48 protein-coding genes (2 of these 48 running past the window's edge) are annotated in these 57671 nt (G+C 71.4%); 22 read left to right on the top strand and 26 right to left on the bottom strand.

Annotated elements, in window-relative coordinates; genetic code table 11:
• Positions 1-522, bottom strand: partial view of an MBL fold metallo-hydrolase gene (locus tag C6W10_RS21430; RefSeq protein ID WP_107259940.1) — the 5' portion only. The gene continues 282 nt to the left of window position 1, outside the view; 522 of the gene's 804 nt are visible here — the first part of the coding sequence; its start codon is at positions 520-522; its stop codon lies off the left edge, out of view.
• 147 nt (positions 523-669) lie between these two features.
• On the opposite strand from C6W10_RS21430, the gene C6W10_RS21425 reads away from it, so the two are divergent.
• The 3 genes from C6W10_RS21425 (at position 670) to C6W10_RS21415 (ending at position 2135) form a co-directional block, all read left to right on the top strand.
• Positions 670-966: a helix-turn-helix domain-containing protein gene (locus tag C6W10_RS21425; RefSeq protein WP_199853714.1), complete on the top strand. Its 297-nt coding sequence runs from the start codon at positions 670-672 to the stop codon at positions 964-966.
• A gap of 237 nt (positions 967-1203) precedes the next feature.
• The gene (locus C6W10_RS21420) at positions 1204-1599 is read left to right on the top strand and encodes a hypothetical protein (RefSeq protein ID WP_107259938.1); all 396 of its coding nucleotides are present in this window, start codon (positions 1204-1206) and stop codon (positions 1597-1599) included.
• A gap of 125 nt (positions 1600-1724) precedes the next feature.
• The gene (locus C6W10_RS21415) at positions 1725-2135 is read left to right on the top strand and encodes an NUDIX domain-containing protein (protein ID WP_107264158.1); all 411 of its coding nucleotides are present in this window, start codon (positions 1725-1727) and stop codon (positions 2133-2135) included.
• Between the two features lie 14 nt (positions 2136-2149).
• On the opposite strand, the gene C6W10_RS21410 is transcribed toward C6W10_RS21415, so the two are convergent.
• Both C6W10_RS21410 and C6W10_RS21405 read right to left on the bottom strand, forming a co-directional pair.
• A protein-coding gene (locus tag C6W10_RS21410) for an IS5 family transposase (protein ID WP_255419602.1) occupies positions 2150-3036 on the bottom strand; the annotation gives its coding sequence in 2 pieces (ribosomal slippage) (positions 2150-2647 and positions 2650-3036; 885 coding nt in all).
• A 29-nt stretch (positions 3037-3065) separates the two neighbouring features.
• A complete protein-coding gene (locus C6W10_RS21405; RefSeq protein ID WP_107259936.1) occupies positions 3066-4157 on the bottom strand; it encodes a winged helix DNA-binding domain-containing protein in 1092 nt (363 codons plus the stop codon).
• A gap of 452 nt (positions 4158-4609) precedes the next feature.
• On the opposite strand from C6W10_RS21405, the gene C6W10_RS21400 reads away from it, so the two are divergent.
• Positions 4610-5578, top strand: a complete 969-nt coding sequence (locus C6W10_RS21400) for a hypothetical protein (protein ID WP_199853713.1) — start codon at positions 4610-4612, stop codon at positions 5576-5578.
• A gap of 179 nt (positions 5579-5757) precedes the next feature.
• Here the strand turns inward: C6W10_RS21400 and C6W10_RS21395 are convergent, their stop codons facing one another.
• Positions 5758-6417: a class I SAM-dependent methyltransferase gene (locus C6W10_RS21395; RefSeq protein ID WP_107264155.1), complete on the bottom strand. Its 660-nt coding sequence runs from the start codon at positions 6415-6417 to the stop codon at positions 5758-5760.
• Between the two features lie 140 nt (positions 6418-6557).
• Here C6W10_RS21395 and C6W10_RS21390 point away from each other — a divergent pair, with 140 nt between their 5' ends.
• Entirely contained in the window at positions 6558-7439 is an 882-nt protein-coding gene (locus tag C6W10_RS21390; RefSeq protein ID WP_107264156.1) for an AraC family transcriptional regulator, read from the top strand.
• A gap of 52 nt (positions 7440-7491) precedes the next feature.
• Entirely contained in the window at positions 7492-9387 is a 1896-nt protein-coding gene (locus tag C6W10_RS21385) for an Hsp70 family protein (RefSeq protein ID WP_107259935.1), read from the top strand.
• Between the two features lie 58 nt (positions 9388-9445).
• Here C6W10_RS21385 and C6W10_RS21380 read toward each other — a convergent pair whose 3' ends face one another.
• The 7 genes from C6W10_RS21380 to C6W10_RS21350 all read right to left on the bottom strand — a co-directional run bounded on the left by C6W10_RS21380 (position 9446) and on the right by C6W10_RS21350 (position 18745).
• Positions 9446-11236 (bottom strand): glycosyltransferase family 4 protein, encoded by a 1791-nt coding sequence (locus tag C6W10_RS21380; protein ID WP_107259933.1) that lies wholly within the window; start codon positions 11234-11236, stop codon positions 9446-9448.
• 32 nt (positions 11237-11268) lie between these two features.
• Positions 11269-11880 carry an alpha/beta hydrolase gene (locus C6W10_RS21375; protein ID WP_199853712.1) on the bottom strand — a complete coding sequence of 204 codons (612 nt, stop codon included), beginning with the start codon at positions 11878-11880 and terminating at the stop codon, positions 11269-11271.
• Positions 11881-11930: 50 nt separating this feature from the next.
• On the bottom strand, positions 11931-12311 hold the full coding sequence (locus C6W10_RS21370; RefSeq protein ID WP_107259929.1) for a hypothetical protein: 381 nt from the start codon (positions 12309-12311) through the stop codon (positions 11931-11933).
• On the bottom strand, positions 12308-15115 hold the full coding sequence (locus C6W10_RS21365) for a hypothetical protein (RefSeq protein WP_159104696.1): 2808 nt from the start codon (positions 15113-15115) through the stop codon (positions 12308-12310). Before C6W10_RS21365 ends, C6W10_RS21370 begins: the two co-directional genes overlap by 4 nt.
• Positions 15116-15218: 103 nt before the next feature.
• Positions 15219-16727, bottom strand: coding sequence for a class I SAM-dependent methyltransferase (locus C6W10_RS21360; protein ID WP_107259925.1), 1509 nt, complete (start codon positions 16725-16727; stop codon positions 15219-15221).
• A gap of 8 nt (positions 16728-16735) precedes the next feature.
• Positions 16736-17689, bottom strand: coding sequence for an L-histidine N(alpha)-methyltransferase (locus C6W10_RS21355; protein ID WP_107259923.1), 954 nt, complete (start codon positions 17687-17689; stop codon positions 16736-16738).
• A 522-nt stretch (positions 17690-18211) separates the two neighbouring features.
• Positions 18212-18745 (bottom strand): hypothetical protein, encoded by a 534-nt coding sequence (locus C6W10_RS21350; RefSeq protein WP_107259921.1) that lies wholly within the window; start codon positions 18743-18745, stop codon positions 18212-18214.
• 319 nt (positions 18746-19064) lie between these two features.
• On the opposite strand from C6W10_RS21350, the gene C6W10_RS21345 reads away from it, so the two are divergent.
• The gene (locus C6W10_RS21345) at positions 19065-20426 is read left to right on the top strand and encodes a squalene monooxygenase (RefSeq protein WP_199853711.1); all 1362 of its coding nucleotides are present in this window, start codon (positions 19065-19067) and stop codon (positions 20424-20426) included.
• A gap of 122 nt (positions 20427-20548) precedes the next feature.
• Here C6W10_RS21345 and C6W10_RS21340 read toward each other — a convergent pair whose 3' ends face one another.
• The 5 genes from C6W10_RS21340 to C6W10_RS21320 form a co-directional block, all read right to left on the bottom strand.
• Positions 20549-21103, bottom strand: a complete 555-nt coding sequence (locus C6W10_RS21340; protein WP_107259919.1) for an ATP/GTP-binding protein — start codon at positions 21101-21103, stop codon at positions 20549-20551.
• Positions 21104-21121: 18 nt separating this feature from the next.
• Positions 21122-21484 carry a DUF742 domain-containing protein gene (locus C6W10_RS21335; RefSeq protein ID WP_107259917.1) on the bottom strand — a complete coding sequence of 121 codons (363 nt, stop codon included), beginning with the start codon at positions 21482-21484 and terminating at the stop codon, positions 21122-21124.
• Complete coding sequence (locus tag C6W10_RS21330; RefSeq protein ID WP_199853183.1) at positions 21477-21908, bottom strand: roadblock/LC7 domain-containing protein; 432 nt, start codon at positions 21906-21908, stop codon at positions 21477-21479. Before C6W10_RS21330 ends, C6W10_RS21335 begins: the two co-directional genes overlap by 8 nt.
• Positions 21905-24208, bottom strand: a complete 2304-nt coding sequence (locus C6W10_RS21325; RefSeq protein WP_234361368.1) for a nitrate- and nitrite sensing domain-containing protein — start codon at positions 24206-24208, stop codon at positions 21905-21907. The genes C6W10_RS21330 and C6W10_RS21325 overlap by 4 nt, the downstream gene beginning before the upstream one ends.
• 302 nt (positions 24209-24510) lie before the next feature.
• Entirely contained in the window at positions 24511-25815 is a 1305-nt protein-coding gene (locus tag C6W10_RS21320) for a glycosyltransferase (RefSeq protein WP_107259915.1), read from the bottom strand.
• Between the two features lie 79 nt (positions 25816-25894).
• On the opposite strand from C6W10_RS21320, the gene C6W10_RS21315 reads away from it, so the two are divergent.
• Both C6W10_RS21315 and C6W10_RS21310 read left to right on the top strand, forming a co-directional pair.
• Entirely contained in the window at positions 25895-26635 is a 741-nt protein-coding gene (locus tag C6W10_RS21315; protein ID WP_107259913.1) for a TetR/AcrR family transcriptional regulator, read from the top strand.
• Between the two features lie 339 nt (positions 26636-26974).
• Positions 26975-29629, top strand: coding sequence for a LuxR family transcriptional regulator (locus C6W10_RS21310; RefSeq protein WP_107259911.1), 2655 nt, complete (start codon positions 26975-26977; stop codon positions 29627-29629).
• Here the strand turns inward: C6W10_RS21310 and C6W10_RS21305 are convergent.
• The gene (locus C6W10_RS21305; RefSeq protein WP_107259909.1) at positions 29617-31464 is read right to left on the bottom strand and encodes an ABC transporter ATP-binding protein; all 1848 of its coding nucleotides are present in this window, start codon (positions 31462-31464) and stop codon (positions 29617-29619) included. The genes C6W10_RS21310 and C6W10_RS21305 overlap by 13 nt on opposite strands.
• Complete coding sequence (locus tag C6W10_RS21300) at positions 31457-33295, bottom strand: ABC transporter ATP-binding protein (protein ID WP_107259907.1); 1839 nt, start codon at positions 33293-33295, stop codon at positions 31457-31459. The genes C6W10_RS21305 and C6W10_RS21300 overlap by 8 nt, the downstream gene beginning before the upstream one ends.
• A gap of 396 nt (positions 33296-33691) precedes the next feature.
• On the opposite strand from C6W10_RS21300, the gene C6W10_RS21295 reads away from it, so the two are divergent.
• Positions 33692-34780: a radical SAM protein gene (locus tag C6W10_RS21295; RefSeq protein WP_107259905.1), complete on the top strand. Its 1089-nt coding sequence runs from the start codon at positions 33692-33694 to the stop codon at positions 34778-34780.
• Positions 34781-34917: 137 nt separating this feature from the next.
• Here C6W10_RS21295 and C6W10_RS21290 read toward each other — a convergent pair whose 3' ends face one another.
• Complete coding sequence (locus tag C6W10_RS21290) at positions 34918-37290, bottom strand: glycoside hydrolase family 3 N-terminal domain-containing protein (RefSeq protein WP_234361367.1); 2373 nt, start codon at positions 37288-37290, stop codon at positions 34918-34920.
• 1092 nt (positions 37291-38382) lie between these two features.
• Here C6W10_RS21290 and C6W10_RS21285 point away from each other — a divergent pair.
• The 6 genes from C6W10_RS21285 (at position 38383) to C6W10_RS21260 (ending at position 44921) form a co-directional block, all read left to right on the top strand.
• Entirely contained in the window at positions 38383-39561 is a 1179-nt protein-coding gene (locus tag C6W10_RS21285; protein ID WP_199853710.1) for an aminotransferase class I/II-fold pyridoxal phosphate-dependent enzyme, read from the top strand.
• A 94-nt stretch (positions 39562-39655) separates the two neighbouring features.
• Positions 39656-40639 carry a UbiA family prenyltransferase gene (locus tag C6W10_RS21280; protein WP_107259901.1) on the top strand — a complete coding sequence of 328 codons (984 nt, stop codon included), beginning with the start codon at positions 39656-39658 and terminating at the stop codon, positions 40637-40639.
• A 1-nt stretch (position 40640) separates the two neighbouring features.
• On the top strand, positions 40641-41690 hold the full coding sequence (locus C6W10_RS21275) for a thiamine-monophosphate kinase (RefSeq protein WP_107259899.1): 1050 nt from the start codon (positions 40641-40643) through the stop codon (positions 41688-41690).
• 11 nt (positions 41691-41701) lie between these two features.
• Complete coding sequence (locus C6W10_RS21270; protein WP_159104695.1) at positions 41702-42688, top strand: NAD-dependent epimerase/dehydratase family protein; 987 nt, start codon at positions 41702-41704, stop codon at positions 42686-42688.
• The gene (locus C6W10_RS21265) at positions 42675-43595 is read left to right on the top strand and encodes a diacylglycerol kinase family protein (RefSeq protein ID WP_107259895.1); all 921 of its coding nucleotides are present in this window, start codon (positions 42675-42677) and stop codon (positions 43593-43595) included. The genes C6W10_RS21270 and C6W10_RS21265 overlap by 14 nt, the downstream gene beginning before the upstream one ends.
• A 75-nt stretch (positions 43596-43670) precedes the next feature.
• On the top strand, positions 43671-44921 hold the full coding sequence (locus C6W10_RS21260; RefSeq protein ID WP_199853709.1) for a nucleotide disphospho-sugar-binding domain-containing protein: 1251 nt from the start codon (positions 43671-43673) through the stop codon (positions 44919-44921).
• Positions 44922-44947: 26 nt separating this feature from the next.
• Here C6W10_RS21260 and C6W10_RS21255 read toward each other — a convergent pair whose 3' ends face one another.
• Both C6W10_RS21255 and C6W10_RS21250 read right to left on the bottom strand, forming a co-directional pair.
• Entirely contained in the window at positions 44948-45784 is an 837-nt protein-coding gene (locus tag C6W10_RS21255) for an MBL fold metallo-hydrolase (RefSeq protein WP_107259891.1), read from the bottom strand.
• 70 nt (positions 45785-45854) lie between these two features.
• Positions 45855-46334, bottom strand: coding sequence for an STAS domain-containing protein (locus C6W10_RS21250; RefSeq protein WP_159104694.1), 480 nt, complete (start codon positions 46332-46334; stop codon positions 45855-45857).
• 181 nt (positions 46335-46515) lie between these two features.
• On the opposite strand from C6W10_RS21250, the gene C6W10_RS21245 reads away from it, so the two are divergent.
• The 5 genes from C6W10_RS21245 to C6W10_RS21225 all read left to right on the top strand — a co-directional run bounded on the left by C6W10_RS21245 (position 46516) and on the right by C6W10_RS21225 (position 52504).
• Positions 46516-47529: a radical SAM protein gene (locus C6W10_RS21245; protein ID WP_107259887.1), complete on the top strand. Its 1014-nt coding sequence runs from the start codon at positions 46516-46518 to the stop codon at positions 47527-47529.
• Between the two features lie 123 nt (positions 47530-47652).
• Complete coding sequence (locus tag C6W10_RS21240; protein ID WP_107259885.1) at positions 47653-50154, top strand: molybdopterin oxidoreductase family protein; 2502 nt, start codon at positions 47653-47655, stop codon at positions 50152-50154.
• Entirely contained in the window at positions 50151-50636 is a 486-nt protein-coding gene (locus C6W10_RS21235; RefSeq protein ID WP_107259883.1) for a hypothetical protein, read from the top strand. Before C6W10_RS21240 ends, C6W10_RS21235 begins: the two co-directional genes overlap by 4 nt.
• Positions 50636-51313: a hypothetical protein gene (locus C6W10_RS21230; RefSeq protein WP_107259881.1), complete on the top strand. Its 678-nt coding sequence runs from the start codon at positions 50636-50638 to the stop codon at positions 51311-51313. The genes C6W10_RS21235 and C6W10_RS21230 overlap by 1 nt, the downstream gene beginning before the upstream one ends.
• A gap of 150 nt (positions 51314-51463) precedes the next feature.
• Positions 51464-52504, top strand: a complete 1041-nt coding sequence (locus C6W10_RS21225) for a glycosyltransferase family 2 protein (protein ID WP_199853708.1) — start codon at positions 51464-51466, stop codon at positions 52502-52504.
• A 131-nt stretch (positions 52505-52635) separates the two neighbouring features.
• Here C6W10_RS21225 and C6W10_RS21220 read toward each other — a convergent pair whose 3' ends face one another.
• Positions 52636-53175, bottom strand: coding sequence for an STAS domain-containing protein (locus tag C6W10_RS21220; protein ID WP_159104693.1), 540 nt, complete (start codon positions 53173-53175; stop codon positions 52636-52638).
• 314 nt (positions 53176-53489) lie between these two features.
• Here C6W10_RS21220 and C6W10_RS21215 point away from each other — a divergent pair, with 314 nt between their 5' ends.
• The gene (locus C6W10_RS21215) at positions 53490-54203 is read left to right on the top strand and encodes a GAF and ANTAR domain-containing protein (protein WP_107259877.1); all 714 of its coding nucleotides are present in this window, start codon (positions 53490-53492) and stop codon (positions 54201-54203) included.
• 23 nt (positions 54204-54226) lie between these two features.
• On the opposite strand, the gene C6W10_RS21210 is transcribed toward C6W10_RS21215, so the two are convergent.
• The 4 genes from C6W10_RS21210 to C6W10_RS21195 all read right to left on the bottom strand — a co-directional run.
• The gene (locus tag C6W10_RS21210; protein ID WP_107264150.1) at positions 54227-54802 is read right to left on the bottom strand and encodes a hemerythrin domain-containing protein; all 576 of its coding nucleotides are present in this window, start codon (positions 54800-54802) and stop codon (positions 54227-54229) included.
• A 137-nt stretch (positions 54803-54939) separates the two neighbouring features.
• Positions 54940-56145 carry a putative manganese transporter gene (locus C6W10_RS21205; RefSeq protein WP_107259875.1) on the bottom strand — a complete coding sequence of 402 codons (1206 nt, stop codon included), beginning with the start codon at positions 56143-56145 and terminating at the stop codon, positions 54940-54942.
• A gap of 105 nt (positions 56146-56250) precedes the next feature.
• Positions 56251-57084: a manganese catalase family protein gene (locus C6W10_RS21200; protein WP_107259873.1), complete on the bottom strand. Its 834-nt coding sequence runs from the start codon at positions 57082-57084 to the stop codon at positions 56251-56253.
• 83 nt (positions 57085-57167) lie between these two features.
• A protein-coding gene (locus C6W10_RS21195; RefSeq protein WP_159104692.1) for a sensor histidine kinase KdpD crosses the window boundary here: on the bottom strand, positions 57168-57671 show its 3' portion. The gene runs 276 nt beyond the window's last position; the window shows 504 of its 780 coding nt (coding positions 277-780); its start codon lies beyond the right edge, outside the window; it ends in the stop codon at positions 57168-57170.

Below are 57671 nucleotides of genomic sequence, written 5' to 3'. Positions count from 1 at the left end.
CGGGATTAGCAGGATGTCGGAGGGCAGCCCAATCGGCTGGCGTACCCGGTCGAAACCAAACCACCGCTCACCCTCGGTGAAGCTGTACCTGGCCCAGTCCGGCTGGTGTGCCCAATGCGCCTGGTGCGGGTACCGCCCACTGGTCATCGCCGCTTCGTACTCGTTCTCATGGACATGCACGGTGGCCCGGGGGAAATCGGGTAGACCGCCGGTGTGGTCGCGATGCAGGTGGGTGAGGATGACATGGCGTACGTCCTCTGAGGCGAAGCCCAGCCTGGCGATCTGCCGGAGGGCCGGCTCGTCCGGGTCGAGCGCAGGCCGGGCCCAGCCAAGGAACTCCTCGCCCAGTGACCTCTCCGGCGCCTCGATGTCGCCGAGGCCGAAGCCGGTTTCCACCAGGACCAGCCCGTCGCTGTCGGTCTCCACGAGCAGGCAGTGGCACACGCCGGGCAGTGGCCGCTGCCCTTCGCCGGTCGGTGTGATCTCCCGCAACGAGCCGCAGTTGAGATGATGGATTCGCATGATGCTCCCGACTGACGATGTTGCTGTGCGGCGTACGCAGCGAGGCTAGGAGGCGGATTCGTGGCTCACCAAACGGTTGGCTATGAGGCAACGAGGCTGATAGACGCCTGCTCGGGTCGTACGGTCGAACCACACCCGTCGTGCCCGGTGGATGTCACCTTGGCGGTGTTGCGTGGCCGGTGGACCGCCCTGGTGATCCGCGAATTCCTACAGGGTGATCGCAGCTTCAGCGAGCTTGCCGAGGCCCTTCCGAAGCTCTCGGACAAAACCCTCGCGGATCGACTCGCGCAGTTGACCGAGGCGGCTGTACTCGATCGACGGCGGACGCCCGGTTGGCCCCCGCGGGTGCGCTACGCCCTCACCGACCGCGGACGTGCGCTCGCACCGGTGCTGCAGGCAATGTGGGAATGGGGCTCGGGTTTGAAGGACGAGGGCGAGCGTTGAGCACAGCGAAAGTTCGGCTACCTGATCCCTGTCGGCGCCGGAGGTGTCGGTCACGAAGCGAGCCTGCCGCGCAACAGTCGCGCTGCCCGGCATGACCGCGCGTCTCCGACCTCGTGTGGCCGCGACCTGTGACGGGAGCGATGGTTTCCTGGTACGGCCCGCCGTCGAGCGGAACCAGGTGACTGCAGGACACCACCAACACGTAGCCGAGCCGGTGTTTGCGCAGCAGGACGCGGAATGCCGCTGTTCGATCTGGGTCTCCGCTTCCCGGCTTACGATCGCCGCATGCAACCGATCATCGACATGTCACTCGGCGCTGCGGGTCCGCCGCACGAGGTGGTGCTGAAGCTCCAAGGTGGCGACGACTGGGAACTGAACGTCTGGTCGACCTTCGAGGACCTGGCCCAGCTCAGCGGCATCCGAGCCGCCGTGTGGAACGAACGTAGGGCGATCGCGGCGGGAACAAGCGCCGGCAGCAGGGTCTTCTGGTGCGCTCCTGCGGAGGACGCAGGTCCTGAGACCGCGACGGTACTCATCGGACACGACGACGAAACGTGGGACATCGCCTTCCTGGTACCCGTGGCCCTTGTCGAAAAGATCGCCACTCTGGCAAGCGCACGACAGGTGGACTAGCCAGCCGGAACCACAGCAACCTGTCGGTCGCGGTGTGCGGCAGCCGTACTAGAGCGTGTCCTGTCGATCATGTAGTGGTGCTGCGAGGTCCTTTGCGTCTGTATCGGGCGTGGCATGATCTTGTGGTGGCCACCTATGAGGTCGCGCTCGTGCTGCTTGTCGATTCCTCGGGCGCGGTGCTCTTACAGCACCGGGATGAGGACGTGGCCGTGTCGCCGAATCAGTGGAGTCTGCCAGGCGGTCATGTTGAACCCGGTGAGTCACCTGAGGAGGCGGCCCGCCGGGAGTTGCTGGAAGAATCGGGTTTGACGGCGGATGAGTTGCGCCTCCTGTGGAGCGGTCCCCGTCCGTATGAGGTCGGCTTTCCTCACAGTGTGACGGTCCATATGTTCAGTGGCACCACCAGGGCGCGGCAGGAGGACGTGGTATTGGGCGAGGGACGAGCCATGGTGTTCGTTCCTCGGGACGAGCTACTTAACCGTGAGCTGGCGGTCTCTTCTGCGCTGGTCCTGTCTCTGCACCTCAGGGACACCTGACATGTGCCGGCCGGTCACCCGAGCCAGATGACTGCGGCGATCAGGACCAGGCTGGCCCGGTAGAGGGATGCGCGTTTGGCGTAGCGGGTGGCCAGGTCCCGCCATTGCTTGAGTCGGTTGAAGCAGCGTTCCACGACGTTGCGCTTCTTGTAGACCGTCTTGTCGAAGGCTGGCGGTCGCCCACCGGCGCTGCCCTTGGCGGCCCGACGGGCGAACTGGTCCGAGCGTTCCGGGATCGCATGGCGGATCCTGCGATGCCGCAATGCTCGGCGGGTGGAGTCGTGGGCGTAGCCCTTGTCGGCAATCAGCAGGTCCGAACGTTTGCGGGGTCGGCCGGGTCCCGGTTCGTTGACGCGGATGGCGTCGAGTAGCGGGAGGAGTTGGGGGTTGTCGCCGGCCTGGCCGGGCGTGAGCAGGATCGACAGCGGTCGTCCGCGTCCGTCGACGGCCAGGTGAATCTTCGTGCTCAGTCCGCCTCGGGATCGGCCGATCGCCTCGCCATCCTGCGCACCAGGCGTCGCCGGACTTGTCGGGGAGCCCCTTTTTTGCGGGCGCCAGCGGCATGCTGGTGTGCCCGCACGATCGACGAGTCGACGCTGATTGTCCATTGCACCGGTGTGCCGTCGTCGCGGACCTGGGCCGTGGCCAGAATCCGATCCCATGTCCCATCCGCCGTCCACCGGCGCAGGCGCTCGTGGCAGGTCTTCCACGGCCCGTACCGTTCCGGCAGGTCCCGCCACGGGGCACCCGTTCGCAGCTTCCACAAGACCCCGTCAATGACCTGCCGGTGATTCCGCCACCGTCCCCGAGGCCCACCAGACTCGGGCAGCAACGGCGCGATCACCACCCACGCCTCATCGGTCAACTCACCACGACGTACCACCAGCACATCGTTAACCATCGACCATTACAGGATCGACAGGACACGCTCTAGGTGGCGAATTCGACCCCGGCGAGGGAGACGGCGCGGTACGCGGCGAGGCGTTCCGCTTGTTCGACGACGTTATTGCGCGTGGTAGCGGTCAGCTTCTGCCACGGCTGGATGGCAACCTTCAACGTTTTCCCGGACTTGCGGGGACGCCAGGTGCCGACGAGTTCACCGTCGACCAGGACGGCGCCGGGGCGACCCAGCACCGGCCACAACTCCTTGGCGTGGGCCGTGCCCGGCACCAGCGTTGCTCGGTCTTTGGCCTGGAGGAAAAGGTCGAACGGGCCGAGTAGCCGGGTTGCCTTGGTCTCGGCCGATGCCAGGGCCTGTTCGTCGGCGACCAGGAGCCAGCGTGTCTCGCCGCCGACCCTCACCTCGATCACATCTTCGGGCCAGCGTGCCTTCACGTCCTTGACCGGCGCATCGAGATAGTCGGCCACGTGTTTGGGCGTGGCCGGGCCGAGCAGCCGAAGGTACGCGCGGATGAGGTCGAATCTGTCGCCCAAGGCGGCGGCCTTCCTGAAGCCCGCGATGCGCTGCAGAACCGGCGGCGATGTGTCGAGTCGCAGTTCCAACGCGGCCCGTACGGCGGCCAACCGGAACGGCATCTCGTAGAGGTGGGTAGCGTCGCACGGTCGGCAGAACCGCAGATACGGCTCGGGCATCACCTCGGCCAAGCGCCCGGAGACGTCACCCTTGACCGTCGGCTTCGTGACGATGGCTCGCATCTGAGCGGCCACCTCGTCCAGAGCGGCCAGAATGCCGATGCCAGCCGCCTTCAACGGCCTGGCGGCATCGTAGATGCGCTTGCCGGCGTCAGCGTCGGAGAACGGCTCGACCGCGGCCGCCACCTTCCCCACGTCAGCACGGCGGTAGAGGTGTGGCGCACCTCGCACGGTCCACAGCAGGATCACATCCTCCTCGGACAACGCCGCCACATCGACCCCGCGCAGAGCCAGCGCCCACTTGCCGCCGTCCGGACCGGTTTCCTGCACCCCGATATCGAGCACAGCGGTGTCTTCGAGCATGCCCTCGGCCCGGTCAAGCTGCTGCGCCTGAACGCGGAAGTTCAGCACCTGGCGCTGATCAATCATTCCTACACCCTAGGCAGCGACCCCGACAGACGCGCCGTGGCGGCTGGGCGGAACGGCCCGGGGCTGACCTGGCCCTTCGACCGGCGGCATCCACTCATGAGCACGGGCCAGGAACCCGGCAGATCCAGAAGCTGGGCCCGTTTCCGGTGGACCGACCGGGGGCCGGAGAGCATCCTAAGCAAGCCCTGGCCCACCGTCAGGTCCACGGCCACCCGGGCCTCGGCCGCTCGCGTCTCCTGCCTCCCCGGGACAACGCCGATGGTGCCCGGGCGGGTCGTGCAGACGCGAACTCGACGAACGACGCCGGGGCGAGATCCGCCGGACCGGCCCGTCGCGAATCCGCCCGACCCGCCTCGGCGCGATTGACCGATTCGACCGCGCGTCGGACCGGTTTCCGGGCAGGATGTAACCGGATCGACCGAGGGGGACCGCCCCATCACGGGAGGTGTCAGGTGGTCGCCGTCCGGATTCCACCGAGCTTCTTCGGCATCCCCTTCGGGCTGGCCGGCTTGGGCAACACCTGGATGGTGGCCGGACACGACGGCGACGTACCGACCTGGATCGGCAACGCCCTGTTGGCGCTCGCCACGCTGGCCTGGCTCGCCGTGCTGGCGGCGTACGCCGGCTACGCGCTGCGCCGGCCGAGAGCCCTCGTCGGCGACCTGGTGGACCCGGTCACCAGCCCGTTCGTCTCGCTCGCCGTCATCACGCCGGTGCTGCTCGCCGCGCAGGGTGTCGCCCCGCACAACCTGCACGTCGGCCGGATCCTCGTCGACGTGTTCCTGGTCCTCACGCTCCTCTTCGGCGGCTGGATAACCGGGCAGTGGATCTACGGACGAGTCGACATCGACCAGATCCACCCCGGCTACTTCCTGCCCACCGTGGCCGGCGGGTTGATCGCCTCGGCCGCCGCCTCCGCCGTCGGGCAGCGCACCCTGGCCGAGATCATGCTCGGGCTCGGGCTCATCTGCTGGCTGGTCCTCGGCTCGCTGACCCTGAACCGCCTCTTCGTCCGGCCGCCGTTGCCCACGCCGCTCATCCCGACCCTCGCGATCGAGGTGGCCCCCTCCGCGCTGGCCGGGATCGCGCTCTTCGCCCTCAACGGCGGCCGGATCGACATCTGGGTGACGCTGGTCTCCGGGTACGGGCTGCTGCTGGTCCTCGCCCAGATCCGCCTGCTCCCGCTCTACCTGCGGCTGCACTTCGCCCCCAGCTTCTGGGCGTTCACGTTCTCCTGGTCGGCGGTGGCGACGGCCGCCCTGCACTGGATCACCGACGGCGAACCGCCGGGTCACCGCGTCTACACGTACCTGGTCCTGGCGGCCATCTCGGCCCTGATCGGCGGAATCGTCGTACGGTCGATCGTGGCTGCGGCGCGCGGCCGCTTCCTGCCGCCGCCGGCCCCACCGGCGGCGCCCTGACCCGGGCCCGGTCGTTGGTCACGATGTGCCACGAGCCGTCGGCCGCCAGGTGGGCCGGCCCCGCCTCGGGAACGCCACGATCTCGATCTGGAACGGCCAGCCGGCGGGGGAGCGGTAGCCCGAGCGGTCTGTCCGTCGGTCCTCGCGCACCGCCTCCGGTGCCGCAGGAGCCGCCCGGGCTACCCGGTCCGGCCCGCCACCGCCCGGTAGAAGACGACGCCGCCGAACCAGGTCCCGCCGCGACCGTTCTCCGCGACGTCGGTCAGGCCGGCATCGGCCAACGCGGTCAGCACCCACTCAGGGAGGCTCTCCGCCAGGCGCGGATGGCGGTGCGCCCGGCGGGTCACCCGCCCGGACGGCGTGCCGTCGATGTCAACCAGGTGCAGTTCACCGCCGGGACGCAACACCCGCCGGACCTCCTGTAACGCGCGCGTCCGCTCGCCTGAGGCCAGGTGGTGCAGCATGAACGCGGACAGTACCCGGTCGAAGCTGTCGTCGGGCAACGGTAGTTCGTCGGCGAAGGCGCGCTCGTACCGGATCGGGAACCCGGCCCGGGCCGCCTTGCGGCGGGCGCGGCGCAGCGCGGCCGGGTCCGGGTCGATGCCCAGCGCGTCGACGTCCGGATGGCGCCGCCCAAGCGCCCGCAGGAGGTTACCGGTGCCGCAGCCGATCTCCAGGACCCGCTGGCCGGGTCGGAGGTCGGCGCGGTCCAGAAGCTGGTCGTGGGTGCGTCCGACACCGGCGAGCCGGGTGAACGGGTCGTAGAGGGGCAGCAGCCAATGTTTGCCCATGGCGGGCAGGTAGTGCCGCTCGCGACTGGTGTTGGCCTGTCCGGTCATCTCGCGCTCCATATCCGATGAAGTTCGGTCGTACTCTCAGCTTCATGCGGGCCAAAGACGCGGACAATGGCGGAACCGTGGGCGGGATGCGACAAAGTTCGGTTCCAACGCCCCGGGCTGTCGGGGTGACCGGGCAGGGCGTGCCGGTCATCGGCTTCGGTCACGTACCCGGCCGCGCTCCGATCGCCGTGGCCCGGGTCGCCGACGGCGCGCCGGCCGTCGGCCCGGCCACCGGCGAAGCGCACACCCACGACTTCCTGGCGCTCTTCTACGCACACCGAGCCGACGGGACGGTGCGGATCGACGGCCGGACGTGGACGGTGACCGACGGGGACCTCTTCGTCATCGCGCCGGGGCAGGTCGTCTCGTTCGACCCACACGAAGAGGTCGCCACCGACGGCTGGGTGGTCTGGTTTCCCGCCGACGTGGTGCGACCCGGGATGTCCGGGGCGTACTCGTCGTGGCGGACGCACCCGCTGCTCTTCCCGTTCGCGCAGGGAATCGACCGGACGCAGCGGCTCCGCATCCCGGCGGCCGACCGGGCGGCCTGGGTCGAGCGCTTCGCCGCGCTCGACGTCGAGCTACGGGCCCGGCGCGACGGCCACCAGGAAGCCGCCCTCGCCCACCTGACCCTGGTACTCGTGGCCGCCGCCCGGTTGTCGACCGACGTTGCCGACCAGTTGCGGTCCTCGAACGAGCCACTGCTCGGGGCGGTCTTCGACGCGATCGAGCAGCGCTACCACGAGCCCATCTCGCTGGCCGACATCGCTGGCGAACTCGCGCTCACCACCGGTCACCTCACCACCGTCGTACGCCGGAAGACCGGCCGGACCGTTGCGCAGTGGATCGCGCAGCGCCGGATGCAGCAGGCCCGCCTGCTGCTCACCGAGACGGATCTGACCGTTGCGGCGATCAGCCGTCGGGTCGGCTATCCGGACGTCAGCTATTTCATCAAACGCTTCCGCGCCAGCCACGGGATGACCCCGGGACAGTGGCGTGACGCCGCCAATCCCGCTCCGTGAACCGACTGCGGCCGGGACGTGCAGCTCGACGACCGTTGATACGGTCCGTTGCGTGCTCACCACGCCAGCCGCCCTCGGCGTCGACTTCGGCACCTCGCACACCGTTGCCGCGGTACGGATGCCGAGCGGCCGGACCGAGTCGCTGCTGTTCGACGCGTCGCCGCTGCTGCCCTCCGCGGTGTTCGCACAGTCAACCGGTCAACTGCTGGTGGGACACGACGCACTCCGCGGTTCCCGGCTCGATCCCGGCCGGTCCGAGCCCAATCCGAAGCGCCACATCGCCGACGGGACGCTGCTGCTGGGCGATGTCGAGACAACGGTGGAAGAGGCGGTACGAGCCGTGCTGTCCCGGGTGGCCCAGACCGCGCGGCGTGCGCTCGGCACCACGCCCACGTCGGCGGTGTTGACCCATCCGGCCAGTTGGGGTGCCCAGCGGCGCGGAGTACTGGCGCGGGCGGCGGCTGGCACAGGGCTGGGGGGCGCGGTCCGGCTGCTGGCCGAGCCGGTCGCCGCCGCGTTCTACTTCACCCAGGTGCTCGGCCACCGGGTGGAGCCGGGCGGCACCCTGGTGGTGTACGACCTCGGGGGCGGCACCTTCGACATCAGCGCGGTACGGCGGCTGCCCGACGGCGGCTGGGAGGTACGCGCCACCGCCGGGTTGGACGACGTGGGTGGAGTCGACATCGACGCCGCGATCGTCCAGTGGATGGCGACCCACGCCGGTGCCGACGAGACCGGGGCGCGGCTCGGACTCAGCGAAGCGCGTCGCTGGCAGCAGGCGCAGCAGGAGGCGCGGGCCGCCAAGGAACAGCTCAGTCGATTCGTCACGGCGCCGATCGTCCTGCCCGGGCTGGACCGCGAGGTCCACCTCACCCGTACGGAGTTCGACGAGCTGGTCCGGCCGGTACTGGAGCGGACGGTGGTCCTGACCACGTCGACGCTGTTCGGCAGCGGGGTCTCCGCCGACCGGCTGGCCGGGGTCTTCCTGGTCGGCGGGTCGAGCCGGATCCCGCTGGTCGCCACGATGCTGCACCGGGCGCTCGGCGTGGCGCCGACGGTCATCGACCAGCCGGAGCTGGTGGTGGCCCATGGCAGTCTGCACGCACCGCCGTCCGGCGGACCGACCCCGGTCGACCCGGCGCCACCGGTCCGGACCCACCCGGCGCAGGCCCTCACACCACCGCCACCACCCACACCACCCACACCACCCACACCACCCACACCGCCGACAGCCACAACGCCGACGACACCCCCACCGACACACACAACACCGTCAACACCGACAGCGGCGCCGACGATGGCCGCCGGCCCGGTCGCGCAACGGTCGATCCCGGGCGAGCCGGCCCCGGCACCGCGCCCGGCAGCCGTCGCCTTCGCCGTCGCGGTGCTGCTCGGCGCGGTGGTCGGTGCGGCGATGACCGCCTACCCGATGCTGGCCGGATACGACGGTCCGCTGCCGTACTGGACGGACCGGTACGCCTGGCAGCTCATACCGCTTGCGGGTCTGCTGGCCGGGATCTGGGCTCGCCGTCGAGGCGTCGCGTTCGTGGCGCAGGTGGTCTCCGGTGTCGTCGCCGGGCTGGTCGGGCTCGTGGTGGTACAGGCCGGGCGGGACATCTTCCGTCTGCCGTGGGGGATCCCGGTCGAGTTCTACTTCTGGGAGCACCATCCCGACATCTGGTTCCTGACCCTGGTCGGCGGTTGCCTCGGTACCGGCCTCGTCCTCGAAGCGGCGCTCGCCGCGACCGCGCGGCTCGGCAACCGTGGCCTGGCCGTCGCCGCCGTTGCCGCCGCCGGGATGCTGCCGAGCCTGTTACTGCTCTGGATCTTCGACTGGGAGTACCAACCGCAGTCTTCCCGGCTGGTGGTCGACACGCTGTTCGCGTACCCCTTCGTGTTGTTGCTGGCCTGGCCCGCCGCGGCGCTCGCCGGGCGTCCGTCCCGCTAGGACCGCCGGTGGCACGGGATCGGGCCCGGGGCCACAGCGGCACGCCACCGGCCGGGGGTCAGCTCGGGTCGGCGGGGTAGCCGAGGCGGGCAAGGAGATCCAGCGCGGTCCGCCGCCAGCTCACCCTCTCCAGCAGTTGCCCGCGCAGCTCGGCGGCCCGGCCGAAGGCGGTGACCGGGTCGACCAGGGTCTCGTACAGTGCCTGCGCCCAGGCCTCCACGACCTGGCTGTCGCCGCCCCGGACCCGGAGCACCTCGCGGGGCGTCCGGCGCTCGCCGTCCCGGGTCTGGCTGGTCAGCAACTGCGCCAGCCCGCTCTCCGCGGTGATCAGCACGGGTACGCCGGCAGCGATCGCCTCGTACGCCGCGAGCCCGAACCCCTCGTGCCGGGACGGCATGATGACCGCCCGGGAGGCCCACAGGTCGTTGCGCAGCATCGCCTCGTCGGGCGAGTAGGTGCGGAGGAAGACCTCCAGCTCCGGGCTGGCCAGCGGGTCGAGCCGGGCCTTGACCTCGTCGGCGTCCTCCGGGCGTACCCCGCGGATGACCAGGGCGGGCCGCTCGTCGAGACTGTCGCCGAGTTCCTCGATCGCCCGCTTGACCATGTTGACCGCGATGTCCAGGCCCTTGGAGCGGACGTCCTCGGCCCGGGCCATCAGCAGCACCTGGCGCCGGTCCGGCAGGTCGTCCAGGTCGACGACGCCGCCCCAGTCCCGCAGCCCGGGGATCAGGGTGAAGACGGGTGGTCGGGTCGACAGTCGGCCCCGCATCAGGTTGTCGATCGTCCTGCTCAGGTGCGGTCCGACCCCCGCGACCAGGTCGGCGGTGATGGCGAGCTGCACCTCCAACTCCCGCCGTTCGTCGCTGGTCACCATCAGGGACGGGCCGCCCGGCTCCTCCTTCGCCTGGCCGAGGCGGTCCGGATCCATGTGTACGACGTGCACCCGCTTGGCGGTCGGGAAGTAGTGGTGGTGTGCCGCGTAGGCGTACGGTCCGAGGATGCGGCCGTGCCCGACGATCACGTCCGGCCGGTACGGCTCGTCGTCGAAGCCGGGCCGGGTGAGCAGCAGTTCCTTGCCGGTGATGCCCGGTACCGGATCGGGGGTGACGAGCTGGACGCCGTCCTTCAGCGCGGCGTCCCGATCCTGCTGGGTGGCGGTCGGCACCATCACCCGTACGTCGACGCCCACCTCGGCCAGCGCGACCGCGAGTTCGCGGTTGAGGGTCGAGATGCCACCCGCCTCGGAGTGCCATTCGTCGGCGACGAGCAGGAACCGGGTCGCGCTCGACCCGTCCGACCCGTCCGACCCGGCCGGGTGGATGTCCGGGGCGCTCGGCGGTGGCGGCTCCTCGGCGGTGCGGAGGTGGGCCACCGCCGCGTCGAGGTCGGCGACCGGGGTCGGTACGCCGTTACGGTCGAGTGTGGACCAGCCGCCCTCGGGAGTGGCCACCCCGACCGCGATCCGGTCGAACCCGGTGCCGGCGAGTTGCGGGCCCAGGCCGGACAGGTCGGTCGCCGGCTCGGCCGGCAGGACGACGAGCAGCAGCCCGAGCCGGCCGTCGTCGCCGAGGTTCCGGCGGAGGGCCAGCCCGGCCGCGGACAGCTCGGTGACCCGGGCGGCCAGGCTCCGGCCGTCCCAGAGCACGACCTTGATGGAGAGGGCGGGCGGACCGGCCGTGCCGTCGGTCCAGACGTCGGGGGTTCCGGCTCCCGGGCCCGGAGCGTACGAAGCCCGCCCGCGCACGATCCCGGCGACCCGCGACCGAAACCGGACCATTGACTGCTCCCGGGCGCTGGCGGAGCCGTTCTCCCGCAGCGACCGGGCCAGTTCGGCAAGCGTCGGGTCCATTCCCGAATGCTAGGCAAACGGGTCCACCCCGGCTATTCGGCGTTCAGCCGGTACGTGGCATCTTCACACCACCGCAGCGCCGACAACCAGCGTCCGTAACCGGCCGCCATGTCGAGGTGCCCTGCGCCGTTCACCCGGTCGACATCGCACAGTCGGCCATAAACGGCATCGGCTGGCGGCTGGCAGTATCGATCATTGTCGGCACAGACCAATCGGGGTACGGCGAGCGACCCCGAATGGATCACGTCCAGCGCATCGGGTGGGAGTTGGAATCCGCGTAGTTCCGCCGTTTCCGCGAGGAACCGAGGTCCCGGCGGCGCGACCAGGAGCACCCGGCCGACCGGCAGGTGCACGCTGCCCTGGCGGGCGAGGTGGAGCCAGGTCACGCAGGAGAGACTGTGTGCCACCACCGCCTGCTCGACGCCGGGTGCCCGGGCCAGGGCCTGCTCCGTCGCGGCGAGCCAATCCTTGAGTATCGGAAATTCGGGGTCGGGGAGTTGCGGATAACAGACGTCGTGGCCGGCGGCGGTGAGTCGTTCGGCCAGCCACCGCTGCCAGTGGCCGACCGGCCGGTGGTTCTGCCAGCCATGCAGGATGAGAAAGCGTCGGCGGGGCTCCGTCCGATCATCGGAACGGGACGCCACCGGTCGCCGGTCGCCGGTGTCGTCCCGCCACCGATCCGACCCTGCCCGCATCAGAGAAGCTCGCCCCACTGGATGAACCGGGGCAGCAGCAGAATCGCACCGACCAACGCGATTCCGGTCAGCACCAGGGGAATGCGCGCCTTCCGGAACGCGCCGCGCAGGTACTGTTCGCGGATGTCCTGCTTCTCCCGATCGCTGAAGTCGCGGTCGATGTAGAGGTCGGCGTCGCGTTCCCCGTGTTCCAACACCTGGGCGGCCCAGGTGAGGAAGGCGGCGGCGAGTACCCAGAGCAGCGCGTCCAGCGCGATCTTGGCAGTGGACACCTCGCCCTCGGGACCGGTGGAAACCGAGGTGATCAGGTTGATCCCGGCGCCCGCGAAGATCCCGGCGAGGAAGTTCAGCGACGACGGCGCGGGCGGGATCACGGTCACGCCGGACGCTCCTCGTCCGGCCCCGGTCCGCCGTTGCGCGACTCGTCACAGTAGACGAGCGGGAAGGGCAGCTTCGGCCATGCCACGTCGAGGACCTGCCGGCCGAGCCGGTCCAGCCCCTCCAGCACCCGCCGTGGCGCGGATTCGGCCAGCTCGCCGGAGAGTTCCTGCCAGGTGTCCCGCTGGGCGAGCAACTGGGCGAGGCTGCGCTGGACCGAGACCGTCTGGACCGGTACCTTGGCCCGCTTGTTGATCTGGTCGTTGATGGCGCTGATCAGCTGGTTCGAGGCGTTGTGCCAGATGCCCAGCTGGCCCGGCCGGAGGCCGCAGGGCCGCGCCTCCACCAGCCTCGGCGTCTCGAAGACGTCCACCCCAGCACCGTTGAGGGGAACCTCGACCGGCGACACCGTGCTGCCGCGCTGGGTGCTCAACACGTCACTGAGCAGCGCACGGCACTCCGTCCGGACCGTTTGCCAGACGACGTTGGCGAGCTGGTAGGTGATGAAGGGCATCCGTAGCCGCTCCTCGGGCCGGGACTCCGACGGCGGTGGCGGTGGCTTGCGCAGCTCCAGGTCCATCCGCTCCAGCAGGGGCTTCAGGTACGGCTGGAGCGACAGGTCGGAACAGAGCGTCAGCGTCTCCAGCATGTTGGCGAGGTCCAGCTCCCGATTCTTGTGGGCGCACCGCTCACAGCGGCGCTCCAGCCAGCCGGCCGCCTCGGTCAGCTGTTGCCGGCTCGGATATCCGGTCATGGTCAGCGCGGTGAGGCACATCGCGGTCGTCGCCTCGTCGCTGTTCCAGGTGCCGGTACCGCTGCGCCACCACTGCACCTTCCGACCGTCGTTGCCGAGCAGCCCGATCAGCCAGCGGCACGACTTCGACACCAGCGGGTTGTCGGCGCGCTGGCCGGCCTGGCTCATCCCGATCAGCACCCGGGCGGTCACCCACGGCACCCGACCGGGGTAGTAGCTGCCAGCCGGCTCCTGGGCGCGCTCGGCCATCGCGACGAGCTGCTTGATCCGGGTGGTGTCGCGGAAGTCCGCGGGTGCGCTGCTCTCCAGGCCGAGCAGCAGGCCCAGCACCCAGTTCTGGTAGGCCACCATCTGGTCGATCTGGTCGGCCGGCTGCTCCGGCGGGTTGCCGGCCTGGGCGAGGATCTCGTCCTCCCGGCGCATCGCCTCGGCGATGTGCACGGTGAAGTCGGTGAAGTCGTCCGTCGTCCCGCCGACCGGTATCGGGTACCGCTGCTCGGGGTTCTCGTACTGCCACCGGTTCCGGATGGGTTCGGCGATCTTCCGCCAGCGTTCCGTGTCGTCCGGGCGCAGCCGGGTGAGCGCGGTCGCGGCGAAGACCGCGGCGCCGAGGCTGTCTCCCCAGGTGGGATCCTCGTCGATCTTGCGTTCGAGGTACGAGGCGAGCTGTTCGAGCAGGTCCCAGGTGCTGAGCAGGTAGAGGCTCTCGTCGCGGAGCGAGTCGGGGGAGACGATCTGGTCGAGCCGGCTCAGGGTGGCCCGGATCGCGCGGGCCCCGCCGGCCTGGAGGTGCCGCCAGATGATGTCCTCCGGCTCCGCGTAGCACTCGCTGGTCCAGTGCTTCAGGGCATGCTCGACGACCAGCTGGGCGCGCCGACGCGGCCCGATGGTGTACGCGTCGTCGGTGCGGTGCACCAGGTTGCGCCCGTGCAGCCGTTCGGGCCGGCCGTCGAAGCGCTGGTCCGCCTCCCGGCTCGCCATCGCCAGCCCGAGCACGCCGAGACAGGCCAGGTGGTAGAGGGCGCGCTGCTCCATCGGGTCCTCGGTGCCGCCGGTGTACTCCTGCTGGAGGTCGAGTTCGGTCGGGCACCGCCGGTACGCCTCGTAGAAGTCCAGCGCCGACTTGGCGATGTGTACGTCCTGGCCGGCCAGCTTGGTTATCTTGAGCCGCGCGTCGTTGTCCAGGAACGTGGCGTCGGCGAGCATCTGCCGGATCGTCGCGGTGGCGTCGAGCCGGACCTGGTGCAGGTCGAGAATCTGCTCACCGCGCTCGACCACCCGGCCGACCGACGTCCAGCCGGTGGCCAGCACCTGCACGACCACGCCGAAGGTCTGCCGGATCCGCTTGACGTAGTCGAAGACGCTCCAGGCCGCCGGGATGTTGGCGTGCAGGCCGTCGATGACGAGCAGGTAGTCGCGGAGGCGTTCGAGCTGGAGCAGCGCCGCCGCGACGGACTCGGGGCCGTCGGCCGGGTCGCTGAGGTTCAGCCAGATGACGCCCCGGTTGTCGTTCAGGTATTTCGTCGCGAAGTGCGCGGCGAGTGCGGACCGCCCGGAACCGTGGTCCCCGGTCACCAGGACGTGGTGGCCGGTGTTCAGGTTGCTGTCCACCTCCTCGGCGGCCGGCGTGAGCCGGTACATCTCCCGCCGGGCCAGCAGCTGGTCGCCGGAGGGTGGCAGCGCCTGTCCGATCCGCTTCGGACGCCAGGTGTCGGCGAGTGGTTTCGGGGCGACCAGCGCACTTGCCAGCAGTTCGAGCGGGCCGAGGTCCTTGTTGCGGGCGGCGAGGATGACCCGGAGGCCGAGCCGGACCGTCTGCCCGCCGTTCGGGCCCTCGACCTGGACCTCCAGGCAGGCCGGGTCGTCGACGAAGCTGACCTGGACGGGCTGGAACCGCAGGGCCGTCTCGGCGGACTCCTGGAGTTGCTCGCCCAGCGCCGCGAGATCTTCGCCTGCGGCGCTGAGGACCTGGTCGGGATCAGCGTCGGAGGGAAGCCGCTGGAGGGCCTCCCAGCCGGTACGCATGGTCGGGGCGAGGGGCGGGACCGACACCGAATACACTCCTCCCGGCGGTGGATCGGGCCCCTTGCGAACCGGCACCCGCAGGGGTGAATGCTGGCAACCGCCCCCGTAGCCCTGACTTGCGGCCGGGGGCCTACTGCCTGCTTGCCGTCACGCGTAGGTACTCGGTGCCGACGAGTTCACCTTGGACGCGTTCGGCAGTTCGGTTGAGAACGTCGAAATCGCGATCTTGGAACAATTTGATCACTTCGTCGACGTCCCCGAGATCATGACTCTTCATTCGCTCGGCATACCGTCGCCCGGCACGTGACAGATCCTCAATGTCGATCGACAGCATACCCTGCCAGCCACTGGCACGCTCACGCAGCCGCAGCTCGAAGTCGTCGGTCGGATCGGTGACCCGATATCGATCATTGGCCTCCAGATCGCTGGGCTCCTGTATGCGGTAGTCGTTACGGGGATGCAGGCGAACAGTGGTCAGCACGGTGCCCCGGCTACGCAGAAGACCGGACCAGTTGTCCACCGCCTGTCTAGCCTGTTTCCGGCTCAGCCGGGTCAGAAAGGCGTCAGCCACGATCAGGTCGAAGGGCGCCTCCGCCAACAGTCCGGCCTCCGACAGTTCCGCCGAACTGGTGACGTCGGCCTTGTGCAGCGTGATCCGCAGCCCCAGCCGGCCGGCGTACCACTGGCAGGCCAGCAGCGGCGTCTGGCAGAGGTCGAGTACGTGCACGTCCAGGTCCGGCGGTATCACACCGGAGGAGTCCCGGGCGGCGTGCAGGACGAACGCCAACGTCGTGTAGTCGGCGGTTCCGCTGATCAGAATGCGCCGAGCGCCGTTCTGGATCTCCTCTCGAAGCCGGTCGGCATAGAAGCTGGCGTGCCAACTGGGACTGCTCACCATGTCGAACAACCGGAGGTACTGCCAGACGCCGTGATACCACCGGCATTCCTCCGGATCCACGTACCTGCTGCTGGTGCAGGACATCGACGCGAGCGCGTACAACATCTGCGCCGATTCGAGCATCCAACGGGTCAGATCCGGACCAGTCGGCCGGCCGCCATCGGCCAGGTGCCGTTCCATCCGGTGGGCTTCGGCCAGGCTCCGCAACATTCTCCGGGCATTTTCGATTTCGCTCGTGTGCCCGCTGACCAGCCAGGACGCCGAACCCGATCCGCCGAACTCCTCCCGCACCACGACGCAGCCGTCGATGAGCCACAGGTCGGCCATCGGCACCTGGGGCTGTTCGCTCCAGCCCTGCACCGAAACGCAGAGCGAGGTGAGCTGTGATTCCTCGTCGCGCTGCACCACCTCTAGTGCCCGACGCTCGTCGCCCGACGGGACCAGGTAATATCGCTCGACCTCACACCGCTGCGCGAGCTGCCGCCAGATCATCCCGGAAAACTGTCGCCGCGTATCCGGCATGAACGGAATGATCTGCTGCACCCGCCGCCGGGTTTCGCCGATCGTGAGGCTCTGCACGAGCTCCTCGACCGCGTCGGCCGGCACCCGGACGCTGTGCGGATCCGTTCCTTCGAACGAGAGCCGGTGCATCAGACAGGCCCGCCGGGCGTGCTCGATCAGCGGACCGGCGGACGGCTCCTGGTGCTGCCTGTCGAGTCCCGGCTGAGCCTGGTTCGTCATTTCTGCTCCTACCCCCGTGTAGCAGCGACAGTCATATGGTGACGGGTCTCGTCGACCCGGGCGGCCCTGATGGACCACCCCGCGTTCTCAATCAACCGAACCACCTCGTCGCAAGTGAAGCGACGAGACAGAAAGCATCGGAAATGGTGTCCGCCGGCCAGGTCCAACCCCTCCACCCGGGCGTCGCGCAGCAGGGTGACCTCGCCGACGACGGTGCTGTCGACGTACCGGAGCACGAGTTCGAGGTCGCTGGGGCGCAGCCCGCAGGCGATCAGCGGTTCGAGTGCGGCGCAGCGGAACGCATACGTCCGGTACGCCGTCATGGTGGACTCGACCAGCGCGGCCGGCTGCCGGAGGAGGACGCTGGCCAGGAGTACGTCGCCGTTTCGCAGGCCGGCGGCCAGATTGCCGAGCGCCCGGGTCGGGTCCTCGACGTTGCCGAGGGTGTGCCCGAGCAGGCAGACGAGCACCGGCTCCTCGCCCGCCCGCCACCGCTCCACGCACGACAACGGCAGGTCCTCGAAGTCCCACACGCTGGTCTCAACGAGGAAGTCGTCGTCGAAGCTGCTGCGCAGCCGGTCGCAGGCGATCTCCAGCAGCGTGGCGCTGAAGTCGATCGCCAGGTAACGGCGGAAGCGCAGACCGCGTGCGGCGAGATGCCTCAGGAAGGTCACGGTGTGCAGCCCGTTGCCGGGCCCGAGTTCGGCGATTCCGCCGACCGTCGCCGCCTCCAGGCCCAGCGACAGTAAGATGTCCGACTCGTTCGCCGCGGACGCCATCATCGCCGTGTAGTCGACGCCGCTGGCATAGTGATCATGCGTGTAGGCGGCGCTACCCGCATAGGCGAACTTGAGTGGGAGAGCGCCTGCGGAGATGGACTCGATAATGGCCTGGCGGTGGAATGAACTCTCCAGGAAGGACGCCCCGTGCGAGGGCCTCGCTCGTCCGTGCAGTTCTTCCACGGTGCCGTCTCCCCCAGGCCTGAGCACTAAACAGCACATCAGCGGCCCCCGGATCGCGGCACCACCGCTCCCGCGGGTCCTAGTACAACGCAGGGCCAGTCGAGCCGTCAATAGAACTATTGGTTGAGTCATGTCGATGAAGGACGGTTTTTCCGACGCCACTGATCGAGGACAGATAAGCCGGAAGGTGAGGTACTCGGCGGATGCGGGTGAGTGGATCATTAGGCTGAACAGTCGGTGACGGTAAATCACCGGCCAGCCTCGACGCTCCTTCCGGTGCCGTACCACCGGCCGAGGCCGACCCGGTCGACGTCGGTGGTCGACGGAAACCGTGATCGGCGATGGCATCGGCCCGCCACAAACGGATCAGGCGCCGTTCGCGTGTTCCGGGGCAACCGCACAGCAGGATCCTCGACCATCAGGTCCGAAACGGACGGACTCCCGGTCCGACGTCACCGGCGTCCCGGGCTCGCCGGCCGCGCCGCCGGCAGCCCGGTCCGGGCAGCACCCGTCGGCATCGGGTCACCCACCGGAACAGAACGCACAGGACTCGCGCTCGGACCAGCTCGGCCGATCCACACTCTCCGGGCTGAACGACGGCTGTCCGAAGTCAGCCCGTACCGACATCCGAAACTGCCACAGCGCCTCCGCGAACGGGTGGTACGCGTCGTGGTACTCCCGGGAGTTGGTCTTCGCACCAGCTCGGATCACGGTTCGGATCGCGACGAGGCGGCGGAAGACCGTCTCCCCGGCCTTCACCAACGGGGCGGTCGCGGCGACGAGCAACCGCTCCCGGGCGCCGTACAGACCGGCCTCGTGGATGACTCTGCTGACCGCCGCCCGCCGCTCGTCCGCCGGCACCGACGCCTCGCCGACCTCCCGCAGTCCGGCATGAGCGAGGTTCAGCGCGAGCACGAAGTCGACGCAGACCTCCCGCCTGACCTGCTCGTCGTCCCGAACACGCTGCCGGCGGTCCCGGCGTACGTCCGTGAGCAGCGTGCCCGACAGTGCGATCACCGCGCCGACCGCGGTCGCGAGGAGTGGCAGCAGATCCATGACAGGGAAGATATCGAGCCGGCGACGAGCGAGCCGCACCGTCGCCCCGGGTGAGGACGAACGGATTGGCGCGAAAATGACGGCGCGGCGGCTTTGTCGTGGCAACCGGTCGCCGCTGTCGCATGACGCGGATCGCATCGCGTCGAAGTGAGCAACCTGCCAAGGCCGCACCCTTTACCGCAGGGCCGGGGGATGGTAGTGACCGGCTCAAGGCTCGCCACGGCTCGTCGGAATCAGCGGTAGCGGCTATCGAGTTGCCGCCCGCTGTCTCTCCAGTCGATCTTCCGAGTCGATCTATTGTCTGGAATGATTTTGGACCATGGAGTCCACGGGTAACGGGCATGCTGTCGTCATCGGTGCGAGCATTGCGGGTCTGTTGGCCGCACGGGCGCTGAGCGAAGCGTACGACCGGGTCACCGTCCTCGATCGCGACGACCTGCCGGCGCAGCCGCTGCCCCGCCGGGGCGTACCGCAGAGCCGTCAGCTGCACGTCCTGCTCACCCGGGGGGCGCAGATCCTTGAGGAGTTCTTCCCCGGAGTCACGGACGACCTGCTCGCGGCCGGAGCACTTCGCCTCGATCCCCAGGTGGACACCACGTACTATCTCGACGGTCGTGCCATCGCACCGGCACCGTCCGGCTTCACCGTGCTCGGCGTGACCCGACCGCTGGTGGAGTACCACATGCGGCAACGCGTGGAGCGGCTCCCGAACGTGGTGGTTCGACCCGGCGTCGAGGCGGTCGGACTGCTTACCGGGCCGGACGGCGCGGCGGTGACCGGGGTACGGACCACCGGTGGCGACGCCCCGGAGCTGGCCGATCTCGTCGTGGACGCCGCCGGCCGTGGGTCACGGGCGCTGGCCTGGTTGCGTGCGGCCGGAGTCGCGGAGCCGGAGAGTTCCCGGGTCGAGGTCGACGTCGTGTACGTGACCCGCAGTTACCGCTGGGAGCCTGGTCATCTCGACGGGCGGCACGGTCTGCTCATCGTCCCGATGCCCGGGACCCCCCGGGGTGGCGCTGCGGTGCACGTGGAGGGCGACCGCTGGGTGGTGGCCCTCTTCGGACTGGTCGGCGACACCCCGCCGGTGGACGACGAGGGCATGCTGGCGTTCGCGGAGTCGCTGCCGGTCCCCGACCTGATCAACCTGCTACGCGAGGCGAAGCCGCTCGACGACCCGGTCAGGATGCGGTACCCGGCGAGCGAACGCTGGCACTTCGAGAAGGCGGGTCACCGCCCCGACGGCTTCGTCGTGGTGGGTGACGGGCTGTGCAGCTTCAACCCGACCTACGGACAGGGGATGTCCGTCGCGGCGATGGAGGCGCTGATCCTCCGCGACCTGACCCGGGCCGGCACCGCCGGGCTGCCGGCGCGGTTCTACCGGGAGGCGGCGAAGGCCATCGACGCGGCGTGGACGCTCTCGGTCGGCGGTGACCTGAGGTTCCCCGAGATCGCCGGGCACCGCAGCGCACTCGACCGGGTGCTGGCCCGCTATCTGGACCGGTACCGGCTGGCGGCCACCGTGGACCCCACGCTGGCCAGGACGTTCCTCGGGGTCGCGCAGATGGTGGCGCCCGCCACCGCGATGGTGGCACCGGGACACCTCGTCAGGGTGTTCCGGGGGACCCGTCGCGCCCGAGCGCGGCAGAGGGTCCAGGCTCCTGCCCGGCGCCGCGACGGATAGGAGCCTGCCGACCGCCCGCAGTGCCGGTCGACCTCTCCGTCCGGTACCGGTCGACCCTCCGGCCGCTCGGCGCGGCCTGCGGCCGGCGGTGGTGGGTAGCCGGGGCGCGGCCGGAGTGCGGCTCAGCCGCCGACCGGCAGGAGGGCCATGGCGTGCCGGACGAGCTGGATCAGGGCCTGCTTGCTGGACTCGCGATCCCTCGCGTCGCACCAGAGCAGCGGGACGGTCGGCGGGAGTTTCAACGCCGCCCGGATCTCCCGCTCCGTGTAGAGACACTCGCCGAAGAAGCGGTTGACGGCGGCGACGAAGGGGATCTGCCGCCGCTCGAAGTAGTCGATGGCGGGGAAGCTGTTGTTGAGCCTCCTGGTGTCGACCAGCACGATGGCGCCGATCGCACCCTGCGCCAGCTCGTCCCACATGAACCAGAACCGGTCCTGCCCCGGCGTGCCGAACAGATAGAGCACGACCTCGGAGGCGATGGTGATCCGCCCGAAGTCCAGCGCGACCGTGGTGCGCGTCTTGTTGTGCACGCCGGTGACGTCGTCGACACCGGCACCGGCCTGGGTCAGGACCTCCTCCGTGGTCAACGGCGCGATCTCGCTGACCGACCCGACGAAGGTGGTCTTGCCGACGCCGAACCCGCCGGCCACGACGAGCTTGACCGATCTACGATCCACGTTCCACAGTCCCTTTGCTCATAGTCGTTCGAGGCCGGCGAGTACGGCTTCCAGCAGGCGCATGTCGGTGACCTTCTGCTGGGCCGGAGAACCGATCCTGAGGAGCCGCTGCTCGACCAGCACGTCGACCATCACCTTGACGATGGTGAGCGGCCGGTGCAGGTGGGCGCCGATCTCGGCCACCGACATCCAGTCCGTGCACTGGTTGATGATGTCCTGCAACTCCGGATCCAACCGGGTGTTGACCGGCACCGCGATGACCTGGGTCGCCAGGTCCAGGTCGCTGTTGCGGGGACGGGTCCGTCCGCGCACGAGGACGTAGAGCGGAACGAGTCCGCTCTCCTCGGTCTCGTCGTCGCCGCCGGCCCGTGACTCAGCCATGGCCTGTGCCTGGGCCGCCGGTTGGTCGCAGCGGCGCGGGTCGCGTCTCGGTGCTGAGATGCTCGCCGATGCGCGTCACCAGACGGCCCATCTCGTAGGCGACCGTGCCCATGTCGACGGCCTGGTCGCAGAGGACGGCGAGCCGGGCGTTCTGGCCGGCAGCGGCGACGAACAGCGTCTGGTTGTCGTATTCGACGATGACCTGCTGGACGTACCCGCTCTCGAAGCGCCGGCCCATGCCTGCGGCGACGCTGTACAACGACGAGGCGCCGGCGGCCAGCAGCTCCGCGCCGTCCTGGGGCAGCGACGCGGAGCGTTGGATCGTCAGCCCATCGGTCGACAGCACCAGCGCGTCGATGACGTTGGGAACCTTCAGCAGGTCGTCCAACATCCAGGTCAGGTCCTGAGAGGTCGAGTTGGTCACGCTTTCCTGCCTTGATCGTCATTTGGCTTCTGGATCCCCGCGGCCCGCCCGGCGGCCCAGCCTCGCTGGTAGCCGGCGAGCCGGTCCCGAGCCTGCTCGGCCGGCCGGGCGGGTCCGGCCGGCCTCGGTGCGGCGGCGGAGGTGGGTTCGGCGCGCAGTCCGGGCGCGAGGTGCTGTTGCGGGTCCCGCTGCGGCAGCGGCGGCCGGGCGCTGGCTTGCGGGGTCGGCGAGCCGCCGCCGACCCCGCTGGGCACCGGGGCTGCTCCCGGTCCGGCAGCGGAACCCGACCGGGCGGTGCCGTTCGGCGACGCCGCGACCGGGGCGGGCGCGGAGGAGGCGGCGGGACGCGGCTCGCGCCGGGCGGCCTTCTCCGGCTTCGGGGCCGCCGGGCCGGCCGGGACCGGTGACTGGCCGGTCGGCTCGGGACGGTCCGCGGCGTCGCCGACGGCGATGACCCGCTTCGGCAGGAGTACGACCGCCAGCAGTCCCCCGTACGCCGAGGGGCGCAGGGTCACCTGGATGCCGTGCCGCTTCGCCAGCTCCGTCACCACGTGCAGACCGATCTGCGCACCGTCCTTGAGGGCCGTCACGTCCGGTGTCGGTGCGGTCCTGAGCAGCTCGTTGGCCCGGTCCAGGGCGTCGGGGCGCATCCCGACCCCGGAGTCCTCGACCTCCACGGCGACGCCGTTCGCGACCTCGTTGGCGGTCACCCAGACGGTGGTGCCGGGCGGGCTGAACGCGAGCGCGTTGTCCAGGAGTTCGGACAGCAGGTGGATGGTGCCGGCGACCGCCTGACCGACGATCGCCACGTCGGGCGCCCCGCGCAGGGTGATCCGCTTGTAGTGCTGTGCCTCCGCGAACGCCGCCAGCAGCACCCGACGTACCGGCACCGGGCTCTGGAAGCGCCGGCCGATCTGGCCACCGGCCAGGATGAGGAGGTTTTCCAGGAACCGCCGGGCCTGGGTCAACTGGTGGTTGATGTCGAACAGCTCACTGAGCAGCTTCTCGTCGCCGACCCGGTGCTGAACTCCCTCGATGACCTTCAGGCCCCGTTGCAGCGGCCGCTGCGGACGGCGGGCGACCCCCATCAGCATCGCGGTACTGGCGGCCCGGGTCGTCGCCTCGTCGATCGCCGCCGCCGCCGCGGCCCGCAACGACCTGTTGATGACCTCGGCCATCTGGCCGATCTCGTCGCTGCCGTAGTCCCGGAACGACAGCTCGGCCTCCGGATCGACCTTCTCGTGCCGGCGCAGCCGCTCCATCATCGCCGGCAGCCGCTGGTCCACCATGGTCGCGGCGTCCTCGCCCAGGTTGGAGAGGCGTACCGGCAGCTCGCTCGACTTGCGCCACGCCCACAGGATGGCGGCGCCCGCGATGGAGGCCGCGACCAGGCTTGCCAGCGACGCCATCAGCAACTGGTTGTTGCCGGTGCGCAGGGCCTCTGCGGAAACCTCGTCGGCCTGCTGGACGGTCATCTCGATCAGCCGCTCCGAGACCTGTCCGGTGAGCGCCTCCCAGCGGGACCTGATGCTGGAGAGGCTGCGGGGGACACCGTCCTGCCACGCACCACCGGTGATGATGGCCTGTTCGGCGGCGACCAACTCCCGCCACGCGTCGCTGTCCGTCAGCTTCTTCAGCTGCTCGCCCGGGCCCGGCAGCAGGTGCGGGGTGACGGTGGCCAGGCCGGCGTGGTACGAGCCGACCAGGCTGACGAACTCGAGGTAGTCCTGCTGGCCGAACGCCCGCGCGCCGAACGCACCGTCCATCCTAGACGCCGCCCGGGACATCAGGTCGCTGACCCGGAACGAATCGGTGGCGGTGATGCCGCCCTGCGTCGCGGTCACGTCCGGGACGACCCGGGCCTGGGTGTCGAAGAGGGTGGTCGCGGCGTCGAGCAGGTTGTTGTAGAAACCGAAGGCCCGTGGCCCGTCGATCGACCGGGAGTCCACTGTGCTGCGTACACTCGGCAGTTGGTCGAGGAACTCGGTCAACGTCCGCCACCGCGTCACGATAGAGTCCGGGGCGTTGCCGAGTGCCTCGGTCGCCACGGCACGCAGCTCGGAGAGCCGGTCGTCGGTCAGTTTCCGCTGGTCGACGAGGGGTTGCAGGTCACCTGAGCGCTGTGCCAGGTGAGTGATGCTCAGCCGCCGCTCCTGCATGATCGAGGTCAGCGCGGAAACCGCCGGGATCGACACGCTCCGGACCGAGTCGGCGACCGCTCTGGTATAGAAGCCCTGGAAGACGAGGTACCCGGAGGCCACGAGCCAGAGCACCACGACGACGATGCTGGGGGCGAGCACCAGCCGAATGACGTGCCGCCTGATGGACTTCTGCCCGCCACGGCGTCGAGCCGACGTCGTTGACTGACCACGGGTCTCCGGCCCACCCGCACGGTCGGCCTGTGAATGCGTCAACTTTCATCCAATCATGGCTCAATGGGACCAGCAGGGCGAACGTTACGACCAACGCCGATGCGGGCGCAACCCTACCTAAGGCCTACGAAGGACGGTCGGCCACAGGTGCCCGGCGACCGCACGGGAGACCGCACGGCGCTCCAAAGTGGAGGGCCCTCCGACCGGGGACCCGCCGCCGTGTCGGCCGGTCAGCCGAGGCGGCTCCGCCGGCTCTCCTCGACCAGCCCGTCGACGATGTCGGCGAGCCGGTGCACCCCCCGGGTGGTGGCCATCCGGTCGGCGATGTGCCGCGCGGCGTCCCGGTACCGGTGGTCGTCGAGCACGGCGCGGACGGCACGGCGGACGGCGGCCGGTGTCGGGGTCTCGGTCCTGAGGCGGCGCCCGACACCGGCCCAGGCGACCCGGGCGATGACCTCGGGCTTGTCCTCGTGGCTGCCGGCGGCGACGATCGGCACCCCGTAGCGCAGGGCGTACTGCACGCCGCCGTATCCGCCGTTCGTGACGTAGACGTCGGTCCTGGGCAGCAGGTCGTCGTAGGGCAGGAACTCGGCCGCCCGGGCGTTCGCGGGCAGCGGCGGCAGCGAATCGACCGGGCGTCCACCGGTCGCGACGGCGATCAGCACGTTCTCGTCGGCGAGACCCTCCAGTGCCGGTCGGATGAGCTGTCCGTAGTCGCTGTTCGCGATCGTGCCCTGGGTGAGGTGCACGACCGGTCGCGAGCCGTCCAGCTCCGGCCACCACGGGGGGAGCGGCGCCCGCGACCCGGAGGCGGAGATCGGTCCGGCGAAGTGCAGGGTGGCCGGGGCGTCGGACCGGGGGTACTCGAACTCGGGCACGGTGAACTGCACGATCGCCTCGGCGTGACGTGGCCAGTCGAGCACCGCGAACGGGATCGAACGCCCGTGCAACCGCTGGAAGATCTGCTCGGCGATCCGCTCGAACGGCGGGAACACGATCCTGCGGGTGACGGTGGCCAGGGTGGCGTCGCGGAGCCGGCCCAGCGGGCCGCGCAGCGGGGTGAGTCCGGTGCCGAAGGGCGCGGTGTCGCGGCTGGAGATCATCAGTGGACAGATGCCGCACATCACGACCGGCGGCCGTACGCCGAGGGGGTGGCCGAGCAGGAACGCGCCGCCCACGAAGGCCGGGTCGGTCAGGACCGCGTCGGCCGGCTCGGCGGCGTGCGCCGCCATCACGGCGTCGTGCTGGGGCAGCCCGGGGCGTACGAAGATGTGCTCGATGTCGTGGGCGAGCGCCCTGGTGCCCCGCAGTGCGGCGCGCTCGGGGAAGGTCTCGTTCCAGTCCCGCCGGTCGTCGAAGTCGGCCTCGGCCGGCAGCGGCAGGTGGGTGGCGCCGGTGGCCCGGACGACCTCGGCGAATCTGGCTCCGGTGACGAACCGGACCCGGTCGCCTCGCCCGGCGAGGTGCCGTGCGACCGCGAGCAGGGGTGTGACGTGCCCGTGGATGGGCATCGCGGCGATGATGATCGACGCCATGGCGGCACCCCGCTCTGGACCCGAGGGATACTATTGGGGACCATGGAGCAGTATTCATCTTTATGGCGTGGTAGTCAATATGACGAGTGGTGACGGTCGCACCCGCGCCTACCGGTCGGAGCTTCGAGATCGGCAGGCGGCGGAGACCCGGCGACGCGTCGTCGACGCCGCCATCGAGGTGTTCGGCCGGCACGGCTATCAGGCCGCCACGTTCGCGCAGATCGCGAAGCGGGCCGGCGTCTCCGTCGAGACCGTGCGCAGGTACGGCCCGAAGACAGCGATCCTGTGGGCCGCGGTCGAGGTCGCGTCCTTCGGTGTCGAAGGCCGCGACCTCGACTTCTTCGCCACCGAGCGGGGCGCGACCCTGCTCCGGGTCCCGGACCGGGACGCATTCGCGGTCTTCGTCGCCGAGACGATGCTCGGCATCAACGAGTCGTCCGCCGGGGTCTGGGCCGCGGTCACCGGCGCGGCGGCCGGGGACCGCGAACTGCGCGGCCACCTGACCGAGCGGCTCGCCGAGATCAGGAGACAGGTCGAGCGGGTACTCCGGCTGGTCGCCGAGCGCGGCTGGTTACGCAGCGACGTGCCGTTCGACGACCTTGTCGAAACGTTCTGCGTCATCACCAGCGTCGAGAGCTACCAGCGTTTCGTGCGCCTGGACGGCAAGTCGCACGAGGAGTACAGCGCATTCGTCGCCCGAACCGTGCGCGAGACGATCCTGGACGGTGCCGGCGGCGCTGGCCCGATGGTCACCGGTCCCGGAGCACCGGCGAGCCCACACGCTGGGTATCCGACAGACGGGATCGGAGCCTCGCAGTGACCGCTACCATTTCCTCGACGCCGGGCAGGCCGGACGCCATGTCCGGGGCGGCCGCGCACCGGCCCATCCAGACCGCGTCCAGTCGCGGTCCAGTCGCGGCTGGCACTGTCGACCAATACGACGACGTCGAGTGAGTACTCGTGATGCTGGCACAGCTCCGAATCCGTTCGCCGCATCTCCGCAGGGCAGGATCCGACGGACCGAACTGATCGACACGTGCCGGGAAGACCGTCGCAATGATTGGAGCATTCGTAGACGACGTTGACCGAGCCGCAATCCCGAACGGCTCAGCCGACATCTGGGGGGATGTCGGAGTCCGCGGCAGGGAGGGGGCAATCCGTGGACCGCATCGGGGCACCGCTGATCGCACGATCCGGCCTGGTCCAGCAGATCCTCAGCGCGGTGACCGCAGACCGTGGCGCCGTGCTGGTGGGGCAACGGGGGACCGGCCGGACCACCCTGGTCGAACTCGTCACCCGGCAACTCTCGGCCGACCGGTACGCCGTGACCCGTACCACCGCGACCGAGGCGGGGCGGCCGATCCCGTTCGGACCGTTCTGCCAACTGTTTCCGGTCACCGGTGACCCGGCCCTGGTACCGGGCCGGATCCGCGCCGAACTCGTCCGACGTGGACAGTCGCGTACCCCGCTGCTCGTGGTGGAGGACGCGCACTGGATGGACGACCGGTCCGCGAGTACCCTGCTCGGCCTCGCGCAGGACGGTCACATCCGCCTGATGGTCACCACCCGGGCGGAGGTGGCGACGCCCGACGCCGTCGTGGCGCTCTGGAAGGACCGGCACCTGCGCCGGGTCGACCTGCCCCCGTTGGACCCGACGGAGACGGCGACGCTGATGCGGGCGATGCTCGGTGACGCGGTCGCCTCGACCACCGCGCAGCTCGTCTACCAGTGGACCGGCGGCAACCCGCGACTGGCGACCGAACTGGTCCGGCACGGCACCGCCACGGGTCGACTGGTGCACGATCGGGGCCTGTGGTGGTGGCGCGGCGCGCTCAGCGTGCCGCCGCACCTGGTCGAGCTGTTCCTGCCCGGGCCGAACCGGCTCACCCCGACCCACCGGGACGCGCTGGCGGCGGTCGCGGTCAGCGACGACCTGCCGATCGAGCTGATCGACCGGGTCGCCCCGGCCGCCGTCGAGGAGCTGGAGGACCTGGACCTGCTGCGTACCACGGACACCGAGGACGGGGTATCGGTGGGATTCGGCCACCCGCTGCTCCAGGCGATCGTCTGGGCACAGGTCTCACCGGCCCGGCGGCGTCGGGTCGCGTCGGCACTCGTCGAGGCGGCCGTCGGCGATGCGACACCCGATCCGGTCACGGTCGCCCGCTGGCAGGTGGCGGCGGGCGCGCCGGTCAGTCCCGGGGTGCTGACCGATGCCGCCCGCAGGGTACGGCCGCACAGCCCGGAGCAGGCGCTCCGGCTGGCGCGGATCGCGTTCGGTCAGGACCGGTCGGCCCGCGCCACCGTCGTACTCGCCGACGCGCTCGCCGAGCAGGGCAACGGCCGCGAGGCGCAGTCGGTACTGCACCAGGCGACGGCCGCCGAGCAGTCGGCCACCGGGCGGATCGTGCTCTCGACCGCGCTCGCCGTGCACCGCTGCGCGACCGAACGCGACCCGGCCTCGGCCCACGCCGACCTGCGGGCGCTGCACGCCGCCGCGTCGCTCGCCGCGCCCGGGGCGGTGGACGTCGTCGACGCCGCCGACGCGCTGATCCTGCTGCTCGGCCAGCGTCCGGCCGAAGCGGTCCGGGTCGCCGACCGGCTGCTGCACCGGCTCTCCGCCGGCGGATCCGTCGGCAACTCGGCGGTACTGCGCTGCCGGATCGCCCGTACGGCGGCGCTGGCCCTCCTCGGTCGCACCGACGAGGCGGCGGACGACGGGGCGGCGATGCGGGCCGCCGCCAGCGGCGACGACCGGGCACCGGAGACGGCGGGCCTGGCCGCGGCGGTCCGCTGCCTGCTCGCGCTCTGGCGGGACGGCAGCGCCACCCTGCCGGTCACCGATCCGATCCTCGGCCGCTGGCCGCGACCGCCGGGTGAGATACCCGGCACCCGGCTGCGCACCGTCGACTGGCCGCTGCTGGTCGGGTACGCCCGGCTGCTCCGCGGCGAGTACTCCGGCGCGGTCGAGCCGCTGCGTGAGGCGCTGGCGCAGCAGGCCGTCGGCTTCCGGCTGTTCCGGTCGGAGGCGTCGGCGTGGCTCGCCGTGTCGCTGGCCTCGGCGGGGCGGCCGGACGAGGCACAGCGGGTACTCGACGTGGACCCCCCGGACCGGCTGGCGGTACTACCGGGTCTGCGGCCGTGGGCCGACGGGGCGCTCGCCGCCGCCCGGGGCGACACCCGGTCCGCCGGGCGGCGTCTCGACGAGGCGGCGACGGCGGCCCGCGCGGCGGGGTGCCGGAGCGTGGAGTTGCAGTACCTGACCTGGGCGGCGCGGCTGCCGCCCGCCGACCGGCCGGTCGGGCTGGCCGACCGGCTCGGCACCTGCCTGCGGTACGTCGAGGCGAGACGGCTGGCGACCGAGGCGCGCGGCGAGCTGGCGCTGCTGAACCGGGACCGTGCGGGCCTGCTCGGCGAGGCAAACCGGCTCGCCGAGATGGGGCTGCACCGGCGGGCCTTCCGGCTGGCCGAGGCCGCCACCAGGGTGTTGCCCGGACACGACCAGGACTACGCCGCCGCCGTCGCGCTGGCCGGCCGGCTCCGGACCGCCCTCGGCCTGCCCGCACCGAACCTGGCCGCACCGACCCTGACGGCCCGGGAGAACGAGGTCGCGGCCCTCGCCGCCAGCGGTCTGCCCAACCGGGAGATCGCGACCCGGCTGGTCGTGTCGGCCAGGACCGTCGAGAGCCACCTGGCCCGGGTGTACCGCAAACTCGGCATCGGTTCCCGTCGCGAGCTGCGGGCGGACTGGTTCAGTCGTTCGGTGGAGGGCGGTCCGGGGGAGCCGGGAACCCCGGACGGCTACCCGGGCTGAACCGAGCCGGCCGGCACCTCGACCCCGGTCGCCCGGGCGGTCGAGGAGGGGATCGTCGGGGCGGCGGCGTACGCGGCGGCGTGCAACGCGTACATCTCCGCGTAGCGGCCGCCCCGGCCGAGCAGCTCGGCGTGCGGGCCGTACTCCACCATCCGGCCCTCGTGCAGGACCACGATCAGGTCGGCGTCGCGTACCGTGTTCAGCCGGTGCGACACCACCACGGTGGTCGGCGCGGCGGCGGCCGGGGTGGCCGGGGTGAGATACCTGTGCAGCAGTTCGGCCTCGCTGTCCGGGTCGAGGCTCGCCGCCGGCTCGTCGAGCAGCACCAGCGTGGGTCGGGTGCGCATCCGGCCCCGGGCCAGCGCGAGCTTCTGCCACTGCCCGGACGACAGGTCGGTGCCGTCCGGGAAGGTCCGGCCGAGCCGACTCTCCAGGCCGGCCGGGAGTTCGGCCGCCAGGCCGGCCGCGCCGGCCGTCTCCAGCGCGCCCGTCACCGCCGCCGGGTCGTCGATCGCGTCGAGCCGGCCGACGCCGACCGACTCCCGCGCCAGCAGCTCGAAGCGGCAGAAGTCCTGGAATACCCCGGTGACCCGGCCGCGCCAGGCGTCCGGATCCACCTCTGCCAGGTCCTGGCCGCCGAAGGTGATCCGCCCGGTCGACGGCGGGTAGAGGCCGGCCAGGAGCGCGACCAGGGTGGACTTGCCGGCACCGTTGTCGCCGACGACCGCGACGGTGGCCCCGGCGGGCAGCCGCAGGTCGATCGGGCCCAACGCCGGGGTCGGCTCCCCGGGGTACCGGAAACTGACGCCGTGCAGGACGAGGTCGCCCTGCTCGGGCAGGTCCCGGCCGGGCCCGGCGACGGCGGTGCGGTGCGGATGCCGGGCCAGCCGCTGGTAGAGCGCGACGGTGTGCAGCGAGCGGCGCAGCCAACCGATCAGGAAGCTCAGTCCGGTGGTGGCGCCGACCAGCCGGGTACCGAGCAGCAGGACCAGCACGGCCTCCCCGGCGGAGGCGGTACCGGCGAGCACGGACCGGGTGACGACGTACAGCCCGGCCACCAGCGCGACGCAGAAGAGCAGCCAACCGGCCGCCGCCGCGACGGCGCCACGGGTCCGGGCCGCCTCCCGGCGCCGCGCCGAGACGGTGAAGGCCTCCCGGTGCCGGTCGGCGATCTCGCCGCCGAGCCGGTAGAGCCGGACCTCACCGGCGGCGGCCGGATCGGTGGCCAGGGTCAGCAGGGCGGCGCGGTGCCGGTCGGCCTCGGCGCCGGCCACCTCGGCCGCGGCGACGATGTTCGCCTGCCAGCGGATGGCGAGGGCCAGCGGCACGATGAAGAGCGGCAGCAGGGCCAGCATCGGGCTGACGACGGCCATCAGGACCACCGCGGCCACGAACCGGGCCAACAGGCCGGCGTTCTCGACCAGCGCCGCGAACGCCCCGCCGAACTCGGTCCGGCGCTGCCGTACCAGCTCGGCGGTGTCGAGGAACTCGGGATCGTGGTAGTGGCTGAGGTGGGCGGGGCCGGAGCAGAGCGTCATCAGCCGGCGGTCGAACTCCAGCCCGACCCGCTGCTGGAGCACCTGCCGCAGGTCGGTGGCGACCGCGCTGGCCTGGTGCACGAAGACGGTGACGAGCACGAGGAGCAGGCCGCCGGTCAGCGCCTCGGTGAGCTGCCCGGCGACCGCGCCGTCGACCATGCCACGCAGTCCCAGCGCCTGCGCCGCCGCGACGATGTTGAAGAGCGGGACGAGCACCATCACCAGCACCGCGCGTCGCGGGTCGGCCCGGACCGCGACGCCGACGACCAGGCGGGCGGCGCCCAACCAGCTACCCACGGCGGCCTCCTGCGGAATCGGTGAAGGGCGCGGACTGCACCCGGAACATCTGGGCGTACCGGCCGTCGGCGGCCAGCAGCTCGTCGTGGCTGCCGTACTCGCTCACCCGGCCGCCGCGCAGCACGGCGATCCGTTCGGCGAGCCGGACGGTGGCGAACCGGTGTGACACCAGGATGGTGGTGATCCCGGCGGTGATCTCCAGGAACCGGGCGTAGAGCTCGTACTCCGCCTCGATGTCCAGGTGCGCGGTGGGTTCGTCCAGGACGAGAACCCTGGCACCATGCCGCACCGCGTAGAGCGCCCGGCTCAGCGCCAGCCGCTGCCATTGCCCGCCGGACAGCTCGGTCCCGCCCGTGTAGGCGCTGGTGAGCGGGGTGTCCCAGCCGTCCGCCAGTCCCTGTTCGACCCCGAGGAAGCCGCCGAGGCGGGCCGCCTCGACGACCGCGCCGTCGGTGGCGGCGGCCTCGATCGCGCCGAAGGCGATGTTGTCGCGCACCGAGAACGGGTACCGGCCGAAGTCCTGGAAGACGACGGCGAGCTGCCGGCGCCAGCTCGCGAGGTCGTGGTCGTGCAGGTCCCGCCCGTCCACGCGGATCCGGCCGGCGTCCGGCCGGTAGAGCCCGGCCAGCAGCTTGGTGACGGTGCTCTTGCCGGCGCCGTTGTCCCCGACGATCGCCAGCGAGGAGCCGGCCGGGATGACGAGGTCCAGGTTGTCGACGACCGGGCGGCGGGCGCCGGGATATCCGAAGCGGACCCCCTCGAAGCGGATCTCGCGCTGCGGCAGCCCGGTCGCGGCCAGCCCGGTGGCGCCGGTCGCCGGGGCACCCAGCGCGCTCACCGCCAGCGCCGGCGGTACGGCGGCACTGGCCAGGTGCAGCCGCCGTTGCAGGTCGCCGGTGAAGCCGAGGGCGAAGAGTCCCAGCAGCGCCTGGAGGGCGACGGTCAGCTCTCCGACCGACGGGTCGCCGTTGCTGGCCCCGTACGCCAGCGGCACCACCACGACGACGTGTGCCGCCAGCAGCAGTACGCTCGCCGCCGCATGCCGCCGGCCGTCGGTGGTCTTGCGGCGCATCTCGACCACGCCGTCCCACCACTCCCGGGTGAAGCGTTCGACGAGCCACTGGTGCAGGCCGAACAGGCGCAGCTCCTTTGCCGACGGCGCGGTCACCGCGATGTCGCGCAGGTACGCCGCGTGCCGAAGCTGGACCGTCCGCGCCGTGTTCGCGGCGACGGCCCGGGCCATCTCCTTCTCCTGCCAGCGGCCGGTGACGATCCAGGCGGCACCGAGTACGACCGGCATCCACCACTGCCCGGCCCAGCCGAGCAGGATCGCGGCGGCCAACCCGGTGAGGCGGAGCGGGACCAGCGCGGCCAGCGCGTTGACGGCCTGGCCGGGGGCGTACGCGCCGATCCCGACCCCCCGGGCCCGTTCGAGCTGGTCGGCGACGTCCGAGTCGTCCAGGTGCGCGACCCCGTCGGGGCGCAGCGCCCCCTCGACCGTACGTTGGGCCAGGCTGCCGTCGACCGCGGTACTCAGCTTCGCCGTGACCATCGCGCGGATCGGCTCCAGGGCGATGTCCAGGACGAGCGCCAGCGCCAGGAGGGTGAGCCCGGTCCACGCCTGCCGGGAGGCCGTCGGGCCGGCGTCGGCGGTCAGCGCCGTGACCAGTCGGCCGATCGCCAGTGGCAGCAGGACGACACCGGCGACCTGTCCGGCGGTCAGCACGCCGAGCAGCACGGTCAGCGGGGTGTTGACGCGGGGCAGTTCGCGGACGAGCGCCGCGACCGCGCCGGGCTGGCGGGTCGGGCCGGCGGTCGGTGTGGTCGACACGGGCACTCTCCTTGCGACGTCGACGGTTTCGGCGGTTCGGTGCCGCGGTGGCCACCCGTCAGGGGTGGCCACCGCCATCAGGCACCTGCCCCTTACGAGGCGTCGACCGGCGGGTATGCGCGCATGATCCACCTCCTCTGCTGGCGACGGGCAGCGGACCGTGGCGGCCGCCACGCCGCAACGCTAGGTGGCGGGGCGCACCGGGGAATCGGTGCTCGGGTACGCAACCGCCGGGGCGGCACCACCGACGGTCGACGGGTCCGGGTGGGTCGTCGGGGGCCGCGGCCTGCGTATCCGGTCGTGCCTCTTGCGTACCCCTCGCCCGATGTCCCGGGCGGTCCGGCGCCCGTACGGTTCCGGCGACCGCACCGCCGATTCCTCCGGGAGAGCCGTCTCATGAATGTCGACGCGGGTCCGAACGTCCTCATCTGGGACGTCACCTTCGCCTGTCCACTGCGCTGCTCCCACTGCTACACGGAGTCGGGCCGGCGCCGCCCCCAGAACCTGAGCCACGAGGAGATGCTGAGGGTGACGGACGCCCTGATCACCTTCCGGCCGATCATGATCACGCTCTGCGGGGGTGAGCCGCTGACCGTGCCGCGCATCGTGGAGGTGGTGGAGCGGTTCGCCTCGGCCGGCGTACGGGTCTTCCTGTACACCAGTGGCTGGTCACTGCCGGAGCAGACCGTCCGGGACCTGGCCGGCCTCGTCGCCAAGCTGGTGGTCAGTGTCGACGGCGCGACGGCGGAGGTGCACGACCGGATCCGTGGCCGGGCCGGTTCCTTCGACCGGGCGATGGCCGCGCTCGCCCTGCTCGACGCGGAGGCCGCCCGGCGTGCCTCGGCGGGGGAGTCCCCGCTGCGGTTCGGCATCGACAACGTGGTGGTCCGGAGCAACTACCACCAGCTCGACGAGATGTGCGGCTCCGTCGCGCCACGGTTCCCGCACCTGAGCGACGTGGCGTTCGGCGCGGTGGTGCCGACCGGGCTGGCCAGCCGGGTGTCCTACGGCGAGCAGGAGATGTTGACCGACGAGCAGGTCGCGGCACTGGTCGACGAGGGTACGCGGCAGCGGCTCCAGCGGGCCGCCCCGCCGTCGGTCACGGTCACCACCACGGACAACTTCGGCGTGCAGATGCACCCCGACTACATCGCCAGCCACCCCGGCTTCCGGCCGCTGGAGATCGAGCCGGACGGCGGGGTACGGGCGATGCCGATCTACGAGGGCACCGTCGGCAACCTGCTGACCGAGGAGCCGTACGTGCTCTGGGAACGTGCCCGGAGCCGCTGGGACGACCCCTTCGTGGTGGAGACGCTGCGCGGCATCCGCAGCCGGACGGACTGGGCCGAGGCGGTGCGCCGGATCGACTACCGGTTCGGTTCGGACGAGGTCCGGGCCCGGATCGACCGCCGCCCGGTCTTCGACCCGGCGCAGGCGCCCCGGCGGCTCGCGCTGCGACCGGTCGGCGCCAGGTCGCTGCGCTGACCGGGCCGGAGGCGGGTTCGCCGGCCACTGTCACCGGTGACCGCTGCCGCCCCGCCCCCCGGCTCGGATCCTCCGCCCCCACGGTCGGGCAGTTCGACGTCGGCGGGGCCGAGGTGCGCACCCCGGCGCCCGCCAGCTCACCCGACCGTCACCTCGGTGGTCATCCGCCGGTCGTGGCCGACCTTCCGTTCCGGCCCGACCAGGCGTACCCGGAAGGTGTGCCGGTGGTCGGCGCTGGACGCGGAGAGCCGCAGCTCGATCTCGCCCGGCTCGACGATGCGGTGCCCGGCCCGCCCGGTGAACGAGGTGAGTTCAGCGTGCATCCGGAACCTGACCGTGCGCGCCTCGCCGGGTTCGAGCCGCACCTTGGCGTACCCGACGAGCTGCACCACCGGCCGGGTCACCTGGGCGACCGGGTCGTGCAGGTAGAGCTGCACGACGTCGGCGCCGGCGCGGTCGCCGACGTTGCGGACGGTGACCTCGACGGCGAGGACGCCGTCGGTCTCGACCTCCGCCGGCACGTCGCCGCCGACCTCCCAGGCGAATCTCGTGTACGACAGTCCGTGGCCGAACGGGAACAGCGGCGTCGGGTCGACGCTGCTGACCCTGTCACGCCGACCGAGTTTCGGGGTCAGGTAGGTGCCGGGCTGCCCACCGGACTCGCGCGGCATGCTCACCGGCAGCCGGCCGCTCGGACAGACCCGTCCGGCGAGCACGCCGGCCACCGCACCGCCGCCCTCCTGGCCGGGGAAGAACGCCTGGACGATCGCGCCGAGCCGGTCGGCCCAGCGGCCGAGCGCGTACGGGCGGCCGGAGAGCAGCACCAGCACCACCGGCGTACCGGTCTCGACCAGGGCGTCTAGCAGTTCCTCCTGTATTCCGGGCAGCCGCAGGTCGGCCACGTCGCAGCCCTCGCCGGAGGTACCGCTGCCGAACATGCCGGCCCGGTCACCGAGTACGGCCACGCAGACGTCGGCCCCGGCGGCGGCCGACCGGGCGGCGGCCAGCCCCGTGCGATCCGGGCTGTCCACGCCGCAGCCGGTGGCGAGGGTCAGCTCCGCGCCGGGCAGTTCCGCACCGAGCGCCTCCCAGACGGTACGGATCTCGACCCCCGTCGGCAGCTCCGGGAAATTGCGGCCGAGGTGGCTCGGGAAGGCGTAGCAGCCGAGCATTCCCGTGGTGTCGTCGGCCAGCGGCCCGACGACCGCGATGCGCGCGTCACCGGGCAACGGCAGGGTGCCGGCGTTGCCGAGCAGCACGACGGATTCCTCGGCGATCTGCCGTGCCAGGTCCCGGGCCTGCGGGGGATCGAGGTCGAGGACGTCGCCGTCGTCGGCGGCCCGGTCCGGTCGCCAGTCCGGGTCCAGCAGGCCCAGCTCGCACTTCTGCCGGAGCACCCGGGTGACCGCCCGGTCGACCAGGCCCTCCGGGACCGCCCCGGACCGGATCGCGTCGAGCAGCGGCGCGCCGAAACAGCGGGCCCCCGGCAGTTCCACGTCCAACCCGGCCGCCAGGGCGAGGGCGGCGGCCTGCGCCGGACCGTCCGCCACGCCGTGCAGCAGTTCCAGGAAGGAGACGGCGTAGTAGTCCGAGACCACCGTGCCGGCGAAGCCCCACTCGTCCCGGAGCAGGTCGGTGAGGATCCCGGCGTCGGCTCCGGTCGGTACGCCGTCGATCTCGGAGTACGAGGGCATCACCGAGCGGGCTCCGGCGTCGCGTACCGCCATCTCGAACGGCGGCAGGATGACGTCGGAGAGTTCCCGTTGTCCGATGGAGACCGGTGCCGCGTTGCGCCCGGCGCGGGAGGAGGAGTATCCGGCGAAGTGCTTGAGCGTGGCGACGATGCCGGTCGACTGGAGACCGCGGACGTACCCGGTGCCCACCGTGCCGACCAGATAGGGGTCCTCGCCGATGGTCTCCTCGGTCCGTCCCCAGCGCAGGTCGCGGGTCACGTCGAGCACCGGCGCCATGCCCTGGTGGGCGCCGACCAGGCGCAGGGCCGTGCCGATCTGGGCGGCCATCCGCTCGACCAGTCCGGGGTCGAAGGTGGCGCCCCAGGCCAGCGGCGCGGGGAAGATCGTCGCGCCCAGGGTCATGAAGCCGGTCAGGCACTCCTCGTGCGCGATCGCCGGAATGCCGAACCGGTTGCCGGCGACCAGTTCGGCCTGCAACCGGGCCAGGGTCGCGCGGCCCTGCGTCGGGCTGACCGGTGCGGTGCCGAGGGTGCGGGTCAGTTGGCCCAGCCCGTCGCCGATCAGCACGTCCCAGGACGGCGTCTCGTCGGCCAGATTGTGTTGATGCGGCGCCAGGTCGTCGCCGGTGGCGGATCCGCCGATCCAGATCGACCGGAGCTGGCCGACCTTCTCCTCGACGGTCATCCGCGCGAGCAGGTCGGCCACCCGCTCATCGACCGGTAACGCGGGATCGCGCCACGGCTGATCCGGGCCACCATCGACATCGTCGTTCGCAAATGCCTCGGGATGGCTGCGGGCGTCAGCACTGCTTGTCACGCTCGTCTCCTATCGCTGTCACGGGCCTCTCGGCACCGGTTCGGCGCCGGATGCGAGGCTATTTCCGGAGGTTCTCCGGAAGGTGGGCAACCGGTGATCGGCATCGACAGTCAGGGTAATGCTGGTGGCGCGTTAAACGCTAGCTCTCCATGCTGTCATTGGCGTCAATCGAAGCGCTCGCCGCATTTCAAGCGATTTACCGGTCGGCGCCGAAACGTCCGACCGGACAAACCGGCGGTACCCGTACGGGCGGGGCCGGGACGGGGAGCGGTCCGGCCGGCTCGTGGGTCGGGTCGGGGTCCGGTCCGGCGGCGTCACCCCCGGACGTGGCGAACCTCACCGCCCGGACCGCCGTGCCGTGCCTACGGCGGCGCCGGTCTGGTCGGGTGGTTGGGCCGGCGCCGACGCATCCCGTGTGACCAGGGAAAACCTTCACGATCACCGGTCCACGAGGCGCCGGCGGCCATGATCGTGTTGGTGCTGTGCGCCCTCACCGGGCCCCGGTGCAGCGGAAACACGCATTCACCGCGCTCTTGGTGACGCCCCGGTCGCGAGGCGGCCAGGTGACGCCGTGCGTCGGGCGTCGACCGGCGACCGGGGGACAATGGTCAAATCAGTGCAGTTCAATGGCCCTATGGTGCCCGAAAGCGACGAGCCAGCCCGTCCAAAGTGGACCAAAGTACCGCCGACCCCCTTGACACGGTGGATAGGGTGTAGGCAGCCCAGAGAAACTCGATCAACGAGGAGCATCTGAGGCGACACACGGGGATCCTTCGACGGGCAAGCATGCGGCCTACAACAGCGCCCAAATCTGCCCGATCGCCATTTCCTCGCGCGTCGGTTCAGTGTGCCCGGCCTGACGACGTAGGGAATTGAAGCCGCTGCGATGCGATCCTATCGAAATGGTCCCTGACCAGTGTGACCGGGATAGCGGCGGCAACCAACGGCGTAGTCGCATTGGCCGGCACTGCCGGCGTCGCCCAAACCCGTGTCGGGAAATGCACAATCACGGTTCCAGATGAGAGGGGGCTCAGGAAAACCGTGGTGACAACGGACATCTTCGATCGTTGCCGGTCCTATACGGAAGCCCGGGTGGCTCAGGCGGCGGAACTCTACCCGTACTTCACCGTCTTCGAGGGCTCGGACACGACAGTCGCCCGCACCCCACTGGGCGACGTCCTGATGTGTGGCTCGAACAACTACCTCGGCCTGACCTCCGACCGGCGGGTGCGCGCCGCGGCGCAGGCGGCGATCGAGGAGTACGGCTCGTCGCGTACCGGTTCACGACTGCTCAACGGGAACACCCCGCTGCACGAGGAACTGGAGCGGGAACTGGCCGACTTCCTCGGCATGCCGGCCGCGCTGGTCTTCCCGACCGGCTACCAGGCGAACCTCGGCGTGATCGCGGCACTGCTCTCCCGCAACGACGTGGTCATCATCGACCGCGAGGCGCACGCCTCGGTCTACGACGGGTGCGGCCTGAGCCCGGCCAAGGTACGCCGGTTCGCCCACAACGACATGGCGGAGCTGGAGCGGCGGCTGGCGGCCTGCCCGCCGGACGCCGGCCGGCTGGTCGTGGTGGACGGGGTCTACTCGATGGCCGGCGACCTCTGCCCGCTGCCGGAGACGGTGCGGCTCTGCCAGAAATACGGCGCCCGCCTCCTGGTCGACGACGCGCACGGCCTCGGCGTCCTGGCCGACGGCCGGGGCACCAGCGCGCACTTCGGCCTGACCGAGCAGGTCGACCTCGTCACCGTCACCTTCAGCAAGTCGCTGGCGTCGATCGGCGGAGCGGTGCTCGGGCCGGCCGACGTCATCGAGTACCTGCGACACCACGCCCGCAGTCTCATCTTCAGCGCCGCCGCGCCACCGGCCAGCCTCGCCGCCGCCCAGGCGGCGCTGCGGATCCTCCGGGCCGAGCCGTGGCGGTGCCGGCAGGCGCTGGAGAACGCGTCCTACGTGCACCGCGAGCTGACCGCCCTCGGGTACGAGCCGCTGCCCAGCGAGACGCCGATCGTCTGCATACCGCTCGACGGCGTCGTACCGACCCTCTTCACCTGGCGCAGCCTGTTGGAGCGTGGGGTCTACGTCAACGCGGTGATCCCGCCTGCGGCCTCGGCCCGGGTGCGGGCCAGCTTCACCGCGACCCACACCCCGGAGCAGCTCAAGCGTGCCGTGGCCGCGTTCGCCGAGGTCCGCGAGCTGACGCCGCCGGACTGGTCGCTGGCGGACCTGCCGTCGGCGGAGTACGTCGCGGAAGGCGTGCGGTGAGCCTGCCCCGCAGCGGTGACCCGATCCCTTCGGGGGAGGGTCAGCGCCACTCGACGAGGTACGGCGGCCCGTCAGCCGCCCGAACGGAGGCCCGATGAGCGTCACCCAGGTCCAGAACCCGATCCGGCCCCGTGACCGGGCGGTCGCGTGGGCGAAGATGTGGAGATTCCACTTCGTACCCCTGTCCCTCTCGGCCGGTCTGGTCGGCATGACGGCGCCGTCGGCCGGGGCCACCACCGCGAGCGTGGTCGTCGGCCTGCTCTTCTGCATCTTCGGCTACGGCGTCGGCGTGGTCATCAACGACTGGTTCGACCGCAAGGCCGACGCCGTCAACGCCCCGGACCGACCTTTCGTCGCGGGGCTGATCAATCCGCACGCCGGGCTCGCGCTGACCCTGTCGCTCTCCGGAATCCTCCTGCTGGTGGCCGTCGTCGTCGCGCCGGCACTGGCGATCTGGAGCGCCATCGCGATCGCCGGGCACCTGGTCTACACCTGGACCAAGGGCATCCCGATGGTCGGCAACCTCGCCAACGGCGTGGACATGTCGCTCTTCACCGTGCTCGGCGCGGTCGCGGTCCGGCCCGACGCCGGGTGGCTGGACATCCCGGCCACGACGTGGTTCCAGACGGCGCTCGTCGCGGTCGTGCTGAGCGGCTTCTGCCTCGTCGGCTACTTCAAGGACATCGAGGGGGACCGGCTGGCGGGCTACCGTACGCTGCCGGTGGCCGTGGGTACCCGCACGTCGAGCCTGGTCGCGCTGATCTTCCCGCCGGTGGCCCTGGGCGTGGCGGCGGTGGGCGCGCTGGCGGGCCCGGAACGCGGCGCCTACGCCCAGGCGGCCTTCTGGCTGCTGCTCGTCGCCTCGGGGCTGGCCTTCACGCGGAGCCTCGTGAACCTGATCCAGGCACCCGAGGCGAGGGCGTACGAGGCGCTGCTCTGGTTCACCAGGGCGACCACGCTCTTCGTGCTCTCCCTCGGCGCGCTGCACCGGCCGACCTTCTTCCTGGTGGCAGCCGTCCCGATGATGCTCTACCTGGAACTCACGCTCCGGGCGACGCACTCCTCCCGGCAGGCGTGACGTGACCTCCGTCGACTGGACCCGGCTCTATCTGGACGCCGCCGAGGGCGCCCTGATCACGGCGATGCGGGAGGGGATGACCCGGTCGCCGCGCCAGCTCAACGCCGCCTTCGAGGCCGACGCCGAACTGCTCGACCTCGGCGCCGCCGGAGTCCTGGCGATGACCGTCGACACGCTGAACGACGGCGCCGAGCTGGCCACCGCGCCGACGCCGTACGCGAAGGGGTGGCTGACCACCACGGTCAGCGTGAGCGATCTCGCCGCCGTCGCCGCCGACCCGGTGGCCGTGCTGGTGTCGTGCTCGCTGGTCAGGGACGCGTGGAGCGCCGAGGACGCCCGCCAGTTCGGACGTGGCGCCTCCGACGCGGCGCAGCGGTACGGCTGCCACATCGTCGGCGGCGACACCAACTGGGCGCGGGAGGAGAGCTTCACCTCCTGCGCGATCGGGACGATGCGGCGCGGCCACCTGCTGAGCCGGGTGGGTGCCCGGCCGGGCGACGCGCTGTACGCGACGGGCCGGATCGGCGCCGGCAACGCCGCCGGATTCCGTGGTCTCGCGCTGGGTCGGACCGACGACGGCCAACCGTGGCTGCCCGAGGCCCGGGTGGCCGCGGGCGACGCGCTGCGGAGCTACGCCCGGGCGTGCGTCGACACCAGCGACGGGCTGCTGAACGCGGCGGTGAGCCTCGCCGAGATCAACGGGCTGGGTGTCGAGGCCACGCTGCCGGCCGAGGTGTACGACCCCGCCGCGGCCGCGCTCGCCGACTCCTTCGGGCTGCCCCGCTGGCTGATGGCCGCCGGGGAGTGGGGCGAGTTCGAGCTGCTCTACGCGGTCGACGCGGCCGACGGGGACCGCTGCGCCCGGGCGCTCGCCGAACACGGACTGGACGCGGTCGAGGTGGGGCGGCTGACCACCGGGCCGGAGCTGCTCTTCTTCGACGAGTCCGGTGCGCGCCGGGACCTGCGGGACGTGCTGCCGCAGATGCGGGCGATCGATCCCGCCGGCGGGCTGCTCGACGACCTCCAGAAGCTGCTGGCGAGAGGGGTGTGATGGGGCGGGGCGTGGCGCTGGTGACGGGGGTCACCGGCTGCGTCGGCCGGGCGGTCGCGGCGGCACTTCTGGAGGCTGGCTGGTCGGTGCGCGGGCTGGTCCGCGAGCCCGCCCCGGGCGGCGCGAAACACGCCGAGCATCTCGGGGACCTGACCGACCCGGCGACGCTGCGCGGCTCGTGCGAGGGCGTCGAACTCGTGGTCCACGCGGCTGCCGACCTGAGTGACTGGCGACCCGGTCGCCGCATCTGGCAGGTGAACCGGGACGGGACGCGGGCGATCCTGGAAGAGGCGCTGCGCTGCGGGGTGCGGCGCTTCGTCTACCTGAGTACCGTCGACGTCTTCGGGTTCGACGCCCGCCGGGTCATCGACGAGACGTCGCCGAAGCGGGTCCCGGGCTACCCGTACTCCCGGTCCAAGCTGGCGGGGGAGAACCTCGCGTGGTCGTACCACCGGCGCGGGCTCGACGTCACCGTGATCTATCCGACCTGGATATTCGGCCCCGGTGACCGGCACTTCATCCCGGAGCTGGTGCGCGGGCTGCGGGACGACAAGCTCGTGCACATCGGCCGGGGCGCCGCCCCGATCGAGTTGACCTACAGCGAGAACCTGGCCGACGCGATCGTGCTGGCCGGCACCACGCCCGAGTGCGCGGGCGGCCGGTTCATCGTCGGCGACTCGTACGGCCTGACCGTGGGGCAGCTCTTCGACCGGGTCGCCGAGCAGGTGGGAGTGCTGCCGCCGACCCGGTCGGTCCCGTTCCCGGCGGCGCTGGGCGTGGCGGCCCTCTCCGAGCTTGCCGGGCTGGCCCGGATCGGTGTCGGCAGCGGGCGGCCGATGCTCACCCGGTACGCGGTCCGCTCAGTCGCCGGCGGGATGCGGTACGACCTCGACCGGATCAGGTCGATCGGCTACACCCCCCGGGTTCCGGTGGCAGAGGCGCTGGCCCGCACCATCGCCGGATTCGAGCAGGAGGAAGCGGGCCATGGTGGGCGATGACGGGGAGCGGGTCGTCTGCATCGTCAACCCGGCCTCCGGGGTCCAGCGTCGGCGGATGGTCGAGCGGCGGCTGCCCGCCGAACTGCCCGGGGCCGACCTGTGGCAGACCCGCTATCCCGGCCATGCCGTGGAGCTGGGCCGGCAGGCGGTGACGGACGGCTACCGCACGGTGGTCGCGATCGGTGGGGACGGGACGCTCTCCGACGTCGCCAACGGGATACTCGAGACGGGCGACGAGAAGGTACGGCTCGGGTACGTCCCCGCCGGGACCTGCAACGACTTCGTCCGCGGCCTGGATCCGGTCACCGACCTCGGTGACCTGCTCGACCGTGGCCGGGACCGGGAAACCGAGGTCGGTTCGGTGACCTTCACCCGGCCCGACGGCACCCCCGCGCACCGCTTCTTCCTGGTCAACTGCACGGTGGGGCTGATCAGCATGGTCGGGCTGCGGTTCACCGAGAAGACTCCGGTCAACCGCGTACTCAAGCGGGTCAACCTCCAGCTCGCCGAGGCGGCATCCAGCGCCCGGGTGCTGCTCGGCTGGCGGCCGGTCGAGGTGCGGCTGGAGCTGGACGGGGAGGTGTCGCGGCACTCCGTCAGCAACGTCGCGGTGCTCAAGGTCCCGTATTTCGCCGGGGGACTGACCTTCGGGTCCACCGAGCCGCCGGAGGCCGGTCATCTGGACGCGGTGCAGGTGCTCGGCCTCGGCCGGGTCGGGGTGGTCGGCACGATGTGGCAGGTGCTGCGCGGGAACGGGGCACGGCATCCCGCGATCCGTCGCCGGCAGGTCCGCACGCTCCGGATCGAGGCGGAGACTCCACTGCCGCTGGAGGTGGACGGCGAGATCGTCGGGCACACCCCGGCCACCTTCTCGGTACATCCGTCGCGGCTGACGACGGTGGTCTGACCAGAGCGAGAGAGTTGAGGCATCGTGTCGCGTATTGGTATAGTTTGCCCGGACTACACCGGTCATCTCAGCCCGATGTCCACCCTCGGCCGCGAGCTGCTCCGACGGGGCCACCAGGTGACCCTCTTCTCCCTGCCGGACGCCGCGCCGAAGCCGTACGTCGGCGGGTTCGAGTTCGTGCCGATCGGCGAGCGGGAGTTCCCGCCCGGTTCGCTGGCCCGCTTCTCCGAGGAACAGGGCCGGCTCTCGGGGCTCGCCGCCGTCCGGTTCATCGTCCGGGGCTACGTCCGCGAGGTCGAGGTACTGCTGCGCGACCTGCCGCCGCTGCTGCGGGAGCACCGGGTGGACGCCCTGCTCGTGGACCAGGTCTACGGCGCGGCCAACACCGTCGCCGAAAGGCTCGACATCCCCGTCGTGACCGTCTGCAACGCGATGGCGCTGAACGCCGAGCCGACCGTGCCGCCCTTCATGACCGCCTGGCCCTACCGCGACTCCGCCCCGGCGCGCCTGCGCAACATGCTCGGCTACCGGGTGATGGACCGGGTGATCGCGCCGGTGGTGAAACGGATCAACGATCGCCGTGCCGAGTGGGGGATGACCCCGGTACGCGGGCTGAACGACGGACTCGGGCTGGCCCAGATCACCCAGCAGCCGGCCTTCTTCGACTTCCCCCGCAAGGAGCTGCCCGGCTGCTTCCACTACACCGGCCCGTTCCACGACGAGGAGAGCAGCGAACCGGTCTCGTTCCCCTGGGAGAGCCTGGACGAGCGCCCGCTGATCTACGCCTCGATGGGGACGCTACAGAACCGCCTGCCACGGATCTTCGAGGCGATCGCGACCGCCTGCGCCGGGCTCGACGCGCAACTGGTGATCGGGATGGGCAGCCACGAGGTGGCACCACCGACCGGCCTGCCGGGCGGGCCGGTCGTGGTCCCGTACGCGCCGCAACTGGAGCTGCTCGCCCGGGCGTCCCTGGTCGTCACGCACGCCGGGATCAACACGGCGCTGGAGTCGCTCACCCACGGCGTGCCGATGGTGGCGCTGCCGGTGACGAACGACCAGCCCGGGGTGGCCGCCCGGCTGAAGTATCTCGGGGTGGGCGAGTTCGTTCCGGTGCACCGGGCCAGCGCGGCCAGGTTGCGGGTCGCGATCGAGAAGGTCCGCGCCGACCCGGCCTACCGGACGAAGGCCCGGGAATGTCAGCGCCGGATAGCCGAACTGGACGGCCTCGGCCGGGCCGCCGACATCGCGGAGGAGGCGTTCCGGACCGGACGACCGGTGCTCAGGCGTACCTCCTCCGGCGTCGTCGACGGCGGCGCACAGTGACGTCGGCGTCAGGGGTGTCCAGGCGCTCAGCGGTCCGCCGCCGTGGTGCCGGGGCCGGGATCGAAGAGTGAGACGGTTTCGCCGCGGTGGATGGCCCGGACGCCCGGTTCGAGCCCCTGCCGCCGGGCGAGGTCGAGGAAGTCCCGCAGCGGGGACCGGAAGACGGGATAGTCGTCGTAGTGGATGGGCAGGGTCAGCCTCGGCCGGACGAGCTGGACCAGGTCGACGCCCTGCCGGTCGTCCATGGTGACGAGTACGCCGAGGAGCCTGGTCCCGCCCAGGTGGATCAGCATGGCGTCGATGTCGGGAAAGCGTCGCGGGATCTCGGCCAGCGCCGCGTGCTGGAGGGTGTCCCCGGTGACGTAGAGCCGGAGCCGGCGCTCCCCGTTCGCTTCGAGATCGAGGATGCTGCCCATCACCGGAGGTAGGGCGCGGGCCAGCAGGCCCGGCCCGTGCTTGCCGGGTACCGCGGTGATCCGTACGAGGTGATCGCCCCGACTGATCTCGTGACTCTCCCAGGTGCTCAGGGCGGTGGCCGAGCCGAATCCCCAGCGGTCCAGTCGACCCTGCGCCTCCGGCGTCGTGATGATGGGAAGGGTCTTCGGCAGGTGCCTCCGGGCGACCCGGTCGAAGTGGTCGCCGTGCAGGTGCGAGAGGACGATGCCGTCCAGGGGCGGAAGCTCCCCGATCCGGATGGCGGGGTCGGTACGCCGCCGGGTCCAGAGCCCGTAGCCGAGGTAGGCGCGCTGACCGGCGTGCAGGAAGTTCGGGTCGGTCATCAGGGTGATGTCGCCGAGTCTCAGCAGGGTGGTTGCCGTACCGACGAACGTGACGGTGGCCTGCGGCCGGGACTGGGCAACCATGTTCTCTCCTTCTCCGAATTACCTGTGGATGACATCGGAAACCTCAATCAGACCATGCGGATTTCGGCGTCTATACCGTTCCGGAGGCAACGGAGGGAGGCTCATATTTCCGTGACGTCGGAAGATGTGGTTTCCGTCCGGCCACCTTTTCCGGCCGGACCATAGGCTCCGGACAGTGCCGTACCGGATGGTCCTGTACCTCGAATTGGTGCAGGACCCCGGAGACACCCAGGGCGTACCGGGTGGCCGGTGACGGGTTGCGGAGCGCGAGCAGCCCGCCGGCCGCGGCGACCGCCCGCTGGACCTGGAGCAACGCCGTCAGTCCGTGGGCGGAGAGCAGGGTCGTCCCGGAGAGGTCCACCACGAGTCGCGTCGGCCGGTCAGCCGTGAGGCAGTCGACCAGTTCGACCAGCAGGTGAGCGTTCTCCATCTCCACTCTGCCGATCACCTTGAGCAGTGCCAGCGTTCCCCGTCTGGTCAACTCCAGTGACAACACCACGTCGTACCGGGAATGTTCGGCCGACGCCGGAAACAATGGTCGGGCGGGCATGAGGACCTCCGGAGAGGAACGTCGGGGCAGGGGGAAATCCGTCGCGACACCGGATCGGCGGTCACCCATAGGCTCACCTCTGAACCGCAGAGCACCGTACCCAGGAGTTCGGGAAGTACACCTGCGTGTCCGGTCGGCGCGGGACAGGTTTGGGTCGTCCGGGCATCGGGCATGGGGTGGCATGTCGGGCGATGATCCGCATCCGCCGTTGCCGCCACACCTGCAACTCGAGATCACCTCGGCCTGCAACCTGCGCTGCGTGATGTGCCTGGTGCGGTACCGGCCGCCGGTGAACAAGCTCGCCGGTGCGATGCCGCCGGAGCTGTTCCGGCAGATCATCGACGAGGTGCCGACGCTGAACCGGTTGACCCTCCAGGGGCTCGGCGAGCCCCTGCTCTCGCCGTACCTGATGGAGATGATCGCGGCGGCCGTCGCCCGGCGGATCACCGTCGGGTTCAACACCAACGCCACGCTGCTCAACCGCCGCCGGGCCGAGGAACTGGTGCGGAGCCGGGTCGACTGGCTGCACGTGTCGCTCGACGGCGCCAGCGCGGCCGGCTACACGGCGGTCCGCGAGGGTGCCGACTTCGAGGCCGTGGTGTCGAACCTCGCCGAGCTGGTCCAGGTCAAGCGGGCGGCGGGCAGCGCCACCCCATGGATCCGGGTGGTCTTCGTCGCGATGCGCGACAACGTCGCCGAGCTGCCCGAACTGGTCCGCCTGCTCGCCCGCCTCGGTGTCGACGAGCTGCACGTGCAGAACCTGTCGCACAGCTTCTCCGACACCGATCCCGCCGGGCGCTACGACGACATCCGGCGGTTCACCTCCGCGCAGGCGCTGTGGGCCGGGGAGGACGCGGCGTGGGCCGCCGCCGTCTTCGACGACGCCCGCCGGGTGGCGCGGGAGCACGGGGTCCGGCTGCGGCTGCCGTACCCCGGGGTGCCGCCGCAGACCGGTCGACGCGACGGTCCGGGCTGCTCCTGGCCCTGGGAGGCGGCCTACATCACCAGTACCGGCGTGGTGCAGCCGTGCTGCATGGTGATGGGGGACGACCGGGTGTCGCTCGGCCGGCTCGGCGAACAGAGCTTTCCGCAGATCTGGTACGGCGAGCCGTACCGGCAGTTCCGCCGACGCCTCTCGGGTGACGAACCCCCGGACGTGTGCCGGGGATGCTCGCTCTACCGGCACGCCTTCTGACCCGGGCGCCACTTCCGACCGAGTCGGCCGTTCGAGCTGCGAACGGCCGCGCTCGGTGCCAGGGTCGGAAGGGCCGGGCTGATCCGGTGCGATCGACGGATCGAGCGGGCGGAGGAGGACGCGATGGGCAGCGTTGACCGGATCGCGCAACCGTGGGGGAGCCGGACCCCGTATGGGCCGGGGGAGTCGTGGCCGGTCCGGGTGGACACGTTCCTCGCCGAGGGGGTACGCCCGGAGGACGTCGACCGGTGGGTACAGTCCGCCTCGATCCTGCACTCCAACGGCGACGGCCTCGACATGGCGGTCAAGGAGGGCCGGATCGTCGGGGTACGGGGCCGCGCGGTGGACCGGGTGAACCACGGCCGGCTCGGCCCGAAGGACCTCTTCGGGTGGCAGGCCAACGCCTCCCCCGACCGGCTGACCCGACCACTGGTCCGCCGGGACGGGCGCCTGGTGGAGACCGACTGGGACACCGCGATGGGTCTGGTGGTGGACCGGACCCGGGACCTCCTCGACGAGCAGGGGGCGAGCGCGATCGGCTTCTACACCACCGGGCAGCTCTTCCTGGAGGAGTACTACACCCTCGCGTTGATCGCGCACGGCGGGATCGGCACCAACCACGTCGACGGCAACACCCGGCTCTGCACGGCCACCGCCGCCGAGGCGTTGAAGGAGTCCTTCGGCTCCGACGGCCAGCCCGGCTCGTACACCGACATCGACCACGCCGACGTGATCGTGCTGTACGGCCACAACATGGCCGAGACGCAGACGGTGCTCTGGACCCGGGTGCTGGACCGGTTGGCCGGCCCGAACCCACCGGCCGTGGTCTGCGTCGACCCCCGCCAGACGCCGGTGGCCCGGGCCGCCACCGTGCACCTGGCGCCCCGGCCGAGCACCAACGTGGTGTTGATGAACGCGCTGTTGCACGAGATCGTCGCCAACGGCTGGGTCGACGAGGAGTACGTCTCCGCGCACGCGGTCGGCTTCGAGGAGCTGCGCCAACGGGTCGAGGAGTATCCGCCGGAGCGGGCGGCCCGGGTCTGCGACGTACCGGTGGAGCGGATCCGTGAGGCGGCCCGGCTGATCGGTACCGCCCAGCGGCTGCTCTCCACGGTGTTGCAGGGCTTCTACCAGTCGCACCAGGCCACCGCCGCCGCCGTACAGGTGAACAACATCCACATCGTGCGCGGCATGCTGGGCCGGCCGGGCTGCGGCCTGCTGCAGATGAACGGCCAGCCGACCGCCGAGAACACCCGGGAGTGCGGCGCCGACGGCGACCTGCCGGCGTTCCGGAACTGGACCAACCAGCGGCACATCGAGGAGCTGGCCCGGATCTGGAACATCGACCCGATGCGGATCCCGCACTACTCGCCGCCGACGAACCTGATGCAGATGATGCGGTACGCCGAGGAGGGGTCGATCCGTTTCCTCTGGGTGAGCTGTACGAATCCGGCGGTGTCGCTGCCGGAGCTGGCCCGGATCCGGGGCATCCTCCGCCAGGAGCGGCTCTTCCTGGTGGTGCAGGACATCTTCCTCTCCGAGACCGCGCAGCTCGCCGACGTGGTGCTGCCCGCCGCGACCTGGGGCGAGAAGACCGGCACCTTCACCAACGCCGACCGGACGGTGCACCTGTCGGAGAAGGCGGTCGACCCGCCCGGCGAGGCCCGGCCCGACCTGGACATCTTCGTCGACTACGCCCGACGGCTGGACCTGCGCGACGACGACGGGCAGCCGCTGGTGGGCTGGACCGACCCGGAGGGCGCGTTCAGGGCGTGGCAGGAGTGCAGCGCCGGGCGGCCGTGTGACTACACCGGGCTGAGCTACGCCAAGCTGCGGGGCGGCACCGGGATCCAGTGGCCCTGCGACGCCGAGCACCCCGACGGCACCGAGCGCCTCTACGCCGACGGGAAATTCTGGGCCGCACCGGACTACTGCGAGAGCTACGGCCGGGACCTGGTCACCGGGGCGCCGCTGGAGGCGACCGAGTACGCCGCGCTCAACCCTTCCGGCAAGGCGGTGATCAAGGCGGCCGAGTACCTTCCGCCGCACGAGCTGCCGAGCGAGGAGTACCCGTTCCAGTTGATCACCGGCCGTACCCTGTACCACTTCCACACCCGGACGAAGACGGCGCGGGCACCACAGTTGCAGGCGGCGGCGCCGGAGGTATGGGTGGAGATGGCGGCCACCGACGCGGCGGACCAGGGCTTCGCCGAGGGCGACCTGCTGGAGATCGCCACCCCGCGCGGTGCGGTACGGGCCCGGCTGCGGGTCAGCGGCATTCGGCGGGACGTGCTCTTCCTCCCCTTCCACTACGGCTACTGGGACGAACCCGGCGGGTCCGGGCCGGACGGCCGGGAGCAGGGCCGGGCGGCCAACGAGTTGACGATCACCGACTGGGATCCGGTGTCGAAGCAGCCGCTGTTCAAGTCGGCGGTGGCCCGGGTGACCCGGGTGAGCGGCGGCGACGGGGCACCGGCGACGGCGCCGACGACCACCGGGTCCCGGCCCGTCGCGGCCGGGGTCCCGGGCACGGCGGGCGGCTCCGCCGCGCTGGTCGACGAGCGGTTGCCGGAGGGCGCGCGAACGGTCGCGGCCTCCGCTCCGGCGGTCGGAGGCGACCGATGAACAAGATCGACATGGTCATCCGGGAACTGCACCGCTCGGAGAACAAGCTCGCCGTCGACCTGCTGCGGCTGGCGGACCGGCACAAGGCCGACCACGAGGTACACCACGTGGCGCGTGACCTGTCCCGCTGGTCCCAGCAGCACGTCACCGAACTCGCCCGGGTCGGCCGCGACTACGGGCTGCGCCTCGACGAGGAGGCCCGGGACGAGTCGGGGCTGCGAGCGACGGTGGAGCAGAAGGCGTCCGAACTGCTCGGCCGGCACCGCGAGCCCGGGCTGCTCCTCCTCGCCGACCTGCGCCACCTCTACCGGGACGCCTCCGGTGTCTCGCTGGACTGGGAGATCCTGGCCCAGGTCGCCCAGGCCACCCGGGACCTGGAGCTGCTCGCACTGGCCAAGCGCTGCCATCCGCAGACCCTGCGCCAGGCCCGCTGGGCCAACGCCAAACTCAAGGAGACCTCCGCCCAGGCCCTGGTGAGCTGATGGACGACCGCGACCGGGAGCATCTGGCCGTCACCCGGATCGCGCTGCGTCCGGTCGGCACCCCGCTGCCGCTGGGCTTCCTCGGGCTGCTCGTGGCGACCGCCGCGTTCAGCTGCCTGCAACTCGGCTGGGTGCCGGCCGACCAGCACCGGCAGGTGGCGCTCGGCGCGCTCCTGTTCACCGTACCGGTGCAGTTCCTCGCCGCCGTCTTCGGTTTCCTCGCCCGCGACCCGGTCGCCGGAACCGGCATGGGAATCCTCGCCGGCACCTGGGCCACCGTCGGCGTGGTGACGCTGACCAGCCCGGCCGGGGCCAGCAGTGCCGGACTCGGTGTCGTCCTGCTCTGCGCCGCAGCGGCACTGCTGGTGCCGACCGCCGCGGCGACCGGAAAGCTCGTCGCCGCCGCCGTCATCGGGCTGAGCGCGCTGCGGTTCGCCGTCACCGGAATCGCCGAGATCACCGCGGCACCGGACTGGCGTACCGCGGCCGGCTGGTGCGGGCTGGTGCTGGCGGTGGTCGCGCTCTACGCCGCCGTGGGGTTCGAGCTGGAGGACGTACGCCGGAGGACGGTGCTGCCGCTGCTGCGCCGAGGACCCGGTCACGCCGTCCGCGACGATTCGGTAGCCGCTCAACTACGCGGCGTCGCCCGCGAGGCGGGGGTACGCGAACAACTCTGACGCCACCCCCGGTGACCTGCCGGTCCTGGCGCCGTGCCGGGGCACACTCCCGACCCATCCGGCGCCGGACCGGCACCGGCCGCAGACCGGGCCCGGAATCGGCGGCCGGCGACCGACATAGCGGCCCGGGGTGGGGGTACCAGCCTGATCATGTCTGATCTGACCGTGGTGGTGGCGACCCGGAACCGGCGGGAACAGCTTTTGGCATCGTTGGCCCGGCACACGGCGCCGGTGATCGTGGTGGACAACTCCTCCACCGACGGCACCCCGGAGGCGGTGGCGGGCCGCTTCCCCGAGATCCAGGTCGTCCGGCTCGACCACAACGCCGGTGCCGCCGCCCGCAACGTCGGCGTCGAGCTGGCCCGTACCCCGCTGGTCGCCTTCGCCGACGACGACTCCTACTGGGCGCCCGGCGCGCTGGAGCAGGCGGCACGGCTCTTCCGGGCCCACCCCCGCGCCGGCCTCTTGACCGGCCAGGTGCGGGTCGGTCCGGAGCGACGCCTCGACCCGGTGTCGGCGGCAATGGCCGAGCAGCCCCTCGGCACGCCGCCGGACCTGCCCGGCCCGGCGGTACTCGGCTTCCTGGCCTGCGCGACCGTTCTCCGCCGCCGGGCCTTCCGCCAGGTCGGCGGCTTCAACCCCAGACTGCACGTGTACGGCGAGGAGGCGCTGCTGGCGCTGGACCTGGCGGCGGCCGGCTGGGGACTCGCGTACGCGCCCGGGCTCGTCGCGTACCACCATCCCGGCGTGGCCGGCCGGGACCAGCGGGCCCGGCACCGCATGGAGGCGCGCAACCGGGTCCTCACCGCCGTACTCCGGCGCCCGGTGCCGGTGGTCCTGCGTACCGTCGCCGAGGCGGGGCGTACGCCGCACGGCCGGCGCGGTCTGGTCGACGCCGGCCGCGAGCTGGGCTGGGCGCTGCGCCACCGCCGTCGGGTGCCCGCCGACGTCGAGGCGGCCCGGAGCCTGCTCGACCGACTCGACCGGCTCGACCGGCTCGACCGGGGGGCGGCTGGCGGTGAGCGTCCGGTGGTCGCCCGGTCGTCGCCGCAGGTCGGTCGTGACCCGGTCGCGCCGCTGCTGTCGGCGGGGGCGGCCGGCCGAGCGGATGGCCCGGATGTACCCCGGCCTCGCCGACCGAGCCGGGAACAGCTCGTCGGGGAACGCCGCCACGAGGGCTACCGGGAATAGCGCGATGAATGTGCTGGACCTGGTGGGACGCTTCGCCGACTTCGCCGGTCGCGGATCCGGGGGCGACCACCGGCGGTTCAGCGGCTCGGCCCGCCCTCCGACGGCTCAGCGCCGACGCGGGTACCAGGCATTTACGAGAGTGTGTCCAACTGGTGGGGTTCGGCGGGGATGCCGAGCAGTTGCCCGAGCCCGGCGAGGTGCAGGAGACGTCGGGTCATGCCGTGCGGCCGGCGTACGGTGAATCGGCATCCGGCGCCGAGCGCCTGCCCGTACGTGATCATCAGGGCGGTTATCCCGGCGGCGCTGAAGAAGGTGACATCGCCGAGGTCGCAGCAGACCCGTGGGTGCCGCTGCACGGCGCTCAGCAGTGCGTCCCGCAGCAGTGGTGCGGTGGCCAGGTCGATCTCGCCGGCCGGGCGCACCACCAGTTGGTCGTCCGCCCCGGTGTGCGGCGCTGCCGGCTCGACGTGCTGGGAGACGGTGAACCCGGCGGCGTCAACGAGGCCGGCCGTCGGGAAGGCACCCGCCACCGGCGAGGCCAGCGACGGGCGCCGTCGGGTCGTGGCCGGTCGTCTCCCGGCAGGCTGCGGCCCGGCGTCGAGGAGGAACGGCGCGACCTTGACGAGGGATCTGGCGAGGGAAAGGGGTACGGAGAACCAGCGCGCGGCCATCAGAGACTTCTCTCTTCTCGGAGAGTGGGATGGGCGCATGGTTTGACCCGTGTGCAGTCTAGTGGGCACCGCTGCCCCCCGCCACTCGGCGCCATCCTGGCCACGGCGGACCGGAGAGTTCCGGTGCGTCGGCGTATGGTGGGGGTCTGCGCCCGATGACCACCGAGCAGTTGGCGAACCGGCGTCGGAGGCAGGCGTGGTCACCGGATCCAGCTCGGGCTGATCTGCGCAGCGGCCCGCGACCGTGGGCTGCCATCGCCCCCGGGCCGTAACCGGGACGACGGCCCGGGCCGTCGTTCTCCGAGGATTTCCCCATGTCTGACACGTCGCTCGACCCCACCGAGGCGTTCACCCAGCTCGGGCGGATCAGGCTCGCCGAGACGGACCTCGACGGGGTCCTGGACCGGATCGCCCAGCTCGCCCGGCGGACGCTCACCAACGCGGACGAGGTGTCGGTGACGCTGCTGAGCGGTGACGAGCCGCGCACCGCCGCGTTCACCAGTCGACTCGCGCTGAGCCTCGACGAGCGGCAGTACCAGGCCGGGCACGGTCCGTGCCTGGACGCCGCCCGGGCCGGCGCGACCATCTCCCTGCCCGACACAGCCACCGAGAGCCGCTGGCCGGAGTGGAGCGCCCAGGCCCGGGCGGAGGGAGTGGGCAGTTCGCTCTCGATCGGGCTGCCGGTCCAGGAGACGGTCTTCGGGGCGCTCAACGTGCACAGCGCCAAGCCCGAGGCGTTCGACGACGAGGCCATCATGCTCGCCGAGGCGTTCGCCGGCTACGCCGCCGTCGCCCTGGCCAACGCACACCTCTACGACACCACCGCCTCGATGGCCCAGCACATGCAGATGGCCATGCAGAGCCGGGCCGTCATCGAGCAGGCCAAGGGCATCGTGATGGCCGAACGACGCTGCACCCCCGACGAGGCGTTCGCGATCCTCGCGAAGGTCTCCCAGGACTCCAACCGCAAACTCCGGGACGTCGCCGCAGCGCTGGTCGAGCGCGCCTCGGGCGGTCAGCGGCGCTGACCCGCCAGCCAGGCTGACGCCGGTCAGTCCTGGCCGCGCTGCGATTCGCGCCAGTCGCGTACGGCGTCGCGCATCCGGTCGAAGACCGCCAGGGGTGGCCCGGCCATCAGGTTCGCCGAGGCGGACTCGCCGGCGTGCGGGTGCGGACGCGTCGGCGCCATCGCCTCGGCCGCGCGCAGCGCTCCGGCCATCCTGCCGAGCTGGGCCGAGGAGAGGCTGCGGCGCAGCGACGGGAACTCCTCGTTCTCCTCCCGGATCGCGTGCGCGGAGACCGCCTCGGCGAACTTGGCCAGCCGCCGGTCGAATTCGGGATGGTCGACACCGAGGTCGTAGAGGGCGGCCAGTTCCTTCTTGGCCTCGTCCTCCTCGTGCCGCAGCTGGCCGGTGACCGTGTCACCCCGTTCGATCTTGCGTTGCGCGGTCGGGTGCACGACGATCTCCTCCGCGGTCTCGTGCACGGCGAGCAGGCGCACCAGATCCTGGAACAGCTCCCGTTTCTGACTTCCCTCGGCACGACCGAGCTGACTGAACAGCGTCTTAATCTGCTTGTGCTGCTCGATCAACAGGTCCAGTACGTCCTGCTTCACACCTGCGGTCACGTTCGTCACCCTCCTCCGGTCGACTCGGCACGCCCCGGTTTCCCGGCACGGCGACTTCCATGTCTCCCGGTACCGGAGCGCTGCCCGGCGGTCGCCACGACCGTTTCCGGGGCGCCGGCCGCGCGTCCGGCTCCCCTTCAGCGGAGCAGTACGAGCAGCGCCAGCCCGACCAGGAGGGCCGGGATGGTGGTGATCACCGTTGCGGTCGCGGCGGCCCGGCGGCGCAGCGCCGCGAGCGGGATCAGGGCATCCCCGTCCTGGCTGATCGCGTTGGCCACCAGTGTCGTCACCGGCAGGCCGCCGCTGACGAAGATGCCGGTGAAGACGATCTGGACGGCACAGCCCGGTACGAGTCCGATCAGCGCCCCGACGAGCACTCCGGCGACTCCGGCGAAGGCGAGTTCGGAGCCGTCGAAACCCGTCGTGCTGCTGAGCACCTGCCAGCCGACGTAGGCCACCGCCACCCAGACGGTGATGAACGACGCCTCGTGTGCGCTGTGCCGCAGCGCCTCCCGCCGGCTCGACGGGGTGGCGGTGTCGACCGTGTCGTCGGCGAACCGGCCCCGTCCGGCGGCGAAGATGAGCACCGCGATCAACGTTCCGCAGCAGCCGAGCGCGAGGTAGGGGTCGACGCCGCCGAGCGCGGCGGTGAGGCGTTGCGGGTCGACGGCGTGGAACACCACCGGTACCGACACCAGGAAGGCCGGCATGGTGAGTCCCCAGAACACCAGGGACATCCGGATCGGGCGTACCGGCGCCACGGCCGCCGCCGCCACGGCCAGGGTCGCCGGGGCCGGGAAGGTGTCGAGGGCCGCCGGTCGGCCGCCGGTGCCGGTCCGGGCCACCAGTTGCCGCTGCGGCTCCGGCGCGCCGGCTGGCCGGCGGGCCCCGTCGGCCGGGGCGTCGGTGTGCTGCCGCCGCAACCAGCGCCTCGGCGACCGGACGGCCCGGGCCGGGTCGATGCCGAGCATGTCGACGACGTACCCGGTGACCAGGCCCACGACGAAGAGCAGAGCGTGGATCTTGAGTGCGAACTCGGGGTTCGCGGCGATGACCACCCAGGACGAGTCGCCCATGGTCGCCGCGAGGGCGGCCACGACCGTACCGAAGGAGACCTTGCCGCGTGCGTACAGCGGCATGAGGATGATGGCGCCGCCGCAGCCGGGGCTGACCCCCAGCAGCGCGCCGACCAGGGGACCGAGCCGGGGGCGGTGGGTCAGGTGGTCGGTGACCCGGTCGCCGTACCGCCAGCGCAGCCAGCCGAAGAGCGCGACCATCACCGCGACGTAGACCCCCACCTGCATGAACGCGTCCGCCAACGGGCGGGCCAGGAGTTCGATCATGGTTTCCGTCTTCCGGGTGAGGCCGCGCCGACCCGCCGCCGTGGCGACGGATCGGCGCGGCGGGACGGCGCGGCGGAACGGGGCAGGTCGGTGATCTGCCGCCGGTCAGGTGCCGGACGGCGGCGTGCTGTGCAGGCGCGGGTCGCCCGGCGGCAGTACGGGCGCGTCCGCGTACGAGGTCGGGGTCGCCTGGTAGCTGAACTGTCCCTTGCCGTCGGGGCTCGGGCCGGCGGCCCACCGCCCCTCGGCCGCCTCCTCGCCCGCCGAGAAGTTGATGTACTGGTAGGCGAACTCGTTCTCCTGCTCGGCGTCGGGGAACGCCTCCGGGACCGGCATCTCCTCGAGGCCGTCCTCCTTGAGCTGCTCGATCGCCGCGAGCCACATGTTCTGGTGCATGGTGTCCCGGGCCAGCAGGAACCGCAGCATCTGCTTGACGCCGGGGTCGTCGGTCATGTGGAACAACCGGGCGACCTGGAGCCGGCCCTGCGCCTCGGCGGTCACGTTGAGGTGGAAGTCGGCGAGCAGGTTGCCGCTGGCGGTGATGAAGTTGCCGTTCCACGGCACCCCGGCACTGTCCACCGGCAGTGCGCCACCGCCGGAGTGGATGAAGTGCGCCGGGTTCGACCCGGCGTAGATCGCGGTCAGCATCGGGTTGTCCTCGGCGGCCGCCTCCTGGAGCGACAGTGGAGAGCTGTCCAGCAGGTGGGCGATCATCGTGCAGATCATCTCGACGTGGCCCATCTCCTCGGTGCCGACGTCGAGCAGCAGATCCTTGTACTTGCCGGGCAGTCGGCAGCTCCAGCCCTGGAAGAGGTACTGGTTGGCGACCGTCATCTCTCCCCACTTGCCGCCGAGCACCTCCTGGAGGCGCCGGGCGAACGCGGCGTCGGGAGCATCGGGCTTGGCCTGGAACTGCAGGTCCTTGACGTGGCTGAACACGGTGTCCTCCTGTTAGAAGTGGCAGACCGTGCCCGGCTACCCGCTCCGCTGGCCCGCCGGGGTCACCGGGCGGCCCGGAGGGGTCAGCTCGGTCCGGCCCCACCTCCGGGGAGGCATCGCGGGGCGGGCAGGCTCACCCGTACCGCCGTTCCACCCGTGGTCCGGTACGCCGTGATCGTGCCGCCCTCGGCGGCGACCAGCTGTCGGACGATCCACAGCCCGAGTCCGGAGACGCCGGGCGGCGGCGCGGTCCGGGCCAGCGCAGCCAGCAGGGCGCGACACGACCGTCCCTCGTCGGCCACGACCAGGACCAGCGCGCCGGCCCGTACCGAGGCGGAGACCCGGACGTGGCCTTCCGGCGGGCCGTGCCGCAGGGCGTTGTCCACGAGGTTGGCGAGGATCTGCCGGATCCGGTGCGCGGGTACCAGCCGAGCACCGGCACCACGGGAGAGCCGTACCGTCAGCCGGTGCGGCGGCGCCTGGGCCGCGACCGCGGTCGGCAACACCTGGCTCAGCGGGACCGGCCGGTCGACCGGCTCCGCCAGGCTCTGCGTCACCGACGTCGCCTGCCGGCACAGCACCGCCAG

This window comes from Plantactinospora sp. BB1 (genome assembly GCF_003030385.1).
Taxonomy (GTDB): domain Bacteria; phylum Actinomycetota; class Actinomycetes; order Mycobacteriales; family Micromonosporaceae; genus Plantactinospora.
Note: the sequence above shows the minus strand (reverse complement) of the source record. Positions and strands in the feature narration are given on the sequence as shown.

Excerpts from the sequence above, each read along its gene's own strand:
- C6W10_RS21420 (WP_107259938.1), top strand. The coding sequence starts at position 1,204 with ATGCCGCTGTTCGATCTGGGTCTCCGCTTCCCGGCTTACGATCGCCGC.
- C6W10_RS21405 (WP_107259936.1), bottom strand. The coding sequence starts at position 4,157 with ATGATTGATCAGCGCCAGGTGCTGAACTTCCGCGTTCAGGCGCAGCAG.
- C6W10_RS21395 (WP_107264155.1), bottom strand. The coding sequence starts at position 6,417 with ATGACCGGACAGGCCAACACCAGTCGCGAGCGGCACTACCTGCCCGCC.
- C6W10_RS21380 (WP_107259933.1), bottom strand. The coding sequence starts at position 11,236 with ATGGACCCGACGCTTGCCGAACTGGCCCGGTCGCTGCGGGAGAACGGC.
- C6W10_RS21360 (WP_107259925.1), bottom strand. The coding sequence starts at position 16,727 with ATGACGAACCAGGCTCAGCCGGGACTCGACAGGCAGCACCAGGAGCCG.
- C6W10_RS21350 (WP_107259921.1), bottom strand. The coding sequence starts at position 18,745 with ATGGATCTGCTGCCACTCCTCGCGACCGCGGTCGGCGCGGTGATCGCA.
- C6W10_RS21345 (WP_199853711.1), top strand. The coding sequence starts at position 19,065 with ATGGAGTCCACGGGTAACGGGCATGCTGTCGTCATCGGTGCGAGCATT.
- C6W10_RS21335 (WP_107259917.1), bottom strand. The coding sequence starts at position 21,484 with ATGGCTGAGTCACGGGCCGGCGGCGACGACGAGACCGAGGAGAGCGGA.
- C6W10_RS21320 (WP_107259915.1), bottom strand. The coding sequence starts at position 25,815 with ATGGCGTCGATCATCATCGCCGCGATGCCCATCCACGGGCACGTCACA.
- C6W10_RS21315 (WP_107259913.1), top strand. The coding sequence starts at position 25,895 with ATGACGAGTGGTGACGGTCGCACCCGCGCCTACCGGTCGGAGCTTCGA.
- C6W10_RS21295 (WP_107259905.1), top strand. The coding sequence starts at position 33,692 with ATGAATGTCGACGCGGGTCCGAACGTCCTCATCTGGGACGTCACCTTC.
- C6W10_RS21280 (WP_107259901.1), top strand. The coding sequence starts at position 39,656 with ATGAGCGTCACCCAGGTCCAGAACCCGATCCGGCCCCGTGACCGGGCG.
- C6W10_RS21265 (WP_107259895.1), top strand. The coding sequence starts at position 42,675 with ATGGTGGGCGATGACGGGGAGCGGGTCGTCTGCATCGTCAACCCGGCC.
- C6W10_RS21260 (WP_199853709.1), top strand. The coding sequence starts at position 43,671 with ATGTCCACCCTCGGCCGCGAGCTGCTCCGACGGGGCCACCAGGTGACC.
- C6W10_RS21255 (WP_107259891.1), bottom strand. The coding sequence starts at position 45,784 with ATGGTTGCCCAGTCCCGGCCGCAGGCCACCGTCACGTTCGTCGGTACG.
- C6W10_RS21250 (WP_159104694.1), bottom strand. The coding sequence starts at position 46,334 with ATGCCCGCCCGACCATTGTTTCCGGCGTCGGCCGAACATTCCCGGTAC.
- C6W10_RS21245 (WP_107259887.1), top strand. The coding sequence starts at position 46,516 with ATGTCGGGCGATGATCCGCATCCGCCGTTGCCGCCACACCTGCAACTC.
- C6W10_RS21240 (WP_107259885.1), top strand. The coding sequence starts at position 47,653 with ATGGGCAGCGTTGACCGGATCGCGCAACCGTGGGGGAGCCGGACCCCG.
- C6W10_RS21235 (WP_107259883.1), top strand. The coding sequence starts at position 50,151 with ATGAACAAGATCGACATGGTCATCCGGGAACTGCACCGCTCGGAGAAC.
- C6W10_RS21230 (WP_107259881.1), top strand. The coding sequence starts at position 50,636 with ATGGACGACCGCGACCGGGAGCATCTGGCCGTCACCCGGATCGCGCTG.
- C6W10_RS21225 (WP_199853708.1), top strand. The coding sequence starts at position 51,464 with ATGTCTGATCTGACCGTGGTGGTGGCGACCCGGAACCGGCGGGAACAG.
- C6W10_RS21220 (WP_159104693.1), bottom strand. The coding sequence starts at position 53,175 with ATGGCCGCGCGCTGGTTCTCCGTACCCCTTTCCCTCGCCAGATCCCTC.
- C6W10_RS21215 (WP_107259877.1), top strand. The coding sequence starts at position 53,490 with ATGTCTGACACGTCGCTCGACCCCACCGAGGCGTTCACCCAGCTCGGG.
- C6W10_RS21205 (WP_107259875.1), bottom strand. The coding sequence starts at position 56,145 with ATGATCGAACTCCTGGCCCGCCCGTTGGCGGACGCGTTCATGCAGGTG.